51 protein-coding genes and 1 tRNA gene (2 of these 52 only partly in view) are annotated in these 55,653 nt (G+C 66.8%); 25 read left to right on the forward strand and 27 right to left on the reverse strand.

Features of this window, described 5'->3' with window-relative positions; genetic code table 11:
- The 3 genes in view from ACYX7E_RS14035 to ACYX7E_RS14045 are tightly spaced (at most 26 nt apart) and all read right to left on the reverse strand, a layout consistent with a single transcriptional unit that may run on beyond the window.
- On the reverse strand, positions 1–317 hold the start of the coding sequence (locus ACYX7E_RS14035) for a hypothetical protein (protein ID WP_462081208.1). Its footprint begins 535 nt before the window's first position; the window shows 317 of its 852 coding nt (coding positions 1–317); its start codon is at positions 315–317; its stop codon lies off the left edge, out of view.
- Between the two features lie 25 nt (positions 318–342).
- Positions 343–969, reverse strand: a complete 627-nt coding sequence (locus ACYX7E_RS14040; RefSeq protein ID WP_462081209.1) for a TetR/AcrR family transcriptional regulator — start codon at positions 967–969, stop codon at positions 343–345.
- Positions 970–995: 26 nt separating this feature from the next.
- Complete coding sequence (locus ACYX7E_RS14045) at positions 996–1,268, reverse strand: acyl-CoA-binding protein (protein ID WP_462081210.1); 273 nt, start codon at positions 1,266–1,268, stop codon at positions 996–998.
- A 147-nt stretch (positions 1,269–1,415) separates the two neighbouring features.
- Here ACYX7E_RS14045 and ACYX7E_RS14050 point away from each other — a divergent pair, with 147 nt between their 5' ends.
- Positions 1,416–3,404: an SDR family oxidoreductase gene (locus tag ACYX7E_RS14050; RefSeq protein ID WP_462081211.1), complete on the forward strand. Its 1,989-nt coding sequence runs from the start codon at positions 1,416–1,418 to the stop codon at positions 3,402–3,404.
- Between the two features lie 78 nt (positions 3,405–3,482).
- Here the strand turns inward: ACYX7E_RS14050 and ACYX7E_RS14055 are convergent, their stop codons facing one another.
- The 3 genes from ACYX7E_RS14055 to ACYX7E_RS14065 form a co-directional block, all read right to left on the reverse strand.
- Entirely contained in the window at positions 3,483–4,484 is a 1,002-nt protein-coding gene (locus ACYX7E_RS14055) for a restriction endonuclease (protein WP_462081212.1), read from the reverse strand.
- Between the two features lie 328 nt (positions 4,485–4,812).
- A complete protein-coding gene (locus ACYX7E_RS14060; RefSeq protein WP_462081213.1) occupies positions 4,813–5,442 on the reverse strand; it encodes a phasin family protein in 630 nt (209 codons plus the stop codon).
- Positions 5,443–5,622: 180 nt separating this feature from the next.
- Complete coding sequence (locus ACYX7E_RS14065; protein ID WP_462081214.1) at positions 5,623–6,909, reverse strand: patatin-like phospholipase family protein; 1,287 nt, start codon at positions 6,907–6,909, stop codon at positions 5,623–5,625.
- Between the two features lie 199 nt (positions 6,910–7,108).
- Here ACYX7E_RS14065 and ACYX7E_RS14070 point away from each other — a divergent pair, with 199 nt between their 5' ends.
- On the forward strand, positions 7,109–7,822 hold the full coding sequence (locus ACYX7E_RS14070; RefSeq protein WP_462081215.1) for an FFLEELY motif protein: 714 nt from the start codon (positions 7,109–7,111) through the stop codon (positions 7,820–7,822).
- Between the two features lie 115 nt (positions 7,823–7,937).
- On the opposite strand, the gene ACYX7E_RS14075 is transcribed toward ACYX7E_RS14070, so the two are convergent.
- The gene (locus ACYX7E_RS14075) at positions 7,938–8,210 is read right to left on the reverse strand and encodes a polyhydroxyalkanoic acid system family protein (RefSeq protein ID WP_462081216.1); all 273 of its coding nucleotides are present in this window, start codon (positions 8,208–8,210) and stop codon (positions 7,938–7,940) included.
- Between the two features lie 159 nt (positions 8,211–8,369).
- Between ACYX7E_RS14075 and ACYX7E_RS14080 the strand changes: the two genes are divergently transcribed.
- Positions 8,370–9,173, forward strand: a complete 804-nt coding sequence (locus tag ACYX7E_RS14080) for an FHA domain-containing protein (protein ID WP_462081217.1) — start codon at positions 8,370–8,372, stop codon at positions 9,171–9,173.
- Between the two features lie 93 nt (positions 9,174–9,266).
- Here ACYX7E_RS14080 and msrQ read toward each other — a convergent pair whose 3' ends face one another.
- Together msrQ and msrP are read right to left on the reverse strand one after the other, a co-directional pair.
- Complete coding sequence (gene msrQ, locus ACYX7E_RS14085) at positions 9,267–9,911, reverse strand: protein-methionine-sulfoxide reductase heme-binding subunit MsrQ (RefSeq protein ID WP_462081218.1); 645 nt, start codon at positions 9,909–9,911, stop codon at positions 9,267–9,269.
- Positions 9,912–9,929: 18 nt separating this feature from the next.
- On the reverse strand, positions 9,930–10,907 hold the full coding sequence (gene msrP / locus ACYX7E_RS14090) for a protein-methionine-sulfoxide reductase catalytic subunit MsrP (RefSeq protein WP_462081219.1): 978 nt from the start codon (positions 10,905–10,907) through the stop codon (positions 9,930–9,932).
- 136 nt (positions 10,908–11,043) lie between these two features.
- Here msrP and serC point away from each other — a divergent pair, with 136 nt between their 5' ends.
- From serC to aroA, 3 genes are read left to right on the forward strand one after another with little or no spacing between them, the layout of a single operon-like run.
- A complete protein-coding gene (gene serC / locus ACYX7E_RS14095; protein ID WP_462081220.1) occupies positions 11,044–12,144 on the forward strand; it encodes a 3-phosphoserine/phosphohydroxythreonine transaminase in 1,101 nt (366 codons plus the stop codon).
- The gene (gene pheA, locus ACYX7E_RS14100; protein ID WP_462081221.1) at positions 12,137–13,474 is read left to right on the forward strand and encodes a prephenate dehydratase; all 1,338 of its coding nucleotides are present in this window, start codon (positions 12,137–12,139) and stop codon (positions 13,472–13,474) included. Before serC ends, pheA begins: the two co-directional genes overlap by 8 nt.
- A gap of 8 nt (positions 13,475–13,482) precedes the next feature.
- On the forward strand, positions 13,483–14,796 hold the full coding sequence (gene aroA / locus ACYX7E_RS14105; RefSeq protein WP_462081222.1) for a 3-phosphoshikimate 1-carboxyvinyltransferase: 1,314 nt from the start codon (positions 13,483–13,485) through the stop codon (positions 14,794–14,796).
- Positions 14,797–14,890: 94 nt separating this feature from the next.
- Here aroA and ACYX7E_RS14110 read toward each other — a convergent pair whose 3' ends face one another.
- Positions 14,891–15,466 (reverse strand): energy transducer TonB, encoded by a 576-nt coding sequence (locus tag ACYX7E_RS14110; RefSeq protein WP_462081223.1) that lies wholly within the window; start codon positions 15,464–15,466, stop codon positions 14,891–14,893.
- 141 nt (positions 15,467–15,607) lie between these two features.
- A complete protein-coding gene (locus ACYX7E_RS14115) occupies positions 15,608–16,294 on the reverse strand; it encodes an energy transducer TonB (RefSeq protein WP_462081224.1) in 687 nt (228 codons plus the stop codon).
- Between the two features lie 155 nt (positions 16,295–16,449).
- On the opposite strand from ACYX7E_RS14115, the gene serS reads away from it, so the two are divergent.
- The 3 genes from serS (at position 16,450) to ACYX7E_RS14130 (ending at position 19,339) form a co-directional block, all read left to right on the forward strand.
- Positions 16,450–17,730, forward strand: a complete 1,281-nt coding sequence (serS, locus tag ACYX7E_RS14120) for a serine--tRNA ligase (RefSeq protein WP_462081225.1) — start codon at positions 16,450–16,452, stop codon at positions 17,728–17,730.
- 255 nt (positions 17,731–17,985) lie between these two features.
- The gene (locus ACYX7E_RS14125) at positions 17,986–19,005 is read left to right on the forward strand and encodes a LysR family transcriptional regulator (RefSeq protein WP_462081226.1); all 1,020 of its coding nucleotides are present in this window, start codon (positions 17,986–17,988) and stop codon (positions 19,003–19,005) included.
- Positions 19,006–19,249: 244 nt separating this feature from the next.
- A tRNA-Ser gene (locus tag ACYX7E_RS14130) sits at positions 19,250–19,339 on the forward strand.
- A 147-nt stretch (positions 19,340–19,486) separates the two neighbouring features.
- On the opposite strand, the gene ACYX7E_RS14135 is transcribed toward ACYX7E_RS14130, so the two are convergent.
- The 3 genes from ACYX7E_RS14135 to ACYX7E_RS14145 are packed head-to-tail and all read right to left on the reverse strand — an operon-like array spanning position 19,487 to position 21,418.
- On the reverse strand, positions 19,487–20,344 hold the full coding sequence (locus tag ACYX7E_RS14135) for a PhzF family phenazine biosynthesis protein (protein WP_462081227.1): 858 nt from the start codon (positions 20,342–20,344) through the stop codon (positions 19,487–19,489).
- A gap of 7 nt (positions 20,345–20,351) precedes the next feature.
- Entirely contained in the window at positions 20,352–20,981 is a 630-nt protein-coding gene (locus ACYX7E_RS14140; protein ID WP_462081228.1) for a LysE family translocator, read from the reverse strand.
- A complete protein-coding gene (locus tag ACYX7E_RS14145; protein WP_462081229.1) occupies positions 20,978–21,418 on the reverse strand; it encodes a VOC family protein in 441 nt (146 codons plus the stop codon). The genes ACYX7E_RS14140 and ACYX7E_RS14145 overlap by 4 nt, the downstream gene beginning before the upstream one ends.
- Positions 21,419–21,547: 129 nt before the next feature.
- On the opposite strand from ACYX7E_RS14145, the gene ACYX7E_RS14150 reads away from it, so the two are divergent.
- A complete protein-coding gene (locus tag ACYX7E_RS14150; RefSeq protein ID WP_462081230.1) occupies positions 21,548–22,921 on the forward strand; it encodes an aminotransferase-like domain-containing protein in 1,374 nt (457 codons plus the stop codon).
- Positions 22,922–23,290: 369 nt separating this feature from the next.
- On the opposite strand, the gene ACYX7E_RS14155 is transcribed toward ACYX7E_RS14150, so the two are convergent.
- Positions 23,291–24,061: an abortive infection family protein gene (locus tag ACYX7E_RS14155; protein ID WP_462081231.1), complete on the reverse strand. Its 771-nt coding sequence runs from the start codon at positions 24,059–24,061 to the stop codon at positions 23,291–23,293.
- A gap of 168 nt (positions 24,062–24,229) precedes the next feature.
- Complete coding sequence (locus ACYX7E_RS14160; protein ID WP_462081232.1) at positions 24,230–24,664, reverse strand: helix-turn-helix domain-containing protein; 435 nt, start codon at positions 24,662–24,664, stop codon at positions 24,230–24,232.
- Between the two features lie 68 nt (positions 24,665–24,732).
- Between ACYX7E_RS14160 and ACYX7E_RS14165 the strand changes: the two genes are divergently transcribed.
- Positions 24,733–25,971, forward strand: a complete 1,239-nt coding sequence (locus tag ACYX7E_RS14165; protein WP_462081233.1) for an MFS transporter — start codon at positions 24,733–24,735, stop codon at positions 25,969–25,971.
- A 186-nt stretch (positions 25,972–26,157) separates the two neighbouring features.
- Here ACYX7E_RS14165 and ACYX7E_RS14170 read toward each other — a convergent pair whose 3' ends face one another.
- Complete coding sequence (locus ACYX7E_RS14170) at positions 26,158–27,090, reverse strand: M28 family metallopeptidase (protein WP_462081234.1); 933 nt, start codon at positions 27,088–27,090, stop codon at positions 26,158–26,160.
- 152 nt (positions 27,091–27,242) lie between these two features.
- Between ACYX7E_RS14170 and ACYX7E_RS14175 the strand changes: the two genes are divergently transcribed.
- The gene (locus ACYX7E_RS14175; protein ID WP_462081323.1) at positions 27,243–27,890 is read left to right on the forward strand and encodes a response regulator; all 648 of its coding nucleotides are present in this window, start codon (positions 27,243–27,245) and stop codon (positions 27,888–27,890) included.
- Positions 27,891–27,924: 34 nt separating this feature from the next.
- Here the strand turns inward: ACYX7E_RS14175 and ACYX7E_RS14180 are convergent, their stop codons facing one another.
- Positions 27,925–31,152 carry an Rne/Rng family ribonuclease gene (locus ACYX7E_RS14180; protein WP_462081235.1) on the reverse strand — a complete coding sequence of 1,076 codons (3,228 nt, stop codon included), beginning with the start codon at positions 31,150–31,152 and terminating at the stop codon, positions 27,925–27,927.
- A gap of 421 nt (positions 31,153–31,573) precedes the next feature.
- Between ACYX7E_RS14180 and ACYX7E_RS14185 the strand changes: the two genes are divergently transcribed.
- The gene (locus tag ACYX7E_RS14185; protein ID WP_462081236.1) at positions 31,574–32,557 is read left to right on the forward strand and encodes an RluA family pseudouridine synthase; all 984 of its coding nucleotides are present in this window, start codon (positions 31,574–31,576) and stop codon (positions 32,555–32,557) included.
- A gap of 226 nt (positions 32,558–32,783) precedes the next feature.
- On the opposite strand, the gene ACYX7E_RS14190 is transcribed toward ACYX7E_RS14185, so the two are convergent.
- The gene (locus tag ACYX7E_RS14190) at positions 32,784–33,674 is read right to left on the reverse strand and encodes a DUF6624 domain-containing protein (RefSeq protein ID WP_462081237.1); all 891 of its coding nucleotides are present in this window, start codon (positions 33,672–33,674) and stop codon (positions 32,784–32,786) included.
- A 14-nt stretch (positions 33,675–33,688) separates the two neighbouring features.
- Positions 33,689–34,030, reverse strand: coding sequence for a 4a-hydroxytetrahydrobiopterin dehydratase (locus ACYX7E_RS14195; protein WP_462081238.1), 342 nt, complete (start codon positions 34,028–34,030; stop codon positions 33,689–33,691).
- 128 nt (positions 34,031–34,158) lie between these two features.
- Here ACYX7E_RS14195 and ACYX7E_RS14200 point away from each other — a divergent pair, with 128 nt between their 5' ends.
- Both ACYX7E_RS14200 and ACYX7E_RS14205 read left to right on the forward strand, forming a co-directional pair.
- Entirely contained in the window at positions 34,159–34,752 is a 594-nt protein-coding gene (locus ACYX7E_RS14200; protein ID WP_462081239.1) for an NfuA family Fe-S biogenesis protein, read from the forward strand.
- Between the two features lie 27 nt (positions 34,753–34,779).
- On the forward strand, positions 34,780–36,441 hold the full coding sequence (locus ACYX7E_RS14205; RefSeq protein WP_462081240.1) for a hypothetical protein: 1,662 nt from the start codon (positions 34,780–34,782) through the stop codon (positions 36,439–36,441).
- A 114-nt stretch (positions 36,442–36,555) separates the two neighbouring features.
- Here the strand turns inward: ACYX7E_RS14205 and ACYX7E_RS14210 are convergent, their stop codons facing one another.
- Together ACYX7E_RS14210 and ACYX7E_RS14215 are read right to left on the reverse strand one after the other, a co-directional pair.
- Positions 36,556–37,014: a c-type cytochrome gene (locus ACYX7E_RS14210; RefSeq protein ID WP_462081241.1), complete on the reverse strand. Its 459-nt coding sequence runs from the start codon at positions 37,012–37,014 to the stop codon at positions 36,556–36,558.
- A gap of 8 nt (positions 37,015–37,022) precedes the next feature.
- The gene (locus tag ACYX7E_RS14215) at positions 37,023–37,409 is read right to left on the reverse strand and encodes a c-type cytochrome (protein WP_462081242.1); all 387 of its coding nucleotides are present in this window, start codon (positions 37,407–37,409) and stop codon (positions 37,023–37,025) included.
- A gap of 438 nt (positions 37,410–37,847) precedes the next feature.
- Here ACYX7E_RS14215 and ACYX7E_RS14220 point away from each other — a divergent pair, with 438 nt between their 5' ends.
- The 4 genes from ACYX7E_RS14220 to ACYX7E_RS14235 all read left to right on the forward strand — a co-directional run bounded on the left by ACYX7E_RS14220 (position 37,848) and on the right by ACYX7E_RS14235 (position 46,370).
- Entirely contained in the window at positions 37,848–38,975 is a 1,128-nt protein-coding gene (locus ACYX7E_RS14220; RefSeq protein ID WP_462081243.1) for an efflux RND transporter periplasmic adaptor subunit, read from the forward strand.
- Between the two features lie 140 nt (positions 38,976–39,115).
- Positions 39,116–42,505: an efflux RND transporter permease subunit gene (locus tag ACYX7E_RS14225; protein WP_462081324.1), complete on the forward strand. Its 3,390-nt coding sequence runs from the start codon at positions 39,116–39,118 to the stop codon at positions 42,503–42,505.
- On the forward strand, positions 42,502–45,642 hold the full coding sequence (locus tag ACYX7E_RS14230) for an efflux RND transporter permease subunit (protein ID WP_462081244.1): 3,141 nt from the start codon (positions 42,502–42,504) through the stop codon (positions 45,640–45,642). The genes ACYX7E_RS14225 and ACYX7E_RS14230 overlap by 4 nt, the downstream gene beginning before the upstream one ends.
- Entirely contained in the window at positions 45,639–46,370 is a 732-nt protein-coding gene (locus ACYX7E_RS14235) for a CPBP family intramembrane glutamic endopeptidase, BDIM_20840 family (protein ID WP_462081245.1), read from the forward strand. Before ACYX7E_RS14230 ends, ACYX7E_RS14235 begins: the two co-directional genes overlap by 4 nt.
- 36 nt (positions 46,371–46,406) lie before the next feature.
- On the opposite strand, the gene ACYX7E_RS14240 is transcribed toward ACYX7E_RS14235, so the two are convergent.
- The 5 genes from ACYX7E_RS14240 to ykgO form a co-directional block, all read right to left on the reverse strand.
- Entirely contained in the window at positions 46,407–47,639 is a 1,233-nt protein-coding gene (locus ACYX7E_RS14240) for a TraB/GumN family protein (RefSeq protein ID WP_462081325.1), read from the reverse strand.
- 142 nt (positions 47,640–47,781) lie between these two features.
- Positions 47,782–48,702, reverse strand: a complete 921-nt coding sequence (locus ACYX7E_RS14245; RefSeq protein WP_462081246.1) for a carbon-nitrogen hydrolase — start codon at positions 48,700–48,702, stop codon at positions 47,782–47,784.
- Between the two features lie 95 nt (positions 48,703–48,797).
- Positions 48,798–49,847, reverse strand: coding sequence for an agmatine deiminase family protein (locus ACYX7E_RS14250; protein WP_462081247.1), 1,050 nt, complete (start codon positions 49,845–49,847; stop codon positions 48,798–48,800).
- 35 nt (positions 49,848–49,882) lie between these two features.
- Positions 49,883–50,209: a hypothetical protein gene (locus tag ACYX7E_RS14255; RefSeq protein ID WP_462081248.1), complete on the reverse strand. Its 327-nt coding sequence runs from the start codon at positions 50,207–50,209 to the stop codon at positions 49,883–49,885.
- A 419-nt stretch (positions 50,210–50,628) separates the two neighbouring features.
- Positions 50,629–50,754 (reverse strand): type B 50S ribosomal protein L36, encoded by a 126-nt coding sequence (ykgO, locus tag ACYX7E_RS14260; protein WP_010342887.1) that lies wholly within the window; start codon positions 50,752–50,754, stop codon positions 50,629–50,631.
- A 216-nt stretch (positions 50,755–50,970) separates the two neighbouring features.
- On the opposite strand from ykgO, the gene cmk reads away from it, so the two are divergent.
- From cmk to ACYX7E_RS14290, 6 genes are all read left to right on the forward strand, one after another.
- A complete protein-coding gene (gene cmk, locus ACYX7E_RS14265) occupies positions 50,971–51,642 on the forward strand; it encodes a (d)CMP kinase (RefSeq protein ID WP_462081249.1) in 672 nt (223 codons plus the stop codon).
- Between the two features lie 261 nt (positions 51,643–51,903).
- Complete coding sequence (gene rpsA, locus ACYX7E_RS14270) at positions 51,904–53,592, forward strand: 30S ribosomal protein S1 (RefSeq protein WP_462081250.1); 1,689 nt, start codon at positions 51,904–51,906, stop codon at positions 53,590–53,592.
- 70 nt (positions 53,593–53,662) lie between these two features.
- On the forward strand, positions 53,663–53,965 hold the full coding sequence (locus tag ACYX7E_RS14275) for an integration host factor subunit beta (RefSeq protein ID WP_462081251.1): 303 nt from the start codon (positions 53,663–53,665) through the stop codon (positions 53,963–53,965).
- A 43-nt stretch (positions 53,966–54,008) separates the two neighbouring features.
- Positions 54,009–54,284: a lipopolysaccharide assembly protein LapA domain-containing protein gene (locus tag ACYX7E_RS14280; RefSeq protein ID WP_462081252.1), complete on the forward strand. Its 276-nt coding sequence runs from the start codon at positions 54,009–54,011 to the stop codon at positions 54,282–54,284.
- Between the two features lie 4 nt (positions 54,285–54,288).
- The gene (gene lapB / locus ACYX7E_RS14285) at positions 54,289–55,467 is read left to right on the forward strand and encodes a lipopolysaccharide assembly protein LapB (protein WP_462081253.1); all 1,179 of its coding nucleotides are present in this window, start codon (positions 54,289–54,291) and stop codon (positions 55,465–55,467) included.
- Positions 55,407–55,653, forward strand: partial view of an MraY family glycosyltransferase gene (locus tag ACYX7E_RS14290; RefSeq protein ID WP_462081254.1) — the beginning only. Its footprint extends 845 nt past the window's final position; only the first 247 of its 1,092 coding nucleotides appear in the window; the start codon lies at positions 55,407–55,409; its stop codon lies beyond the right edge, outside the window. The genes lapB and ACYX7E_RS14290 overlap by 61 nt, the downstream gene beginning before the upstream one ends.

Raw genomic sequence — 55,653 nt, forward strand, 5'->3', positions numbered from 1 at the left:
GCATGGATGCCGATGGCCTTGGTGGCGACCGATGCGCCGATCGGCCCCAACGCCTCGGCCGCTTCGAATGCGGCCTTGAAGTCGCCGGCATGGAAGGCGCGCCAGGCCTCCTGCAGGGCTTCGGCCAGGCCATCGGCGTCGAGCCCCTTGGGTGCGTGTTTGCCCGCGGCCTTGAGCAATGCGGCCGCGCGCTTGCTGTCGGGGAAGGGTTCAAGGTCGCCGGCATGCAGGCGCGGCCAGGCTTTCTTCAGGGCGTCGCCCGCGTAGCGGTAGGGCTTGCTGTCATGCGGGAACGCGGTCCAGGTGGACTTGGCCATCGGAATGTCCTTTGCGGTGGTCGGGTCAGTCTGTGTAGGCGCGGACCAACTGGTTGAGGTGCACGCGTTCGGCGTCGCGCAGGAACGGCGACAGCAGCATCATCACCTGCACGATGCCGTCGCGGATCGCGACGTGCTCGTCCTTCTCGCCACGCACGCCCGAGTAGTTGAGCCAGAACGTCGCCAGCACCAGCAGGTTGGTCGCGGCGGCGTCGAGCTCGGCGGCGGAGGCGCGGATGACGTCGGCTTGCGAGAGGCCGCGCATGACGTTGCGCGCGCGTTCGTCGGCGCGCTTGAGCAGGCGGGCGAAGCGGATGCGCAGGCGCCGGTTGCGGCTGAGGATTTCCAGCAGGTCGCGATAGAGGAAGCGGTAATCCCAGATGCACTCGAACACCAGGTGCAGTTGCAGCCAGATGTCTTCCAGCCCGGGCAGCCGGCCATCGGGTGGGGTCAGGGCGTCATCCATGCGCTGCTCGTAGCGCACGAACAGTTGCTCGATGATGTCGTCCTTGTTGCGGAAGTGGTAGTACAGGTTGCCGGGGCTGATCTCCAGCTCGTCGGCGATGTGGTTGGTGGTGACCGTCGGCTCGCCCTGCGCGTTGAACATCGCAAGCGAGCGCGAAAGGATCCGCTGGCGCGTGTCCCTTGCCATCGTCGTCGTTGCGCCCGGAGGCCGGCTCAGCCGGCCAATGTCTTGACCAGGGCGATGTATTGCTGCTTCGCAGCATCCTGCGCGGTGCCTTTCAGCTTGCCCCAGGCCTCGTACTTGGCGGTGCCGACGAAGTCGAAGAAGCCGGGCTTTTCGCCGGAGACATCGCCGTCAGCGCCCTGCTTGTACAGCGCGTACAACCGCAGCAGGGTGTCGTTGTCGGGGCGTTCCGGCAGCGTCTTGACGTCTTTGGCGGCCTGTTCGAATGCCTGCTGCAGATCTGCTTGCTTGGAACCAGCCATAGTGTCCTCCCGGTGGCGTGGCGCCATGACACCACGCGCCCCGGGGGCGGTCAATACGCCTGCGGATTGTCCTGCCGCCCCGGCTCTGGCAACGTAGTGGCGGGAGGGCGCCCGCCTGCGCCGGTACATCATCTGGGAGCAAGTCTGATGGCTTATTTCGTTACCGGTGCCACGGGTTTCATCGGTCGTTACCTGGTCGACAAGCTGCTGCGGCGCAAGGGCACGATCCACGTGCTGGTGCGCGAGGATTCGCAGAAGAAATTCGATGCGATCGCCACGTCGATGGGGTGGGACCGCAAGCGCGTGGTCGTGGTGACCGGCGACATGACCAAGCCCAAATGCGGACTTACTGCCGTCCAGCTGCGGGCCCTGTCCGGCAAGGTCAAGCACTTCTTCCATCTCGCCGCGATCTACGACCTGACCGCGAACGCCGAGGCGCAGCGCACGGCCAATGTCGATGGCACCCAGCATGCGCTGGACCTTGCGGCGGCGCTGAAGGCGGGATGCTTCCACCACACCAGTTCGATCGCAGCGGCGGGCCTGTATCCGGGCATCTTCCGCGAGGACATGTTCGACGAGGCGGAAGGGCTCGACGATCCCTATCTGCGCACCAAGCATGATTCCGAAGGCCTGGTACGCGAGGAAACCCGCATTCCCTGGCGCGTCTATCGCCCGGGCATGGTCGTGGGCCATTCGCAGACCGGGCAGATGGACAAGATCGACGGACCGTACTACTTCTTCAGCTTCATCAAGAAGCTGCGCCAGATGCTGCCGCCGTGGATGCCGACGCTGGGCCTCGAAGGCGGGCGCATCAACATCGTGCCGGTCGATTTCGTGGTCGATGCGATGGACCACATCGCGCACAAGCACAGGCTGGACGGGCATACCTTCCACCTGACCGATCCCGAGCCGATGCGGGTGGGCGAGGTGCTCAACACGTTCTGCCGGGCAGGGCACGCGCCAGAGATGACGATGCGCATTGATGCGCGGATGTTCGCGTTCGTGCCGTCGGGGATCCGTGGCGCGGTCGGCAGCCTGCCGCCGGTCAAGCGCTTCATCGGCATGCTGTTGCGCGACTTCCGCATTCCCAAGGAGGTGTTGAAGTTCATCACCTATCCGACGCGCTTCGACAGCCGCGAGACCGAGCGTACGCTCAAGGGCAGCGGCATCGCGGTGCCGAGGCTGGAAACCTACGCGTGGCGACTCTGGGATCATTGGGAGCGCCATCTCGATCCCGATCTGTTTATCGATCGCTCGCTGAAGGGCAAGGTCCGCAACAAGGTCGTCGTCATCACCGGCGGCTCGTCCGGCATTGGCCTGTCGACCGCGCAGCGCGTCGCCGAAGCCGGCGCGGTGACGGTGATCGTTGCGCGCGGTAAGGAGGAACTGTTCAAGGCCCGCGACGAGATGAAGGCCAAGGGCGGCAAGGTGTTCGCTTATACGGCGGACCTGGCCGACATGGCCGACTGCGACCGCCTGGTGGAGAAGATCCTGAAGGAGCACGGCCATGTCGACGTGCTGATCAACAACGCAGGGCGCTCGATCCGGCGTTCGATCGAACTCAGCTACGACCGTTTCCACGATTTCGAGCGCACGATGCAGCTGAACTACTTCGGCAGCCTGCGGTTGATCATGGGGTTCATGCCGACGATGACCAAGCGTCGCAAGGGCCACATCATCAACATCAGTTCGATCGGCGTGCTGGCCAATTCGCCGCGGTTTTCCGCCTACGTGGCATCGAAGGCCGCACTGGACGCGTTCAGCCGTTGCGCCCAGGGCGAGCTGTCGGGCAAGGGCATCAGTTTCACCACGATCAACATGCCGCTGGTGAAGACGCCGATGATCGCCCCGACCAAGATGTACGACAGCGTGCCGACCCTGACCCCGGAAGAAGCCGCCGACCTGCTGGTCAAGGCGATCATCGAAAAGCCCAGCCGCATCGCCACGCGCCTGGGCATCTTCTCGGCCCTGCTCAACGCCGTCGCCCCGAAGGCCTACGAAGTGGTCATGAACACCGCGTTCGAACTGTTCCCGGATTCGGCGGCGGCCAAGGGCGACCGCGACGCACTGCGCGACGAAACCCCGAGCCAGGAACAGATCGCCTTCGCCGCCATGATGCGAGGCGTGCACTGGTAGGGCGGGTCAGCCCCGCCGCGCTTGCGCCAGCCCCGGACATCCAGCGCCGTTCCGGACAGCCCTCAATAGGGTCGGCACTCAATAGGACCGGCACTGCCGGAACCGTACCCGCTGCCCACTGTCGGCGGATGCGCTGAGCTGGATCCGCGAGGAGGCGATGTCCGGGTGGCGCTCCATCAACGGGCAGATGCGTTCGAAGGCATCGCCGTCGACGGCGGCAAGGAACACATGCAGCGTCGACTGGCTTTCCCAGATCACGCGATCGACCTCGGGCAACGTGGAGATCGCGGCGACCACGGCGTCGCGTTGTTCCGCGATGCTCAACGCGGCGTCTTCTGCGGGCGTGGCCGCTTGTTCCTCCGTCGTGCTGGATACGGCAGGATCCGTCGTCGTGACCGGTACCTCGGTCGCAACCGCAGCGCCCGCTGGCGTTGCAGGCGTTACCGCTGGGGGCATCGCAGGGGGCGAGGGTGCCGCCTGCTCAGGCGTGGACGATCCCGAGGGATAGAGAGCGAACGCCGCTACCGCCGCGAGCAGGGCCAGCAGCCAGGCCAGCAGCGTCCGGCGGCGTGCGACCAGGTAGCTCTCGGCCACGATGGCCTTGCGCTGGTCGGCAGGCACCGCGCCACGCAACAACGGCCACAGGGCGCGGCCGTCGAGCAGTTCGATCTGTTGCGAGGCGGCGATCGGGTAGGCGGCCTGTTCGATGCGCCCCTGGGTCACCAGGAAGCCGCCGGAGGCATTTTTCATGCGCATGTCGTCGGCGAGCTGCTGCACGTCGGCGATGCCCAGTACGAAGGCGCTGCCGTGCTTGCACGACAGCAGCCACTGCTCGCCATCGCGGGTCAGGATCAGGTCGCTCTCGCCACCGGTCACGCCTTCCAGGTCGGTCGCCGTGCGGAATCCGCGCAAGGCCAATTGGCCCAGGACCGTGCGCAGGAACTGGCGCCATGACGTGCCCGACAGCGCGACGATGCCGGCATCGGTCTCGTCGCGTGGCCGCACGATACCGAAGAAATAGACGGTGCCCGCCACGCCGATGAACAGCATCACGCTGATGGAAACCAACCACTGCGACATCAGGCCCATCTCGATTCCCCAACCGGGGGCAAGAATACCGGAATCGACGCAGGGCATATGAGGGTGCCGTGAAAGCGCGCTACGACCCGAAGTTCTGCCGTCGCTGCGGCTCAGCGCCGTTGCCGCCTGCGTGCCTTCGGAGGCGCGCAGGCATCTCCTGCAGTCACAGATGCCCTCAAGGCAACGATGCCGTCAAGGCGACCTGCGTTGACGGCATCGTGACGCGGCACGGTGAGCGCGGTCGCGGCCACGCTGCGCCCGCGAACGGGCACTCGAGGTCAGGCGCATCACCTTCCAGATCGAAGGCCTGATCGACTACCCGATCGGATCAGGTGCCGGACTTGCTGGCCTTTTTTGCGGGTGCGCGCTTCGCGGCGGTCTTGCTGGCCGCCTTGCGGGGCGCGGCCTTCTTTGCCGGCGCGGCCTTCGCGGCAGGCTTGGCGGCGGCGGTCTTGTCCGCGACCGGCTTGCGCGCGGCCTTGCGGGCCCGTGCGGGCACGGCAGTGCTGGTGCGGCGCAGTTCGCGCGTCAGCGTGTCGACGCGGTTGCTGAGGTCGTGCAGGTCATCGCGACCGGGCACGCCGAGCTTCAGCAGGGCGCGCTGCACGCGCTCCTCGAAGACCTTCTCCAGCCGGTCCCAGGTATCTGTGGCGCGTTCGCGCGCGAGCTCGACGCGGTTCTCGACCGCGTCGCGGACCTGGTCCGCGCGACCGCCGGCCAGCTTGCGTGCGGTCTTCTCCAGGTTCAGGCCTTCCTTGACGAGGCCTTCGAACAGGCGGGTGCCCTCGGTCTGCGCACGGCCGAAGGCGCCGACGCCGGCCAGCCAGATCTGCTGCGCCGATTCGCTGAGCGACTTCGAGAGGCCTTCGGCCTGTGCCTGCAGGTCGGGCTTGGCCGACTTGCTGCGGCCGCCGGATTTCGGAGGACTGGTCTTCGTGGACTTCTTGAACTTGGCCATGATGCGCTCCCACGGTTGGATGATCGGTTGGTGCCCAGACTGGGTGCGTTGTCTAGAGCAATCACACCAGCGATGGCCGGGTCAGGTCGGCGGGGGCTGTTGATGTCGTGCGGATGTGATGCGGATGTGATGCGGATGTCATGCTTCGGGCGTGCGCAAGCGGGCGGCAATGCGCGGGCATCAGCGCGTGCGCCGGCGTCCCGCGCGCTGGCGGCCTGCGGCCTTCCGGCTGTCGATCAGATGCGCGGTGTCGTCGAGCGCGCGCCGCAGCCGGGCGGTGGTATCGGTGCTGGCCGGCGGCTGCAGGGCCAGGCCATCGACGATGCTGCGGCGGCGCGCACCGAGGATGTCTTCGCGCAGGCCGATGCCATGGGCCGCCAACATCGGGCCGAGCACGTGCTTGCGTTTGCGCAGGTCGTCCAGGGTGTTGCGGTAGGCAAGCTCGCAGACGCGCTGGCGCGCCGAGAAACTGAAGAGGTTGGTGAAGAACAGCTCGCTGTCGCCGGCATTGGGCTCGAACAGCAACTGGTCGATATCCGGGTACTGGCGCGGGTACTTCTCCATGCCGATCTGCATCCGCGACTGCAGCAGGGTCCGCAGCGTCTGCGACAGCACGCTGGGCAGTCCGCCGCTGGCCAGCCCCAGGTGGTCGGCTTCCCCGGCCTGGCGCGGTGCGCGGCTGGCGTCGAACGGTACCAGCGGATTGATGCCGATCATCAGGTCGATGCCGCGATCAAGCACGGTCGAGGCATGCATGGTCCGCCGCAGCGCGCCATCCAGGAAGTGGCGACCATTGATCTCGACTGGCGGATACAGTCCTGGCAGCGCCGCGCTGGCCTGCACGGCCTGCGAGATCGGCACCGCGTCCCAGCCGGGTTCGCCGAAGCGCACAGCCTCGCCGCTATCGAGATCGACCGCGACCACGAACAGGTCGGCATCGAGTTCGCGGAAATCGTTGCTGCGCCCGCGACGGGTAAAGGTGTGGCGCAGGAAGCCTTCCAGGGCCTGGTTGTCGAACGCACCGGTCGGCACCAGGCCGCCGAAGCGCTGGATCAGGCTCGACCATCGCAGCGCCTTGCGCGGGCTGCGCAGCAGGTGGCCGAGCCATTGCTGGTACAGGCGCGGCAGCGTGGACGCGCGGCGCAGGTATTCGGACACGTTGGGACGCAGGAAGGTCTCGGGCCGGAATTGGATGTCGTCGCTGGTGCCGGTGATGAAGGCCCGGCACATCTCTGCGGTGCCGATCCGGTTGGCCAGTCCGGCGGCGAGGAACGCGCCGCTGCTGACGCCGACATAGCAGTCCAGCCGGGTCAACTCGACGCCATCGAGCGCTTCGTCGAGTGCGCGCAATGCACCGAGCTCGTACATGCCGCCGATTGGTCCGCCGCCGGCAATGGCCAGGCCGACCTTGGCCGGATGGCCGGGCTTGCGGGATGCGCGTCGACGTGCGGAATGAACGGTGAGCATGCGATGCCGGTGCGGTGGATGCGCCCCGAGTCTAGCCGAGCGGATTGGAAGGAATACTCAAGCCCCGGCATGGTCTGTCAGCGTCCGTGGGAGCGCCCATGGGCGCGATGAGGCTTTTTCCGTGAAAGTCCGTTCGCGCCCATCGGCGCTCCCACGGGTTGCAGTTGCCGCCGGCCGATGGGCGTAGCACGATGCGCGCATGAGTGCTGACGACAGTGACCGCCTTGCCCGCCTGATGGCCCGGCACCAGGCGCTGCATGATCCGGCCGTCGAGCCGCGCAACCAGTCGCCATGGCTGGCAGAGTTGCGGCGCTGGCAGTCGGCGCGACTCAAGCGCAGTTTCCGGCGGTTCCTGCATGACCCCAGGCGCCGGCCGGCGGCCGGGTTTTTCCTGACCGATGTCTATGGGGAGCGTGATTTCAGCCGTCGCGATTCCGACATCGCGCGCGTGCTGCCGATGATGCGGCGACTGCTGCCGGACAAATTGCTTGTCACGGTGGCCGATGCGATCGAGCTGGGCGTGGTGACGCAGACGTTGGACCTGTCGATGGTCGACGTGCTGCAACGGCTGGCGCCGCGTCGGCGCAGGCTCGATGAAGCGCTGTACGCCGAGGCCTATCGCGAGGTGGGCGACCAAGCGGCGCGGGCACGCCAGATCGCGCTGATCGGCAAGGTCGGGCGCGGCTTCGGCAAGGCACTGAAGCTACCCGGGGTCGCGGCGCTGCTGGCGTTCTCGCGCGGACCCGCGAAGCTGGCAGGGCTCAGCGAACTGCAGGGCTTCCTGGAGCGCGGCTTCGGCGCGTTCGAAACGCTGGGTGACGTCGAGGATTTCATCCGCGAGATCGAGCTCGAAGAGAGCGAGCTCTCGCAGCGGCTGTTTGCCGGCGATCCGGCCGCTTTCGAGACGGCTTAGGGTCCGAACGGCCTGGGTTTCGGACCGCCTGGGTCTCCATGGGGTCCGGACGGTGTAGGGCTCAGGTGGTGCTGGGTCCGGATGGTGCAGGGCTGTCAGGCGTGCCGGCCTGGGGTCAGAACTTTTCCTGCAGTACGCGGCGGATCTCGGCCTCGATCGGTCCCTTCAGCGCCGACAGCAGGAAGCCCAGGCTGGCGGTCACATGCAACTGCTTGGGTTCGATGGCGATCTTGCCGTCGACACCGGAGCGGGCGAAGTTCAGCACGTCGCCATCCCAGTCGTACGCCACGTCGAAACGCTCGGCCAGCTTCACGGCGACCTGTTCGACGGCGGCACGGGCCTTGGCCTTGGGCAGGGCATGGGGATGACGGATATCGATGGCGGACATGGGCGGATTCCAGCGGGCTGACCAATCGCTATTGTGCGGGCGCCGGGCGCATCCACCAAGGGTGCGGCCGTGCCCTGTTCACGTGTGCCCGGGGGACGCGCCTGCTATCGGCTGCAGGGGCTCACCGCGCAACGGCCGCCGTGTTAGATTTGCGCCCTTATGGAAGCCGCCACACTGCGATTCGCCGACCGGAGCAGGGAAGACCTGCCGCTGTCCCTTGGCGTGCACGAGATCGGTCGCAACGGCGACCAGCTTGCGCCGGTGGCGACCGGCGAGACCGGCGCGGTCCGTTTCTGCGTGGACCGGCGTGGTGTCTGGCTGACGCTGGCCGAGGGCGTGCGCGGCGTGCACGTCAATGGCCGCCGCATCCATCGCATGGCGATGCTGCGGGTGGGCGATGCGATCTATGTCGACGGCATCGAACTGCGACTGGTGTCCAGCCGGGTGCAGACGCCGACCGACAGCATGCGTTCGCAGACCGATGGCCTGGCCGATCCGCGCATCGTGTTGCGGGGTGTCGGCGGTCAGTACCACGGCCGCAGCTTCACGCTGGATCGTCCTCGCCTGGTCGGACGCAGCGAGGATGCCGACATCCGCATCGACGATCCGACCTTCGCCGATCGCCACGCGCGCCTGGAGCTGGTGCAGGACCGTGTGGTGCTGCGAGACCTGGGATCGGCCGAAGGCAGCCTGGTCAACGGCGAAAGCGTGCGCGATGCGGTGATGTATTCAGGCGACCAGATCGTGTTCGATGCGCATCATCGTTTCGTCGTCGAGGCGCCGCGGCGTCCGCCGGCCAATGGTGGTCCCGCACCGGTCACCAATGCCGCCGATGCCGCCCACGATCCGTTGCATGTCCAGCCCGAAGCGCGTCGCCCGAGCTGGCGCTTGCCGTGGCTGCTGCTGGCGGCGGTGCTGATCGCCTGCATGCTGGCCGTGCTGCTGTTGTTCGGGCAGGCCTGACGCGTTGCGGGTGAAGTCGTCCGGGGCTGTCTAGGCCCGAAGCCGTTCCCGATGCAGGCCCTCCCGACGCTTGGCAATGGCGCGCCGAAGCCTTCAGGCACTGCTGCGGGCGCTTCGCGTGATGCGTGACGTCCGCCATGCACGCCAGGCGCGCCAGCCCAGCAGGGCGGCCAGGATCACGGCATAGAGCAGCGGTTCGCGGATGTCGGATTTGACGATCCACCAGAAGTGCAGCACGGCAAGGATCGCGATCGGATAGATCAGCTTGTGCAGCTTCGACCAGCGACGTCCCAGTCGACGCATCCAGCCTTGCGTCGAGGTCACCGCCAGTGGCACCAGCAGCAGCCATGCAGCGAAACCCACGGTGATGTAGGGCCGTTTGACGATCTCTTCGGCGATCTGTGCCCAGTAACCGCCGAGGTCCAGCACCAGGTAGGCCGCAAGATGCAGGCTGGCGTAGACGAAGGCATACAGGCCCAGCATGCGCCGGAAGCGGACCAGCACCGACAGGCCCGTCAGTTGCCGCAGCGGCGTGATCGCCAGCGTGACCAGCAGCAGGCGCAGTGCCCACAGGCCCAGCAGGTGTTCGATGGCCGACACCGGGTCGGCGCCCAGCGCATCGATGTCGGCGCCGCTGTAGACGCGCCAGAAGCGCCAGCACAGCTCGGCCAGCGGTGCCAGCGCCAGCGCATGCAGCAGCGCCTTGGCTGCGATCAACGACGCGGAGGTCCTGGCCATCGGCGTGCGGCCCTCAGCTCAGAACCATCGCTTCAGGTCCATGCCGGCATACAGCGAGGCGACCTGGTCGCCATAGCCGTTGAACTTGAGCGTCGGTGTGCGATCCGCGAACAGGCGATTGGCCGTGCCGGCGATGCGACGCTCGGTCTTCTGGCTCCAGCGCGGATGGTCGACCTCGGGATTGACGTTGCTGAAGAAGCCGTATTCGCTGGGCTGCAGGATGTTCCAGGCCGTGGGCGGCATGCGCTCGGTGAATCGGATCTGGACGATCGACTTGATGCTCTTGAAGCCGTACTTCCACGGCACCACCAATCGCAACGGCGCGCCGTTCTGCTGCGGCAGCGCCTTGCCGTACAGGCCGGTGGCCAGAAAGCCCAGCGGGTGCATGGCCTCATCGATGCGCAGGCCTTCGCGGTACGGCCAGTCGATCGAGCGCACGCGCATGCCGGGCATCTGCTGGCGGTCGGCCAGCGTGGTGAAGGCGACGTACTTGGCCTTCGACGTGGGTTCGAAGCGCCGGAGCACCGACGCCAGCGACACGCCCTGCCACGGGATCACCATCGACCAGCCTTCGACGCAGCGTAGGCGGTAGATGCGGTCCTCGACCGGCAGGCCCTTCAGCAGGTCTTCGAAGGACACCGTGCCCGGCTTGGCGCACTCGCCGGCGACCTCGACCGCCCAGGGCGAGGTGCGCAGGGTCTTGGCCGCGCGCGAGGGGTCGGCTTTGCCGGTGCCGAACTCGTAGAAGTTGTTGTAGCTGGTGATGTCCTCGTAACGGGTCTGGACTTCGCTGGTCCTGAAGCCGGTCGCGCTGCCGCGCGGGGGACTGGTTGCCCCGGCGGCCGTGGACGGGGGCGGCGGCTCGGCATCGGCACAACCGGCCAGCGACAGCGCCGGCAACGAGGCCGCCAGCGCCAGCCACTGGCGGCGCTGGCGGAAGAAGGTTTCGTCGGTAACCTGATGTTCCGGGATCCGCAGCGCGTCGCGCAGGCTCATCGTCGTTCTCCGTGGGGCGTGTGGGCCGGTTCAATGGAGTGTCGCGGCCGCCGGAAAGTTTCACAGCGCGCCATGTCGCGTGCTGTTGCGGTGCGGCATACTAGCGGTTTCCCCATGAAGCCGGCGGGACGACACCATGACGCGCGCGTACAACTTTGCTCCGGGACCGGCGGCTCTGCCGGAGGTCGTCCTGCGACAGGCGCAGGAGGAACTGCTGGAGTGGGGCAACGCCGGTGCCTCGATCGTCGAGCTGAGCCATCGCGGGCCCGAGTTCATGCAGGTCGCGGCCGAGGCCGAGGCCGACCTGCGCAGGCTGGTCGGCGTGCCCGATGACTACGCCGTGCTGTTCCTGCCCGGCGGCGCGACCACCCAGCAGGCGCTGATCGCGCTGAACTTCGCCTCGCAGGGCGACGTGGTCGACTACGTGATCTCCGGCCACTGGGGCAGGACGGCGCTGAAGCAGCTGACCCCGGCGCTGTCGGTCAACATCGCCGCCAGCGGTGAAACCGATGGCTACCGCAGCATCCCGGCGCGCGAGACCTGGCAGCTCAGCAAGGGCGCCGCCTACGTCCACATCACCGCCAATGAGACCATCCATGGCGTCGAGTTCCGTCCCGCCTGGGGCGAGACCGCGCCGGACGTTGGCGATGCGCCGCTGTTCGCCGACTTCAGCTCCAACATCGCGTCCGGTCCGCTCGACGTCTCGCGCTACGGCCTGATCTATGCCGGTGCGCAGAAGAACCTGGGGCCGGTCGGCATCTCGGTGGTCATCGTCCGCCGCGAGCTGCTGGAGCGCGCGGGCCAGCCGCGTGCGCACATGTTCAATTACAAGGCGCAGCTCGAACACGATTCGATGCTCAACACTCCGCCGACCTACAACTGGTATCTGGCCGGGCTGGTGTTCAAGTGGATGCTGGCCGAAGGCGGCGTGACCGCGTTCGACCGTCTCAGCGATCAAAAGTCGGCGCTGCTGTACGACGCGATCGACGGCTCCGGTGGCTTTTACAGTAACCAGGTCGATCCGACGGTGCGCTCGCGGATGAACGTGCCGTTCTTCCTGGCCGACGAATCGCGCAACGACGCCTTTCTGGCGGGAGCGCGCGATGCTGGCCTGATCGGCCTGAAGGGACATCGCGTGCTCGGTGGCATGCGCGCCTCGATCTACAACGCCATGCCGCTGACCGGCGTGCAGGCCCTCGTCGATTACATGCAGGATTTCGTGAAGCGTCATGGCTAAGTCAAGCAAACAGGCAACAGGCAAGAAGACACCCGCAGGCAAGACCGTGGTGGCCAAGGTATCGCCCGCCAAGCCGGTCGTGAGCGCTGAAGCGGCCAGCAGGAAGGCCGTCGGCCAGCCTGCAGCCCGCAAGCCCGCAGCGGGCAAGCTGTCATCCGGCAAGCAGGCCGCCGTCGCGACCGACGCAGGCGCAGGCCGCGCCGCGCTCAGCACCTCGTCGACCAGCCGTCGCAAGGCCGTGGCCGCGCAGGGCAAGCCCGACCTGTCGGCGGTGCGCGAGCAGATCGATGGCATCGACCGCGAGATCCAGAGCCTGATCGCCGAGCGTGCGCTGTGGGCGCACCAGGTCGGCAAGGCCAAGGGCAAGCTGGCGGCGGCGATCGACTACTACCGGCCCGAGCGCGAAGCGCAGGTGCTGCGTCGCGTCGTCGATCGCAACGATGGCCCCTTGTCGGACGAGGTGCTGGTGCGCCTGTTCCGCGAAATCATGTCCGCCTGCCTGGCCCAGCAGGAGCCGCTGAAGATCGGCTACCTCGGTCCGGAAGGCACGTTCTCGCAGCAGGCCGTGCACAAGCACTTCGGCCATTCCGCGAAGGGTCTGCCGCTGGCGACGATCGAAGAAGTTTTCGACGAAGTGGCGGCCGGCAATGCCGACTTCGGCGTGGTTCCGGTGGAAAACTCGGGGCAGGGGACGATCCAGTCCACGCTGGACCTGTTCCTGACCTCGCCGCTGAAGATCTGCGGTGAAGTCGAGCTGCGCGTGCACCAGTACCTGCTGTCGCGGACGGGTCGCATCGAAGACATCGAACGCATCTACTCGCATGGCCTGTCGCTGGCGCAGTGCAAGGGCTGGCTGCGCGAGAACCTGCCCAAGGCCGAGAAGCATGCGGTCGTCAGCAACGCCGAAGGCGTGCGCCGTGCGCGCAGTTCAGACGATGCCGGCGCCATCGGCGGCGAGAACGCCGCGCATGTCTACGGCATGAAGGTCGTGGCCGGTCCGATCGAGGACCGCAGCGACAACACCACGCGCTTCCTGGTCATCGGCCGCGCCTCGTTCCCGCCGTCGGGCCACGACCGGACATCGTTGATGGTGTTCATCCGCGACCAGCCCGGCGCGCTGTACCGCATCCTCGAGCCGCTGGCGCGCCGCGACATCAGCATGAACCGCATCGAATCGCGTCCGGCGCACGGCAAGCTGTGGCAGTACGCGTTCTTCATCGACGTCGCCGGCCATGCCGAAGAGTCCCCGCTGAAGGACGCACTGGCCGAGATCGACGATTTTGCCGGCGACGTGCGCGTGCTTGGTTCGTACCCGGTCGCTGTACCGTGAGCGGCGCGGTGAACGCCTCCTGGATCGCCGCGTCGCGCGGTGAGCCGCTGCGCGGCGAACTCTCCGTCCCCGGCGACAAGTCGGTCTCGCATCGCGCCATCATGCTGGCCTCGCTGGCCGATGGCGTTTCGCGGATCGAAGGCTTCCTCGAAGGCGAGGATGCGCGCGCGACCGAAGCGATCTTCCGGCGCATGGGCGTCCGTATCGAAACCCCGGCCGATGGCGTGCGCGTGGTCCATGGCGTCGGCATCGACGGCCTGCGCGCGTCCGATGGCGCGCTCGACTGCGGCAATGCCGGAACCGGCATGCGCCTGCTTGCCGGCCTGCTGAGCGGCCAGGCATTCGACTCCACGCTGATCGGCGATGCGTCGCTGAGCAAGCGCCCGATGCGCCGCGTCACCGCGCCGTTGGCGCAGATGGGCGCGCGCATCGACGCAGAACCCGGCGACCTGCCGCCGCTGCATGTGCGCGGCGGCCAGCGGTTGCATGGGATCGCATTCGACAATGTGCTCGCCAGCGCGCAGGTCAAGTCGGCGCTGCTGCTGGCAGGCCTGTATGCCGAAGGCGAGACCACCGTGCACGAGCCGCGCCCGACACGCGACTACACCGAGCGCATGCTGTCGGCGTTCGGCTGGCCGATCACGTTCTCTGCCGGTATCGCCACGCTCACCGGCGGGCATCGCCTGACGGCCACCGACGTGCTGGTGCCTGCGGACTTCTCGTCGGCGGCCTTTTTCCTGGTCGCCGCGTCGCTGGTGCCGGGATCCGAGTTGCGGCTGCGCCGCGTCGGCATGAATCCGCGACGCACCGGCCTGCTGCATGTGCTGCGGCTGATGGGCGCGGACATCCGTGAAGAAAACCACGGCGAGCAGGGAGGCGAACCGGTCGCCGACCTGATCGTGCGGCATGCCCCCCTGCATGGCATCGAAGTGCCGGTGCAGCACGTGCCGGACATGATCGACGAGTTCCCGATCCTGTTCATCGCCGCGACCGGTGCCGAGGGCACGACCGTCGTCCGCGGCGCGGAGGAACTGCGCGTCAAGGAATCCGACCGTATCGCGACGATGGCGGCGGGACTGGCGGCGATCGGCGTGCCGATCGAGGAAGCCCACGATGGTGCGACCATCCACGGCAATCGTGGCGGCCTGCGTTCGGGTCGTGTCGACAGCCACGGCGACCATCGCATCGCGATGTCGTTCTCGGTTGCGGCGCAGCTCGGCAGCGCGGACGTCGTCATCGACGACGTGGCCAATGTCGCGACCTCGTTCCCCGGCTTCAATGCCTTGGCGCGCGGCGTCGGTTTCGGATTGCGCCCTGCCTGAGAAACACAACCCCCGGCAGCGGATGCTGACCGGGGGTTGGCTCCCCATGCGATGCCGACGCCATGGGCGATGTCGGCTCACTCACTTCGCTCGCTTACTGCTGCAAGGTGAAGTCCACCGGCACGCGAACGCTGGCCGCAACGGCCTTGCCGTTCTGGATCGCCGGCTCGAACGTCCACTGGCTGACCGCCTTGACCGCAGCGCGATCGAAGTCGCGCGAGCGCGAACCGCTGCGTTCTGTCACCACCACATTGGACGGCATGCCTTGGGTATCGATATCGGCCGTCACCACGACGCTGCCGGTTTCCCCTGCGCGGCGTGCAGCCGCGGGATACTCGGGCTCGACGCGCGTCGCGACTTCCGGTCCACGGTTCGCAGGGCGGGCCGGCGTTGCCGGACGTTCGCGCGGTGCGGGGCGTGCCGCCGGGGCTGGCGTGGTGGTATCAGGTAGCGGGGCGATGGCATCGTTGGCCGGCGTCGGCAACGTCGCGTTGTCGCGGTTGCCGCCACCGGAGCCCAGGAAGTACCAGGCGGCCGCGACCAGTGCAATCAGCAGCAGGATCCACAGCAGTGGACTGATACCGGCTTTCGGTGGCGGTACGTCGGTCAGCGGCGGCTGCGTGGCGTCCGGGTGACGCGGGTCATGGGGCGAGCGGATCGGGTCTGACATGTCAGGTACCTCCAGTGGGTCACGCCCGGAGGGTTCCACAGCGCTCGTCCACGCGCTGTCACGGCGGTGTGCAGGCCAGGTCAATTCCCGGGCCTGCATTCAGCTACGCCGACCGGCCATTCCGGCGGCCGTTGCGAGAGATCAGTTCTCCGGCGTGAAACGGATCGACTGCTGGATCCTGCCCGGCACCGCGACGCCGTCCTGCATGGCAGGACGGAAGCGCCAACGCCGCACCGCAGCGGCAGCGGCGCGGTCCAGCGAGCGATAGCGGCTGCTGCTGACCACTTCGACCGCGGTCGGCTTGCCTTCGGCGTCGACATCGACCTGTAGGATCACTTCACCTTCCTGGCCCTGGCGCAGTGCATCGCGCGGATAGGCGGGCATCGGTCGCGAGATCGCCTCGGGCAGGGAGGCATTGGCCGTCGTCGCAGGCGTCGGCGTCTGCGTGCCAGGCGTACCCGGTGCCGGCGCAGCGGCCGGATCCACGGGGGCAGGGGTGTGCTGGTCGAGCCGGCTGTTGCGGGTGTCTTCGCGTTGCGCCTCGTCAAGGCCGCTGACGGCATCGGTGTCAGCCGGCAGCGGGGCAGGTAGTGGATCGAAGGCCTGGCCGGCGATCTCCCCGGGCGGATCGCCGGCACGGTAGAACTCGAATTCGTCGCGCTTGCTCCACCACAGCAGGGTGAACAGCAGCAGCCCCGCCGCGAACGCCGCGCCGATGACCCACCAGGCCAGTCGCGTCGGCAGCCATGGCGATCTGCGGGAGGGCGTGGCGCCGGGCTGGGCGGGCTTTGCCTGGGCCGGCTTTGGATGGGTTGGTGCAGTGGACATCATGGGTTCCGGAAGGGCCGCGCCGCATTCTTGCACAGCACTGCGGGAGCGTCGTGGACACCGGTCACGCGGGTTGCCAGTGTGTCAGTCAGCACTGAGCGGCGTCTCGGGCGATAATGGCGCGACTATCCGGTTCCCTTGCAGACGTATCTTCCATGCTCGATCCCAACCTGCTGCGCCAACACCTTGCCGACACCGCCGCGCGCCTGCGCGAGACCCGCAACTTCGAGCTGCCGAGCGCGCAGGTCGAATCGCTGGAGAGCGAGCGCAAGCAGATCCAGGTCCGTACCCAGGAACTGCAGAACCTGCGCAACACGCGCAGCAAGTCGATCGGCCAGGCCAAGGCGAAGGGCGAGGATGTTGCCGCGCTGATGGCCGAGGTCGCCGGCTTCGGCGATGAACTCAAGGCCAGCGAGTCGCGCCTGGATGCGATCAAGGCCGAGATCGAAGGCATCGCGCTCGGGTTGCCGAACCTGCCTGATGCCTCGGTGCCCGCTGGCAAGGACGAGTCCGAGAACGTCGAGCAACACCGCTGGGGCACGCCGCGCCAGTTCGATTTTCCGGTCAAGGACCATGTCGACCTGGGCACGCGCAACGGCTGGCTCGATGCCGAGACCGCGGCCAAGCTGTCGGGCGCGCGCTTCACCGTGCTGCGTGGCCAGCTTGCCCGCCTGCATCGGGGGTTGGCCCAGTTCATGCTCGACTTGCACAGCCAGCACCACGGCTATGAGGAAACCAGCGTCCCGCTGATCGTCAATGGCGATTCGATGCGCGGCACCGGCCAGTTGCCGAAGTTTGAGGACGACCTGTTCGCGACCTCGTTCGGAGACGACACCCGCTACCTGATTCCGACCGCCGAAGTCCCGCTGACCAATACCGTCCGCGACAGCATCGTCGAAGCCGAGCGTCTGCCGCTGCGGATGACCGCGCACTCGTTGTGCTTCCGTTCCGAGGCCGGCAGCCACGGCCGCGATACCCGCGGCATGATCCGCCAGCACCAGTTCGAAAAGGTCGAACTGGTCGCCGTGACCCGTCCCGACGACAGCGATGCCGAGCATGCGCATATGACGCGCTGTGCCGAGATCGTGCTCGAAAAGCTGGGCCTGCCGTATCGCAAGGTGCTGCTGTGCACCGGCGACATGGGCTTTGCCGCGCGCAAGACCTACGACCTCGAAGTCTGGCTGCCGTCGCAGGACACCTATCGCGAGATCTCGTCGATCTCCAACTGCGGCGATTTCCAGGCGCGACGGATGCAGGCGCGCTGGCGCAACCCCGAGACCGGCAAGCCCGAGCTCGTCCATACGTTGAACGGCTCCGGCGTGGCCGTCGGCCGTGCCCTGGTCGCGGTCATGGAGAACTACCAGAACGCCGATGGCAGCATCGACGTGCCGGAGGTCCTGCGTCCGTACCTGGGCGGGATCGAGCGGATTTCCTGACGTCGATGGCCGACGGGCCGGCCCGGTTGCCTGCCCCGTCACGACAGCGGTTGAAGCGCACGTCGCCCTGAGGGTGAGGGCTCGATACCTCGCGCGTCCAGTTCGGCCGGTCCGGCCCCGCAGGCCTGTCCCGGCCACGGCACCTGACGACGTTTGTTCAGGAATGCTGGCGGGAGTGGCCGGCCCCAGATCGTTGTTGTGATTCTGGGATGGAAGTGCTCAAATGCGCGACATCGTTCCATACGTGGATGAGTCATGCAGGACCTGAACGATCTTTACTATTTCGCCATGGTCGTCGACCACGGTGGGTTCGCCGCCGCGGAACGCGCACTCGGCATCCCCAAGTCGCGCCTGAGCCGACGCATCAGCCAACTCGAAACCGATCTCGGCGTGCGTCTGCTGCAACGCTCCACGCGCCGGTTCGCAGTTACCGACGTCGGCCAGAGCGTGCATCGCCACGCCCAGTCGATGCTGGCCGAAGCCTCGGCCGCACGCGAGGTCGTCGACCGCCTCAGCGCGGAGCCGCGCGGATTGGTCAAGGTCAGCGTGCCGGTCAGCATCGCGCAGCAGTCGATCCCGAAGCTGCTGCCCGAGTTCCTGGCCAAGTACCCACTGGTGCGGCTGCAACTGCATGTCAGCAATCGCCGTGTCGACGTCATCAATGAAGGCTTCGACGTCGCGATCCGCGTGCGTTCCAAGCTCGACGACGACGGGAGCCTGGTGATGCGCAGCTTCGGCCAGATCCAGGAACTGCTGGTCGCCAGCCCGCAGTACCTCGACCGCGCCGGCCGCCCGCGCGACCCGGACGATCTCGACCAGCACACCACCATGAGCATGGGCGAGGACGAAGTCCGCCAGCGCTGGGAACTGCAGGGCGCCGGCGGCGAGGTCCGCCGCATCGAACTCAAGCCGCGCGTCGCCGGTTTCGATTTTCCGATGCTGATGGCCCTGGCCCGCCAGGGGCTGGGCATCACGATGCTGCCCGAGACCCTGTGCGCCGACGCGGTCCGCAGTGGTGAACTGGAAGTGGTACTGCCCGAGTGGCGCCTGCCGCAAGGCATCGCGCACGCGGTGTTCGCCTCCCGCCGCGGCCTGCTGCCGGCGGTACGGGTCTTCATCGATTTCCTGGCCGAGCGCCTGCCGCCGCTGCTCGAAGAGTCCAGCCTCAACTGCCGCAACAACAAGGGCTGCGAGGAAGCGGAAGCCGCGAGGACCGCCGCGATCCGGAGCATCGGCAAGGAGCCAAAAACCGTCTCCCATGCGACAATTCGCTGAGCGTTTTCGGTTGGGGTAGCGCCAACGCCGATGGTCGAACTGCCGACGGCGCGCAAGCGCCGTGCTTGCCGCAAGGTGTAGTGAGACAATCAGACAACGGAGAGATGGCCGAGTGGTTTAAGGCAGCAGTCTTGACCCGGAGGCCGCAGGCCGGAGGGAACATCGGCAGCGCCGATGGTCAAACTGCCGACGGCGCGCAAGCGCCGTGCTTTTGCCGCAAGGTGTAGTGAGACAATCAGACAACGGAGAGATGGCCGAGTGGTTTAAGGCAGCAGTCTTGAAAACTGCCGTGGGTTTACGCCCACCGTGGGTTCGAATCCCACTCTCTCCGCCAACCCAGCCGATTGCGCTACAGCCCGATTTTTCCGCCGATCGCCGCAGGGCACCAACCGGCATAGCAAACCCCGGTTCTACGCCATCATCCGATCTCCGTAGCGCATCAGCCGTCGTGCATGCGGGAGGGGGAGAGGCGGTCGGGTGGCTATTCGATACCGGAAAGGCCGAGCAACGTCCCCTCGACATGCGTGCGGGTTTGGCCGCCGATCCAGACCTGGCCCGTGCCGTCGCGCCCCGCATGAACACGCCCCTTGCGTCCGAGACAGGTGCCCTGCGCGGCGATGTAGTCGGTATCCGATACGCGGGTCGCGAACAGCCATTGCGCCAGCGAGGCGTTGAGACTGCCGGTGACCGGGTCTTCCACTATCGTTCCCAGATGGTCGCTGAAGAAGGCGCGGACCTCGAAGGCAGTGTCGCCGCCGGGAACATGGGCACCGATCACGCCGATGTCGATTCGCCGTGGCCAGCTTCGTGCCGGCTTGAGCGCCAAGATCTTGTCGGCGGATGCCAGCCGGATGCCGAGCCACCCCGGACCATTGTCTATCCAGGCGGCATCGACGATCTCATGGCTATCGATCCCGAGGAACTGTTGCGCTTCCGTTAGCTCCTCCGGCGTTGGTGCGCCGGAGCGGATGAGAGGCGGCGCGGCAAAGGAGAGCCGCTCGCGGTCGCGCCGGACTCTGACCAGACCGGCCTCGCATTCCTGGACGATGTCTGCTCCGCTTTTCGGCACGCCACCGCTCTGCAGCCAGACGTGACAGGTGCCGAGCGTCGGATGTCCGGCGAACGGCATCTCCCGATCCAGCGTGAATATCCTGACGCGATAGTCGGCGACCGGGTTTGTCGGCGGCAGCAGGAAACTGGTCTCCGACAGATTGAACCAGCGTGCAAGGCGCTGCATCTCCTCTACTGCAGGGGTCTCCGTCGCGACGATGACAGCCAGAGGATTACCGGAGATCGCATTCGAGCCGAAGACGTCGACCATGTGAACCGAAACGCTCATGCAGTTGTCACCTTCCGGACGCGAGCAGCTTCAGGCCCGCCACGGCGAACAAGGCGCACAGGCCGCTCTCGATCCAGCGCCGCAGTCGTCCGTAAAGGGCGATCATCGGCGCGGTCGAGAACAGCACCGCGTAGCCACCGAAGACGAGAAAGCCCAGCAGGGCGCAGCCGCCGATGATGGTCGGCAGCACGCCGGAGGGCGTATCGTTCCGAAGGCCCAGCGACATGATCGCGATCCATGCGAGTACCGCCTTCGGATTGCCGATGTGCATGAGAATGCCTTGGCGATAGAGCCGGCGATAGCGAGGAGGCAGCGCGCTCGCCTGTGTCGTCATCCTATCGGACGTCTCACGCATGGCCGATCGGCCCGCACGAAACGCCAGGTAGAGCAAATAGACGCCGCCCAGAATCTTGATGACGAAGAGCGCATCCGCATAAGCCGTCAGCACTGCGGAAATGCCCGTTGCGGCCAGGATCGCCCAGAAGAGCGATCCCGTGATGACGCCGGCTGCCAGTGCGAGGGCGGGACCGCGACCGTCGCGCATCGCCGTTGTCATGATCGCGATGTTGCTAGGCCCCGGACTGGCCGTCGCGAGGAGATAGGTGGCATAGACGAGTGCTATCTGGCTGGCGATCATCGACCGTTCTCCAGAAGCAGCCGCCGCTCCTCGCCTGGATCAAGGTCGCCGCGATAGACAATGTGGATCTTGTTTCCGTCGGGATCGCGCAGATAGGCGCCAAAATAGCCCTCGCCATAGTGCGGGCGCTCGCCCGGAGCGCCCTCATCCGTGCCGCCGTTCGCCAGCCCCGAGGCCCATGACGCTTGTACTGCCTCGGCCGCGGGCGCGAGGAAAGCGGTCATGCTGCCGTTGCCAGCCGTTGCCGGTAGCCCGTCGTGCGGGCTGTATACGTAGAAGCGCGGGAGTGGCGCGTCTCCGGACACCCAGCACAGTGCCAGGGGGCCGTCATCGGGCGTGACGACGCGTTGCCGCAACCCGATCGGGAGGAGCAGCGCGTCGTAGAAGCGGCCCGCGCGCTCAAGATCCAGAGTTCCGACAGTGACATGGCTGAACATTTGACCTCCATGCGCGCGTCGCGGTGGACGTGCGCTTGCACAATAACCTGATGAGTTCGGTCATCCTATTGGATGGCACACTTGTGTGCTATTTAAATAGTGTCATGTGACACTTTTTAGGATCCTGCGATGCGTTTGCAATCCCCATGGGTGCCACGCCTTGCCGACATCAAGGCCAGCACCACTGACCGGCTGGTCCTGGCCCTTGCGGATGACATCATCGAAGGGCGATTGAAAGGCGGAGATCGTCTGCCAGCCCATCGCGATCTCGCATGGAAACTTGGCATCGGTCTCGGCACCGTCACCAAAGCCTATGGCATCGTTGAGAGGCGTGGCCTGACGCGGAGCGTCAAGGGGCGAGGAACCTTTGTGACGATCCATCAGGCCCATGAAGAGCGGCAGATTGACATGTCGTCCAACACGCCACCCGCCATGCTCACCGAACGCCTCCTGGCACGCACGCTGGCAGGGATCGCCAGGAGGATCGATGCAGATCAGCTCAATCTCTACGCGCCGCCTGCCGGGCATCTTGAACATCGCCGTCTACTGGCACGGTGGCTCGAAACACTAGGCATACCGGCCGATCCGTCGTGCCTGGTTCTGACAGGCAATGCCCGTCAGGCTATCGCACTGGCGTTCGATCTTGCCTGTGATCGCCAAGGGAGCATCCTGACCGAACGGATAACCTACCCCGGGGCGATTGCAATCGCCCGGCGCAGAGGCCACCGGATGCGCGGCGTGGAAATCGACGCGGAAGGTATGATCCCGGAAGCACTCGCGATCGCGCTAGCCGGTGAGCGTGCTGCCAGCAAGGCGGTCTATCTCACGCCGACGCTGCACAACCCGTCCACCGCGACCATGGGAACGGCGCGACGACAGTCGATCGTCGATATCTGCCGCCGTGCCGGTGCCCGGATCATCGAAGACGGCGTTTATGCCTTCGCCGCGTTTGGCGCGCCGCCGCTGGCGGCTTTGGCGCCGGACATTACCCTGCACGTCAATGGATTGTCTAAGTCGCTCGGGCCAGGACTGCGGATCGGGGTGTTGGCGCTCCCGCCTGGCATGATGGGTATGGCGGAGGACATCGTGCGGGACATGCCGATGCAGCCGGCGCCCCTTTCCTGTGCGTTGGTGGAGGCGTGGCTGGCGAGTGGCGTTATCGCATCGGTTCAAAAGGATCTCGGCCATGAAACTGCGCGCAGGTCGCGTCTGGCCGCCTCGCTGCTCGGTGCGGCCGGTCTCATCACCGATCCGGCAGCGTGCCACGCCTGGCTGCCTGCGCCGCGAGATGTCGCCGATGGTCTCGTCGCCGCGGCCGCCACGATCGGAATCAGAGTCACGCCCCCTGCATCGCTGATGGTGGAAAGCGAGGATCAGGCGGCCGGCATTCGCCTATGTCTCGGCGGGCCCTCGTTCGACGAATTGACCAAGGCCATAAGCGCGTTCTCAGGACTATTGAAGAATGAGCAATATGTCGCTGACGGTCGTCGCCGCCCGCGATGACCTAGAGCGGCGGATCGGCGCATCTGAACACCCGGGAACGTTCGGCCCTGGTCGGAGTTGGTAATCACGGCTGCCTCGCCTTCCCTGGGCCGCGGTCATCGAGCGCCTTGTGAAAAGGTGGTCTTAGAGTGCGATAGCGTAGATGTTGTGCTCATCTTCGTGCTGCCTACAGTTGCCGCAACGCGAATGCGAAAGGCTTCTGGGAATACTGGAGTGACTTCATCACCCCATCAGCAATGGGCGCAATTGGCGTTTTTTTTAATTCATGATTGCTGGATGATTTTCATGATGATCTCCCGGGAGTGAGTCCCCGCGTCATTCTCTTGATGGCGTTGTCTTCGCCAGATCGCTCTCGACGATGGCCTGACATCAGCTGCCGTGGAGCTGGCCCCGTTGGGTCTCAAGGTAGTCAAAGAGCGCGCGCACCATGTTGATCATGAGCATCGCTTCAGCCTTCCCCAGGTTCGCAGGACCCGGATGTGCTGCCGATGCATCGCTTCGCAAGTCGTCGAGTGCCGTCACGGCACTCGCAAGCGATCCGAGCACACCCGCTACTCGGGCGGCTTGATGATCCCGGGTGGTGATCCTGTCATGGCCGCTCCTGAGCGTTTTGAACAGCAGATCAATGGATGCGTTCGGCGGCACAGCCAGATTAGCCCGCGCACAGGCATCGAGGAGGTAGTCCTGGAGTGCGGAGTGAACGCGATCCAGTGCGCTCGCCGTGCCATGCGTATGCAGCAGGTCGATGGCGTCCTTGAGCGCACCATCGACGGCTTCGGCCGCAGTCGGAAGTTTGTGAGGCGCCGGCACATGGGCCAAGTCCACTCCCAACTCCCGGGCCGCGTCGGATGCATGCTCTTCCAGCCATGCCTTCAGTTCCGGTCGAGCGGCAAGCGCGCGTAGCTCGTTCGGCTTCTCGCTGTCCATGAAGGTGGCGAACTGGGCGACCTGGTAGCCGTAGTCGTCATCGCCGAAGCGCAGGGCCTGTTGAAGGCGCATTTCGGGATCGCCGAGCTGCGGCAATTCAAGTTCGATGCCGAGCTTGGCCCAGTCCGCTGCATCCAGGCAGACCTCCAGCGCTTCGATCAGTGCGAACAGGGTTGGCTTCGACAGTGGCGGCAGCGGGGCGGGATGGGGCATGGCAAGGCCTGTGGACTGGATCGCGCATTGTCCTCCCTATGCTTCCCCTGATGTCTGTTGAAAGGAGGCGCGTCAGTCGCCTCGACCTGTTGCCCGACTGCCATCGCAGGGCATTGGTGGAAAGGGCTTCAATGTCCGATTCTGGTCAGTGGCCTGTCCCCGGATCCGCTATCTCCGCGACCTGGCGTTCCCCGTCCGGCTCTGCCTTCCACCGCGCTTGCCCGCCACGCCTACCAGTCGCTGGAACGTCGGGCACGCCAGATGGGAGGGGGCCGGGCAATCGGCGACGTGGCGGAGCGTGTCGCGCAGTGCCATCAGCTCACGGATGTGGCGATCGATCTCGTCGGCCTTCGTGCGAATCCTGTCGCGGGGCAGATCCGCGAGCCCGTTGCCACCGAACATGCGTCCAATCTCTTCGAGCGAGAAACCCGCGGCCTTGCCCATCGCGATCAGCTTGAGCTGCAACAGCACACTGGCGGGAAACTGCCGTCGCAGGCCGTGGCGGCCCGCCGACGCGATCAATCCCGCATCCTCGTAATAGCGCAACGCCGAGGGCCTGACCCCGCTCTGCGCTGCGACTTCTCCGATATCCAGGAATTCCATGCTTGACTTCAAGTCGACTTGAAGTGGCAGCCTGCGCTCTGGCGGACATCGCCGCAAGAGGTCGCACGGTGCAGCAGGCAACATCATCCAAATCTGATCCCATGCGGACGGGCGTGACGGCGACGCTGGCCCTGTCGATGCTGTTGGCCTCGCTGGGCACCAGCATTGCCAATATCGCACTGCCAACGCTGTCCGAGGCATTCTCGGCGCCGTTCGCGCAGGTGCAGGCGGTCGTCGTCGCCTATCTGGCGGCGCTGACGGCCTCGGTGGTGATCGCCGGCAAGCTCGGCGACCGTCGCGGGCTGAAGCCCATGCTGGTGGCCGGCCTGGGGGTGTTCGCCGCGGCCTCGCTGCTGTGCGCCCTGGCACCAGACTTGGAGTGGCTGATCGCCGCGCGGGCGCTGCAGGGCATCGGTGCGGCCTTCCTGATGACGCTGGCGATGGCACTGATGCGCCAGGCCGCAGGCGAGGCCCACGTCGGGCGGGCGATGGGGGTACTCGGTACGGTATCGGCCTTGGGGACGGCGCTTGGCCCCGCGCTCGGCGGGCTGCTGATCGCAGGGGCAGGGTGGCGCGGCATCTTCTGGGTCCAGGTGCCGTTGGCGCTGCTGGCCCTGGTCCTGACCGTCTCGATGCTGCCGGAGGAGACGGCCCAGGGGCGGGTGGCATCGACGCGCCCGCGGTTGATGATCGACCGCAGGCTTGCCCCGCATCTTCTCGTCAACCTGCTGGTCGCGGCCGTCATGATGACGACGCTGGTGGTCGGTCCCTTCTATCTCGGTGTCGCGCTTGGCCTGACGGCGACGCAGGTCGGTTTCGTCATGGCCGTCGGCCCTGTGGTTTCCATCTTCAGTGGCGTCCCGTCCGGACGCTGGGTCGATGCCTGGGGCGTCGACCGTGTGCTCGCGATCGGCCTCGCCTTGCTGGTCGCAGGCGCGTTCCTGTTGGCGCTGCTGCCCGTCATGATCGGCGTGGCCGGCTATGTGCTTGCGATCATCGTGCTGACGCCGGGGTATCAATTATTCCAGGCTGCCAACAACACGGCCGTGCTCGCAAACATCGCGAGAGAGCGACGTGGCACGGTCTCCGGCTTGCTCAGCCTGTCGCGCAACATCGGCCTGATTGCCGGCGCGTCGGTCATGGGTGCGGTCTTCGCCAAGAGCGTCGGGGTGTCGGACGTCAGTCACGCCGATGCTTCTGCGATCGCGGCCGGGATGCAGCTGACCTTTCTCGCCGCGGGCGGAATGATGCTGGTCGCGATCGGCATTGTGTTTGCCTGCCGTCATTCCGACGGCGATTCCCCTTGAACCTCTGCGCGATGTGGCCGGCGCCTTCGATCGACGGAGCAAGTAGTCGAAATCGCAGGAGGATGCGTCGCGGACAGGGGTTGATCTGCTGTTTTTTTTTCCAGCTCCTGCTGGTCCTCGGAAAAAAAAAGCGCCCATCAGGGCGCTTGTTCTTTGGGCTCGCTTCAATCCCTGGTTACACCTGCCTCAGTGCAGCTTCGCGCCCGCGTCCCAGCGCCGCAAGGCGGCCTCGACCGCATCGATACCCTTGGCCACGGCGTTGGCATCCACCTCGGCGATGGTGTCGTCGGCGCTGTGGATCACGCGCATGACCTTGGGTGTGTTGGCCGGCGTCTTGCCAGAGAACACCAGCAGGATGTCGGCGATCTCGGCGTGGTCGACCAGCGAGTACGACACGGCGGGCCAGTTTGCTTTCAGGAATGCGAGGTGATCGGTCGGCGGGTACTGAGTGCCTGCCGACAGGCGGATGCCTGCTTCGCGGGTGGCGGCTTCGCTATCGCCGACGATGCGCGCCTGCACGTCCGGCGACATCATCCACAAGGTGTCGCCCCAGCCGAAGACGTCGAAGTTGACGTAGAGCGCAGGCTTTTCGCCGCCCTGCTCGACATAGGCGTGGGCACCCAGCAGGCCTTTTTCCTCGAGATCCCACAGCGCGACCGCGACGCGATGGTGCTGCAGAGGACGGGCCTTGAATCGCTGCGCGAGTTCGAGGGCGACACCGACGCCGGAGGCGTTGTCGGTGATGCCGTTGCCTTCGTCGACACGATCGTAATGCGCACCCAGCAACAACAGCGGCGCGTTGTCGTCGCCGGAGACCGGTGCCAGAAGATTGATGCCCTGCAGGGCGTCATGCGAGAGGGCGCTGCGGGTTGCGACCAGCGACTGGTCCTGCAGGATCTTCTCGATGGCATCGCGACGCGCGGTGTTGCCAGCGGCGTTGCCGATGGCGCTGACTCTGTCCAGCCAGGTCGCTGCGGTCGAGCCCGACGCGAGAGACGCGGTGTTGGCGGCGGGCGTCGTCGCGGCGTTGCGCTGCGGCGTGGCGGCCTCCTGCGCGCACGCGGAGAACGAGAGCATCATCAGAGAGGCGGTCAGGGCAAGGTGGTGGACAGGTGGCATCGGAATTCTCGCTTGGGGCGTTGCGATAGTGTGCCCGAAGCAAGTGTGATCCAGGCACGGAAAGCGCCATGTCCATCGTGGCCGAACGCTTGCCTCAGCACTTCGCTGGCGATAGCCTGCATTTTCAGGGGTACCAGAAGGGGGATGCAGGAATGACCATTCGGGTATTTATCGTGGACGACCACGCACTGGTAAGGGCGGGCATGCGAATGGTCCTGTCCGGCGAAACCGATATCGAAGTGATCGGCGAAGCCAACAGCGGCGAAGACGCACTGCCGCGGATCCGGGCGCTCAAGCCTGACGTGGTGTTGTGCGACCTGCACCTGCCGGGCATCAGTGGGCTGGAGGTCACCGAACGCGTGATCAAGGGCAAGCACGGCACGCGCGTGGTCGTGGTGTCGGTGCTGGAAGACGGGCCGATGCCGCGTCGCCTGCTGGAAGCGGGGGCTTCGGGTTATGTCGGCAAGGCCGGCGATTCCGCCGAGCTGCTGCGGGCGGTGCGCGACGTGGCGCGCGGCAAGCGTTATCTCGCGATCAGCATTGCGCAGAATCTCGCCTTGTCCGGAATTGCCGGGGAGGACAATCCGTTCGACGGATTGACCGCGCGCGAGACCGAAGTCGCGATGCTGTTGCTGCAGGGCCTGCGCCAGGAAGAGATCGCCCGGCGTCTGAGCCTGAGTCCGAAGACCGTCAACACGCACAAGTCTCGGCTGTTCGAGAAGCTGCAGATCCAGGACAACATTTCACTGGCACGCATGGCCAGTCAGTACGGGCTGACCGATCCGGCGCACGCCGTCTGAGGCGTGCGCCGGTGGTCGGGTGCCACCGTGTCGATCAGGCGCTGCGCGAGGCCTGATCTTCCGTGACGGCGGCGTCAGTCGCGCCGTCTTCCGTGCCATCCGCTTCGGCCTTCTGGCCTTCCGCCTCGTTGGAGGCGAGCAGGGCATCGGCGTCGACGCTGACCGCTTCGATCGCAGACACACTGGAAACGGCCGCGCTCGGTGCAGCCACGCTCGGCTCTGTTGCCGGCACGCTGTCGAACAGGCCGGCCGTCGCAGGTGGGGCCTGGCGCACGGGTTCGGCTTCGACGGTGGTCGCGGCAATCCCGGCGACCGCGACGTCGGCCGGCGTTTCGTCGGTAGCAGGCGCGGCCTCGGTCACCGTGGCGGTGGCTTCGACGGCAGCGGGCGCGGCGATATCTGCAGCGACCACGTCGCGGGCCGGAGCCTGCGTGGCCGCAGCCTCGGTCACGGCGGCCGTGGAGACCGGTGCCTGTGCGGCCTCAGTGCTGACGTGCACCGGAGCCTGCGCTTCGACGACGGCAGTGTCGGTCACGGCAGGCTCGCTCACAGCAACTTCGGTCACGACCGCATCGACGACGACGGCATCGGCCGTGGCGACAGGCGTTGCCGACGCGGCACTCGCGGCAGCATCGGCAGGCGAGGCGTTGGCGTCAGCCGTTGCCGTCGCCGCTTCGCTGGTCACCGAAGCCACGGCGACGGTGGCGACCGTCACGGCTGCAGGCGTTGCCGGGGTATGGACGGCCTTCTCGGGCGTCGCTGCCGGAGCGGCGATGTCGTCGAAGTCGAACTCGGGCTGCGAACGATCGATCGACGCGTCGACCTCTTCGCCGAGCAGGTCGTTGCCGTTGTCCTCGCCATCGGCGGCATCGGCGGCATTGGCGGCATCGCCACCACGACGGCGGCGGCGGCCACCGCGACGACCGCGACGGCGACGGCCGTTGCTGTCGCCGGTGTTGCTGCCGTCATCGGCGGCATCGGTATCGCTGTCGGCATCGGCGCGGGTGTCCGCGACGACGTCGAGCGCGTCCTGGTCGACCAGCGTGGCGGACACCGATGCCGGTGCGACGGCTGCCGCGACCGGTGCGGTCACTGCGGCGATCGGGGCCGCTGTCGTGTCGATGTCGACTGCGCTGGTCTGCAGGTTCTGCTCCTCCAGCGAGGCGCCGGCAACGCCAGAGGTGGCGGCAGCGTCACGCGCGGGACGCGGCGGACGCTGCTTCCTGGGCTGCTGCGGCTGGGGCTGCGACTGCTGCGGCTGCTGGGCAGGCTTGGGCGCCTGCTTCGGCTGCTGCTGCGGTTGCGCCGGCCTGGGCTGCTGGCGATCGCGCTGCGACGACGGTCCACCCGGATTCGAGCTCTCGTCGCGACGCTGCTGCGGATCACGACCCGACTTGCCGCGCTGGTCGCGGCGCTGGCCGTTGCGGCCTTCGCGTTGTTCGCGGCCTTCACGGCTGCCTTCGCGACCCTGGCGCTGGCGGCCATCGGACGACGTGGTGGACGGGGCCGCTGCGGGTGCAGCCGGACCACCGCCGACCAGGCGCTTGAGCCAGCCGACCAGGCCGCCGCTGGCAGCGACCGCGACCGGCGCGGCCACGACCACCGGGGCGACGACCGCCACCGGTTCCGGGGTGGGCTCGGGGCGCGGCTCGCGCACCGGTGCAGGCTGGCTCGGACGCACGTTGGTGACCACCGCGGTGGGCACGTTGAGGTTGGCCTTGGTCAGCGAGATCGTCGCGGTCTTGCGCGGCGTGCCACGCTGGTAGCTCGGACGCGTGGTTTCCTCGCCCAGCTCGTTCTCGCGCAGGCGCGTGACTTCGTAGTGCGGGGTGTGCAGTTGCTCGTCGGCGACGATGACGATTGGCGCGGAGTGGCGCTTCTCGATCTCGGCCAGGGCGCCGCGCTTCTCGTTGAGCAGGTAGTTGGCGATGTCGACCGGGGCCTGCACCAGCACCTGTCCGGTGTTGTCCTTCATCGCATGCTCTTCGGCGACGCGGATGATCGACAGCGACAGCGACTCGATGCTGCGCATGCGGCCGTGGCCTTCGCAGCGCGGGCAGACGATCTGGCTGGACTCGCCGAGGCTGGCGCGCAGGCGCTGGCGCGACATCTCCAGCAGGCCGAACTTGGAGATCCGGCCCAGCTGCACGCGGGCGCGGTCGTACTTGAGCGCGTTCTGCAGCTTGTTCTCGACGTCGCGCTGGTGCTTGTTGGACGACATGTCGATGAAGTCGATCACCACCAGGCCGCCGAGGTCGCGCAGGCGCATCTGGCGGGCCACTTCCTCGGCCGCTTCCAGGTTGGTGTTGAACGCGGTCTCCTCGATGTCGCCGCCCTTGGTGGCGCGCGCCGAGTTGACGTCGATCGCGGTCAGCGCTTCGGTCTGGTCGATGACCAGGGCGCCGCCGGACGGCAGGCGCACGGTGCGCTCGTAGGCGCTCTCGATCTGCGACTCGATCTGGTAACGGTTGAACAGCGGCACGTCGTCGGTGTAGTGCTTGAGCTTGCGCAGGTTGTGCGGCATGACCTGCTCGACGAAGTCGCGGGCCTCGGCGTACATCTCCGGGGTGTCGACCAGGATCTCGCCGATGTCGGCGCGCATGTAGTCGCGCAGGGCCCGGGTGATCAGGCGCGATTCCTGATAGATCAGGAACGGCGACGGCTTGGTCAGCGCGGCCTCGGCGATCGCCTTCCAGATGCTCAGCAGGTAATCCAGATCCCACTGCAGCTCTTCGGCGTCGCGGCCGACGCCGGCGGTGCGGATGATCACGCCCATGTCGTCGGGGATCGCCAGTGCGTCCATCGCACGCTTGAGCTCGGCGCGGTCCTCACCCTCGATCCGGCGCGAGACGCCGCCGGCGGTCGGCGAGTTGGGCATCAGCACCATGTAGCGGCCGGCCAGCGAGATGAACGTGGTCAGGGCTGCGCCCTTGTTGCCGCGCTCTTCCTTGTCGACCTGGACCACGACTTCCTGGCCTTCGCGCAGGAGTTCCTTGATCGAGCCCTTGTGGTGGTCGGCGCCGGACTGGAAATAGTCGCGCGAGATTTCCTTCAGCGGCAGGAAGCCGTGGCGGGCCGCGCCGTACTCGACGAAGGCGGCTTCCAGCGAGGGCTCGATCCGGGTGATCCGGCCCTTGTAGATGTTGGACTTCTTCTGTTCCTGAGCGGGTTGCTCGATATCGATGTCGTAAAGGCTCTGGCCATCGACGATGGCGACGCGCAGTTCTTCTGCCTGCGTCGCATTGATCAGCATGCGTTTCATTGTGGTGGTGTTCCTGATGTGCGCTTGATCCTGCAAAGGAGCAGGCACACGGAACGCCGGGGCGTTTCGCCTGGATACTTGCTTGTCGCCGGCCGCGCATGCGCAGCGGCGACCCGGGTTTCCAGCGCTACAACACCACGGCGAGCCGCGGGAGCGCTTGTTTCATGTAAAGCTGTTGCGGGCCGGCGGCTGCGCGATTCCGGCCTTGGGCCGGGCTCGTGCGCCGCACGGGACATGTTCAGCAACCACTGCCTTCGCAGAGGGCGATATCCGGTCCTGCCGTACAGCCGCTAACATGGCCACCCCTGGGGCGGTGGTTGCGCACTGGCCGGGAATCTTGGGAAGGCGGACTTTCGGTCCGGGTTCTTCCTGTGAAATCAGCACTTTATCTCGCGGCCTGAGTGTATCAGAAAAGCTTTGCATGACTGACCATCCCCCCCATTCAAGCCCCCAGGGCGGTGTCCGCACCGTCCGGGTGCCCGCCGATCGCGCAGGACAGCGCCTCGACAACTTCCTGCTCGGGCAACTGAAGGGGGCGCCGAAGTCGTTGGTCTACAAGATCGTCCGCAGCGGCCAGGTTCGGGTCAACAAGGGCCGGGCCAAGGCCGATACCCGCCTGGAGGCCGGCGACGAGGTCCGCATCCCGCCGGTTCGGCTGGCTGAGCCTGGCGAGATGCCGATTCCGGCACGTGGCCTGCTCGACGCGATGGCGGCCAGCATCGTCTTCGAGGACGCCCGCTTGCTTGCGATCAACAAGCCCAGCGGCGTCGCCAGCCATGGCGGCAGCGGCATCAGCTTCGGGGTCATCGAGACCCTGCGGGCGCTGCGCCCGGGACAGCCACTGGAACTGGTGCACCGCTTGGACCGGGATACCTCGGGGCTGATGGTGATCGCCAAGAAGCGCTCGGCGCTGACCCAGTTGCAGGCGCTGATGCGCGAGGATCACGGCGCCGGGCTGCGCAAGCGCTACCTGGCACTGCTGGCCGGACGCATGCCGGACGGGCTCATGAGCGTCGATGCGCCGCTGCACGTCGGCCTGCGCCAGGGCGGGGAGCGCCATGTCCAGGTGGTCACGTCCTCGCACGGCGTACCCGGCAAGGCCTCGCTGAGCCACTTCAAGGTGCTGGAGCGGCGGGGCGGGCAGTCGTATTGCGAAGTCCGCATCGAGACCGGCCGTACCCACCAGATCCGCGTGCACGCCCAGCACATCGGGCATCCGGTGGCGGCAGACGACAAATACGGCGATCAGGCCGTCAACAAGCGGCTGCGCGAGCAGGTCGGCCTGAAGCGGTTGTTCCTGCACGCGGCCTCGCTGGAATTCGCGCTGGACGATGGCGCGGCCCCGTACGTGCTGACCGCGCCGCTGTCAGACGACCTGGTCGGCGTGCTGGATCGCCTGGCCTGAGAACTGTTCAAAGCCTTACTGCGCTTGCCATCTGGCGCGCGTGCGGTGCTCGGTTGCTCATGTACCTGCACGTACACTGCGCTTTCTGCGCTCCGCCGCGCGCCACCTGACTGCGCTCGCGACAGACTTTGAACAGGTTCTAAGTGGATCGGTTCGGACTGACAGCCTCGGGCTGCCTGGCCTGAGCCGGCAGTGCATTGGGCATGCCCGGGTCTATTCGCCGGGTCTATTCGACTGGCTGTCCGTAGATTTCGGTCAACATCCTGCGATAGTCGGCCATCGACGGCAGGCCGGCCGCGGCCCGTCGAGCCTCGAGCCCGGCCAGGTCTTCCACCGGGCGCAGGCGCATGACGCCGTCGTCGCCGGTCTGGAACTGGCTGCCGTAGCGTTGCGGCTTGCCTTCGGCGAGCAGGACGCGATCGGTCAGCAGGGCGACGTCGCCGCGGTCGACCTGCCCGCGTTCGAACGCCGGTTGCATCATGTCCAATGCCCTGCGCTGCAGGGCCAAGTCGCCGTCGGCGTGCTGGACCAGCAGCCAGGCGGCCTTGGCGCCGTCATGGCCGACCAGCGGGCTGGCCGGCCACCCATGTTCGTCGAGCACCTGCCTGAGCCAGGCCGCGTTGTCAGCGTCCAGTGCCTGCAGCTCGCGCCAGCGTGCGGGATCGACCTCGCTGCCGGCAGCGCCGAGGACGGCCTGCCGGAGTTGCTGGTCGCGGCCGGCCCGCTGTAGCAGTTGTTCGCGGAGCGCGGCGTCCTGGCCGGAGGCCTGGTCGGCTGCGAGCTGCTCGGCATGTGCCAGCAGCAGGGGCCATTCCGCCCGCTGCCGCAACGCGTCCAGGCCGGGGCGCGACTTGCTGCGCAGGTCCTCGATCGCGATGCGGCCTGCGGGCAGTTGCCGGCGCAGGTAGGCCAGCGCGTCGGCATGGCGTCCGGCCGAGGCCAGGCACTCCACGGCCAGCAGTTCGCCATTGACGGGCATCGGGCCGGCAATCGACTCCACCGCCAGCATCACGTCGGCGCAGCGGTCGAATGCGCCGGCTTCATGGGCGGACACGGCCTGCATGAAGGACGGCGGTGCGGCGGTGAGCGGGGCCGTCGCGCACAGGACCAAGGCCATGGCGCGCAGGTGCTTCATGCCTCGAGTTGTTCGGCCTTGGCCGCGCAGATGAAGTCGTTCTCGCTGAGCCCACCGACATCATGGGTCGAGAACCGCACGATCGCGCGGTCGTAGTGCACGCCCAGGTCCGGATGGTGGTCTTCGCGGTGGGCGATGTGGGCCAGCGCGTTGACGAAGGCCATGGTCCGGTAATAGTCCTTGAACGTGAAGGTGCGGCGGATCGCCTGGCCGTCCTCGACCAGTTCCCAGTGCGGCAGCTCGGCAAGCAGTGCATGGACGCGCGATGTCGGCAACCTGTGCCCGCTGCCGCTGCGGGGGATGCAATGGGTCTGGGTCAGGGCGGCGAGTTCGGACATGCGGGGTCTCCTGGTGCGTTGCGTGGGAAGCGGTGTGGCGGTTGGAGCGGGACAGACGTTCGCGCCGCCGTTCATGCGCCGGTCGGCCTGTGGCGAGCGGGATCGCGATCGCCCGCTAGAATACGCCGATGATCAATATCTCAGAATCCGCGCAGACCCATTTCCGGAAGCTGATCGAGCGCGAAGCCCTGCCTGGACTGGGCGTGCGCCTGTCGGCCAGCCAGCCGGGAACGCCGAAGGCCGACGTGCGCCTGGAGTTCGCCGAACAGGCCGAGCTGCAGGGTGATGAATGGGCGATCGATTGCGAAGGCTTCACGCTGTGGCTGGATGCGGCCAGCGTGACCTATCTCGATGGCGCCGAGATCGATTACGTCACCCAGGCCACCGGCGGCCAATTGCAGATCCGTGCCCCGCGCATCAAGGGCGAGGTACCGTCCGAGTCGGCGTCCCTGGTCGAGCGCGTGCGCTGGGTCGTCGAGCACGAGATCAATCCGCAGCTGGCGCAGCATCGCGGCAATGTCGCGGTGCAGGAAGTCACCGGCGACGGAGTAGTGATCCTGCGCTTCGGCGGCGGCTGCCACGGCTGCGGCATGGCCGACGTGACGCTGAAGCAGGGCATCGAAAAGACGCTGATGGAGAAGGTGCCGGGGGTCATCGCGGTGCGCGATGCCACCGACCACGACACCGGCGACGCGCCCTACGTGCCGCGCGCGCAAGCCTGAGTCGCGACAGGGGACGCTCGCATCGCGATGTTCTCCTCCTCCGAACTGATCGAGGCCCTGCGGCGTCGTGCCCGGCGCTCGCTGCGGCCATTGCCGCCTGCCGGTGAATTCCCGCCGGCTTGGCAGGCCTGGTTCCAGGCGATGACGGCCAGTGTCGGCAAGGTCACCGGGGCCTTGCCGGCAGCGTTCACCGATGTATTCATTGCGCGCACGCCAGTGTTCCCGGGGTTGTCGCCACAGCTGTCGCGATGGCAGGCCTTCGCCAGTCTGTGGCGCCAGGGTTGGCGACCGCACGACGACGATCGCGACGACCGCGGCGCGAGGCTGTTCGCGATGGCGTCCTCGCTGCTGTTCCACGTGCTGTGGCTGGTGGCGATGATCTGGCTGATGTACGCGCGCTTCACCGGAACCCCGGAGCTGGAGCGTCGTGGCGAACAGGTGATCCAGGTCGAGTTCATTGGCGAGGGCACGCAGGACGCTGGCGGCGCGGCCCCGGCGGCACCCGCAGTGCCGTCACCGGCGGACGCCGCGAGCCAAGCGGCGGCAGGTCAGCCTCCGGCGGCCGCCGCGCCGACGGCCGCGTCCACCTTGCCGCAGGACCCGACGGTGGAGCCGACGCCCGCGCCTCCGGTGCCGCCTCCGACCCTGGTGGTGACCGAGGTCCCCGAGCCCGACAGCGACTTCACACTGCAGGTCCCCGAGCTGTCGCTGCCGTCGCCACGGCCGACAACGCCTGCGCCGCCGGCTCCGGATACCGAACTGACCGTCGTCGATGTTCCGCTGATGCGTCAGCCCAGCCAGCCCTTGCCGCAACGCCCGATCGACGTGCCGGTCCTGCGCCCGCGCGAGGTCGCGCCTGCCGAGCGCGAGGTGCCGGCGCCGCTGCCGGAGGTCGCGTTGCGCCCGGTCGCGCCGCCTAGTGTGGCCGCGCCGACGCTGCGCACCGAGACCCGCGAGACCGCGGCCCGCGACATCGCGCTGCGGCCGGCCCGGCAGCCCGCGGCCACGCCGTCCGCCGCGCCCGCGGCGTCGCCATCCGCGAGCCCCAGCCCGGCCCGTCCGAGTGCCAGTGCGGCGACGTCGCCGGCCACGACCGGTACGCAGCCGAGCGGGGGCGCCTCGCGCAATCCGGTGGCCAGTGCCGGCACCGGGACACGGGCCGTACCGACGCCTGGCGGCCTGCCGGCCCCCCGCAAGAGCGACGACTGGGGCGATTCCAACCGGCAGCGCCCGGGTGGACAGCCGGGCGGCAGTGCGGGCCTGTTCAATGCCGATGGCTCGCCACGCCTGGCCAGCGGGACGGGCCGGGCGGGCGGTGGCTTGCCGCCGGGAACGATCACCGAGGATTACGAGAAGATCGATCGCATGGGCACCTGGCTCAAGCGGCCGCCGGTGGACTACCAGCCCAGCGCGTTCGACCGCTTCTGGGTGCCCAGCGAGACGCTGCTGCAGGAGTGGGTACGGCGCAGCATCAAGGAAGTGCTGATTCCGTTGCCGGGCACCAGCAAGTCCATCAAGTGCACGGTGGCGCTGCTGATGCTGGGCGGAGGCTGCGGCATCAGCGATCCGAACATGCAGGATATCGAGGCCACCGCGCGCAAGCCGCCGGATATTCCGTTCAAGCGCGAACTTCAGGAAGACCAGAGCAGCCTGGCGCAACCCGAGCCGGAGCCGGACTCGGAACCCTGAGTGCCCGATGGCCGGCACGACCAGAGTGAGCGGGGCGGTCCGCTTGATGCACGGCCTCTTGAACGACAACGGGGCCTTTCGGCCCCGTTGCTTCGATCGATGTCGAGGCCCTGATCAGTAAGCGCCGTGCAGGTCCTGCAACTGGCGCGGACGCGAGGCGAAATAGGACGCCAGGTCGGCGATCTGCTGGTCGCTGAGCTCGGTCGCCTGCTGCGACATCAGCGCATGCTCGCGTTCGCCGCTGCGGTACTGCTGCAGGGCGTGGGCGAGATAGTCGCGGTACTGCCCGCCCAGGCGCGGATAGGTTTCATCCAGCGGGACGTTGCCGTCGGCACCATGGCAGTCGATGCAGGACTGGCCAGTGGCCTTGCCCTTGGTGTTGGCCATCTGCTCGCCGGCATCGATGTGGCCGGTCGGCAGTCCGGCCGACGAGGATGCCGTCGCGTGCTCGGCACTGGCGGCGCCATGGCCTTCGTCTTCAGCCGGCGCCGAACCGCCACAGGCGGACAGGGCGAGGGCGGCCAGCAACGGGAGTGCCAGTCCGGCGGTCTTGGAAACGGAAAGGATCGACATGGCGCGGCTCACTTCTTAAGTCCCGAGAGAAACGCCGCAAGATCGGCGATGTCCTGGTCGGAGAAACTCTGTGCCTGGGCATGCATCGTCGGATGCTTGCGGGCGCCGTTGCGGTACTGGTGCAACGCGCTGGACAAATAAGTGGCCGACTGCCCGCCGATATAGGGCACGTGATAGCTCGGGTAGACGTTCTTGTAACCCACCACGCCATGGCAACCCTGGCACGTATAGGCCAGCTGCTTGCCGGTTTCGGCATTGCCGACAATCGCGGCCGGGGTGGCGGGGGCGGCCGCTGCGGCTGGCGCCGGGGTGGCGACTGGCGCTTCCTGGGCCGGGGCGGCAAAGGCGAGCAGGGCGAGGGCAACGCCGGCGGCGATCGACAACGGTCGCGTCATGTTGGTTTCCGCAATCCTGAGTGGCTGAATGAGACTTGGCTTGGCTATCCGGATTGGCGCCGACCCTTGGACCGGCGCGCAATCCGGACAGTATAGCTTGCGCGTCCGGCGCTGTTAACGTTGCGGCCGCTGGCGGACGCATGCGATGCCGTAAAACGGCAACGAAGACCGATCATGTGCACCTCCGGCACCGTGGGCGCGTGTGGGCTTCCCTGATCCGGCAACCGGAACGCCCATCGAAGCATCCATATCCTTGGATGTCCTTGTCCATGGCCCTGCCGATGCAGCGCTGGCGGCCCCGGGCATCGCCACCCGTCCGCACAGCCGCCACGTGCCAGCGCTGTGCGCCCCTTGCCTCCAGTCACCATGACCTCTGGCCGATGCGGTCCGATTTCCCGGTGATATACCTTGCTACAACACCGTAGGGGTTCTGATTCCATGTCCACGCTTTCGCTCTTGTCCCGCAGGCGAGCCGCCATCCCGGCTGCCTTGCTGCTGTCGTCGCTGCTGCTGTTGTCGGCCTGCAAGGGTGAAGGCGATGCCCTGGCCAAGGCGGCCGAGGACAAGGCCCCGGACGCGATCCCGGTCGAGGTCCAGCCGGTGTCGCGGCGCTCGATCGCCGCGAGCTACTCGGGGACTGCGTCGCTGGAACCGCTGGCCGAGTCCCAGGTGGTCGCCAAGACCTCCGGGGTTGCGCTGCAGGTGCTGGTCGAGGAAGGCCAGGCGGTCAAGGCTGGCCAGGTGCTGGTCCGGCTGGATCCCGACCGTGCGCGCCTGCAGGCGGCGCAGAGTTCGGCCCAGTTGCACAAGCTCGAAGCCAACTTCGCGCGCTCTCAGCAACTGGCCAACCAGCAACTGATCAGCCAGAACGATATCGAGCAGTTGCGCTACGACGTCGAGAACATGCGTGCGGTCAATCGCCTGGCCAACCTGGAACTGTCGTACACCAATGTGATCGCGCCGATCTCCGGCGTCATTGCGTCGCGCTCGATCAAGACCGGCAACTTCGTGCAGATCAATACGCCGATCTTCCGCATCGTCGACAACTCGCGACTGGAGGCCACGTTGAACGTGCCCGAGCGCGAGCTGGCGACGCTGAAGTCCGGACTGCCGGTGAAGCTGCAGGCCGACGCGCTGCCGGGACAGCAGTTCGAAGGCGTGGTCGACCGCATTGCACCGGTGGTGGATTCGGGCAGCGGCACGTTCCGCGTGATCTGCTCGTTCGATGCGGTCGGCGTGCTGCAGCCGGGCATGTTCGGGCGCATCTCGGTCGATTACGACCAGCGTGCGAATGCGCTGGTGGTGCCGCGCAACGCGCTGCTCGATGACGACAACGAGCCCGCGGTCTACGCAGTGCGCGACGGCAAGGCGGTGCGCGTGCCGGTCAAGCTGGGCTACGTGGACGGCAGCTTCGTCGAAGTCCGCGAAGGGCTGGAGGAAGGCGCGCAGGTGGTGACTGCCGGCAAGCTGGCGCTGCGCGAAGGCAGTACCGTGCAGGTCATCGGCACGCAGGTCGCGACCGCCGACAAGGCCGTCCCCAAGACCGGCGAAGGCAACAAGCAGTGAGTCCGTCTTCGACCCCCAGCGCCGGCGGCGAGCCCGGCGGCGGCCACGCGGACGGTCAACCCGCTTACGATCCGCACGCGGCGCCTTCCGCCGGATTCGACCTGGTCGAGTTCTCCACCCGCCGCCGCGTCACCGTGGCGATGGTCACCGTGACCCTGCTGCTGTTCGGCATGATCGCGCTGGGCAACCTCAAGGTCAGCCTGCTGCCGGACCTGAGCTTTCCGACGCTGACGGTGCGCACCGAATACACCGGTGCCGCGCCGTCGGAAATCGAAAGCCTGGTCAGCGAACCGCTGGAAGAAGCGCTGGGCGTGGTCAAGGGCCTGCGCAAGATGAAGTCGGTCTCGCGGACCGGCCAGAGCGATGTCGTGCTGCAGTTCGCCTGGGGCACCGACATGGACCAGGCGGGCCTCGAGGTCCGCGACAAGATGGACAGCCTGCAGCTGCCGCTGGAGGTCAAGCCGCCGGTGCTGCTGCGCTTCAATCCTTCGACCGAGCCGATCGTGCGCGTGGCGCTGACGTCGAAGGCCGATGGCGATTCGATCGGCCGGCTCACCGAGCTGCGCCGTTATGCTGACGACGACTTGAAGAAAAAGCTCGAGCCGGTGGAGGGCGTCGCCGCGGTCAAGGTCGGCGGCGGACTGGAGGATGAAGTCCAGGTCGACCTGGACCTGCAGCAGCTGTCGCGGATCGGCCTGCCGGTCGAGAGCGTGATCCAGCGCCTGCAGCAGGAAAACGTCAACCTGTCCGGCGGTCGCCTGGAGCAGGGCACGCAGCGCTACCTGGTGCGCACCGTCAACCAGTTCTCCAGCGTCGAGCAGATCGGCGACATGCTGGTCGCCACCCAGAGCGCGCGCGCTTCCGGCGGCGGTGCGGACGAAGTGGCCCGCATCGCGGCGGCATCGGGCGATGCCTCGGTGATGGCGGCGGCGATGTCGGCGCAGAGCGCTGCCGCGTCCGGCAACCGTGCCGTTGCCGACGGCCGTGCGATCCGCCTGCGCGATGTCGCCAAGGTCAGCCAGGGCTACAAGGAGCGCGAGTCGATCATCCGCCTGGCCGGTCGCGAAGCGGTGGAGCTCGCGATCTACAAGGAAGGCGATGCCAATACCGTGGCGACCGCCGATGCCGTGCATGCGCGGTTGGAACAGATCGGCAAGCAGATTCCGTCGGACATGGCATTGACCATCGTCGACGACCAGTCGACCTTCATCCGCGCCGCGATCAGCGATGTCAAGAAGGATGCATTCATCGGTGGCGGGCTGGCGATCCTGATCATCTTCCTGTTCCTCCGCAACGGCTGGAGCACCTTCGTCGTCAGCCTGTCGCTGCCGGTGTCGATCGTCACCACGTTCTTCTTCATGGACCAGATGGGCCTGAGCCTCAACGTCATGTCGCTGGGCGGCCTGGCACTGGCGACGGGACTGGTCGTCGACGACTCGATCGTGGTGCTTGAAAGCATCGCCAAGGCGCGCGAACGCGGGCTGGGGATCCTGCAGGCCGCGATCGTCGGCACCAAGGAAGTCAGCATGGCGGTGGTCGCCTCCACGTTGACGATCATCGCGGTGTTCCTGCCGCTGGTATTCGTCGAAGGCGTGGCCGGTCAACTGTTCCGCGACCAGGCCCTGACGATCGCCCTGGCGGTCGGCATCTCGTTGATCGTGGCGATGACGCTGATCCCGATGTTGAGCGCCCTGAAGGGTCGGCCGCCGATGGCGTTCCCGGAAGAAGACGCGCATCCGCAATGGCAGCCCAGCCGTCGCTGGCAGAAGCCGGTGGCCGCGGGCGGCCGTGGCATCGGTGCGGGCATCTACTATCTGTTCTTCGGCATTGCGTGGGTCTTTGTCCGTCTCTGGCGCGTTCTGGCCGGTGGTGTCGGCCCGGTGATGCGCAAGGCCAGCGACCTGGCGATGGCGCCGTACAACCGTGCCGAGCATGGTTATCTCAAGGTGTTGCCGTCGGCGCTGCGCCGGCCCTGGATCGTGCTGGGCGTCTCGGCCGCGATCTTTGCCGGCAGCCTGTTGTTGGTGCCGATGCTGGGTACCGACCTGATCCCGCAGCTTGCGCAGGACCGCTTCGAAATGACGGTCAAGCTGCCGCCGGGCACGCCGTTGCGCGAGACCGACCGGATCGTGGCCGAGGTCCAGCGCAAGCATGCCGGCGACAGCGGCATCGCGGCGCTGTTCGGCGTCAGCGGCAGCGGCACGCGGCTGGATGCAAGCCCGACCGAGAGCGGCGAGAACATCGGCAAGCTCAGTATCGTCATGGCCGATGGCGGCAGCCGCGAGCTTGAAGCGATGCAGACCGCGCGCTTGCGCGAGACGATGGCGGGCTATCCCGGCACCCAGGTGGATTTCGGCCGGCCGGAACTCTTCAGCTTCTCGACGCCGCTGGAGATCGAACTGCGTGGGCAGGATCTCGACAGCCTGGCGCGCGCTGGGCAGAAGATGGCGGCGCTGCTGCGGGCCAATCCGCACTACGCCGACGTCAAGACCACCGTGGAGCAGGGCTTCCCGGAGATCCAGATCCTGTTCGACCAGCAGCGCGCCGGTGCGCTCGGCCTGACCACGCGCCAGATCGCCGACAGCGTGGTGCGCTCGGTGCGCGGCGAAGTGGCGACCCGCTACAACTTCCGCGACCGCAAGATCGACGTGCTGGTGCGTGCGCAGGAAAGCGAACGCGATTCGGTCGAACGCATCCGTAACCTGATCATCAATCCTTCGGCCAACACGCCGGTACGGTTGGGATCGGTGGCCGATGTCGTGGCCACGACCGGCCCGAGCGAGATCCATCGCGCCGACCAGGTCCGCGTCGCGGTGATCTCGGCCAACCTGCAGGGCATCGACCTCGGTGCCGCGGTCGACGAGGTGCGGCAGCTGGTCGCCAGCAACCCGCTGGATGCCGAGATCGGCATGCATATCGGCGGCCAGGGCGAAGAACTGGACGAGTCGATGCGCTCGCTGCTGATGGCCTTCGGGCTGGCGATCTTTCTGGTCTACCTGGTGATGGCGTCGCAGTTCGAATCGCTGCTGCATCCCTTCGTCATCCTGTTCACGATCCCGCTGGCGATGGTCGGTGCGATCCTGGCCCTGCTGCTGACCGGCAACACGATCTCGGTCGTGGTGTTCATCGGCCTGATCCTGATGGTCGGACTGGTGGTCAAGAACGCGATCATCCTGATCGACAAGGTGAACCAGCTGCGCGAGGAAGGCGTCGCCAAGCACGAGGCCCTGATCGAGGGCGCGCGCTCGCGCCTGCGTCCGATCGTGATGACCACCCTGTGCACGCTGTTCGGCTTCCTGCCGTTGGCGCTGGCCTTCGGCGAAGGTGCAGAAGTGCGCTCGCCGATGGCGATCACGGTCATCGGCGGCATGCTGGTGTCGACGCTGCTGACCCTGCTGGTCATCCCGGTGGTCTATGACCTGCTCGACCGTCGTGGCGACGCGCACTACGTCGAACGCGGCCGCCGCGCGCGACTGCGCGAGAACAGCTTCGACGGCACGCCGGAAGAAGGCGAGGGCGCGTCCGCATGAGTGTTGCCGAGCTCAGCCTGCGGCGCCCGATCACCACGATCATGCTGTTCGTGTCGATGGTGGTGATCGGCCTGATCGCCGCGTTCAAGCTGCCCCTGGAAGCGCTGCCGGACGTGTCGGCGCCCTTCATGTTCGTGCAGTTGCCGTATTCGGGCTCGACGCCCGAAGAGGTCGAACGCAACGTGCTGCGTCCGGTCGAGGAGACCCTGGCGACGATGAGCGGCATCAAGCGCCTGTACGGGCAGGCCACTGCGGACAGCGCCGGCGTGTTCATGGAGTTCTCGGACTGGAGCCGGGACATCTCGATCACCGCGGCCGAAGCGCGCGAGCGCATCGACGCGATCCGCGACCAGCTGCCGGATGATTTCCGTCGCTATTTCGTGCAGAAGTGGTCGAGCAGCGACCAGCCGGTGCTGCGCGTGCGCCTGGCCGGCGACACCGACCTGACCGGCGCCTATGAGCTGATCGACCGTGAGCTCAAGCGGCGCGTGGAACGCGTGCCCGGCGTGGCCCGCGTCGAGATCAATGGCGCGCCGCCCAGCGAGGTCGAGATCGCGATCGATCCCGATCGCCTCAGCGCCCATGGCATCGAACTGAACCAGTTGGGCGAGCGCCTGCGCACGGTCAACTTCTCGGTGTCGGCCGGCACCATCGACGAGGGCGGGCGGCGGCTTCGCGTGCAGCCGGTCGGCGAACTGGCGGATCTGCAGCAGCTGCGCGACCTCAGCCTCAATGCCAGCGGCCTGCGCCTGGGCGACGTCGCCGAGGTCAACCTCAAGCCGCAGCGCATGACCGTGGGGCGGCGCCTGGACGGACGCGCGGCGGTCGGTCTCGACATCTTCAAGGAGCGCGACGCGAACCTGGTGGAGGTCTCGCGCCAGGTGTTGCGTGAGCTCGAACTTGCGCGCCAGGAGCCAGGCCTGACCGGTATCGACCTCAAGATCATCCAGAACCTGGGCGACGAAGTAACCTCGTCGCTGGTCGAGCTGGGCGAGGCCGGCGCGATCGGCCTGATCCTGTCGATCGCCGTGCTGTTTTTCTTCCTGCGCCATTGGCCATCAACGCTGATGGTGACGCTGGCGATCCCGATCTGCTTCGTGATGACGCTGGGCTTCATGTATTTCTTCGGCGTCACCCTCAACGTGCTGTCACTGATGGGTCTGCTGCTGGCGGTGGGCATGCTGGTCGACAACGCCGTGGTCGTCGTCGAAAGCATCTACCAGGAACGCGAGCGCATGCCCGATCGGCCCTGGCTGGCGTCGATCGTCGGCACGCGCCACGTCGCGATCGCGCTGTCGGCGGGCACGCTGTGCCACTGCATCGTGTTCCTGCCCAACCTGCTGGGCGAGACCAACCAGATCAGCATCTTCATGGCGCAGATCGCGATCACGATCTCGGTGTCGCTGCTGGCGTCATGGCTGGTCGCGGTGAGCCTGATCCCGATGATCTCGGCACGGATGAAGACGCCTCCGGCCGTCGCCCGCACCGATGGCCTGATCCCGCGGATGCAGCGTCGCTACGCGCGCCTGCTGCGCTGGAGCCTGGAGCATCGTGGCTGGAGCGTGTTCGGCATCCTGCTGGTCGTCGCCGTCAGTGTGGTCCCGATGACGCAGACCAAGATGGACATGTTCGGCAACGGCGGCGGTGGCAGCGAGATCGAGCTGTACTACCAGTGGAAGGGCAGCTACAACCTCGAGCAGCGATCGGAAGAAGTCGCGCGCGTCGAGCGCTACCTGGATGCGAACCGCAAGGCGCTGAAGATCGTGCAGACCTATTCCTGGTTCAGCGAGGAAGGCGATGCGGGCACGCGTGTCACCTTCGACGACAGCGTCAGCGATACCCGCGAGCTCAGCGAGCAGATCAGCAAGGGCCTGCCCAAGTCCGCGCGCGCCAGCGTCGGTGTCAGCAATGGCGATGGCGGCCCGGGCGGCGGAGGCGGTGGTGCCGGCGGCGGCCAGAGCGTCAGCGTGCAGCTGGTCGGCGATTCCTCGGACATGTTGCGCGAACTGGGCACCAACGTGGTGCCGATCCTGGCGCGACGGCCGGAGCTGCGCGACGTGCGTGTCGAGGCCGGCGACCAGGGCCAGGAACTGACCGTGCGCGTGGATCGCGATCGTGCGGCGGCGTTCGGCTTCAGCGCCGACCAGGTCTCGAGCTTCATCGGCATGGCACTGCGCGGCAGCCAGTTGCGCGAGTTCCGGCGCGGCGACGACGAGATCGCGGTCTGGGCGCGCTTTGCCGGTGCCGAGCAGTTCACGCCCGAGGACGTGTCGCAGTTCATGATCCGCACCGCCGACGGTCGCAGCGTGCCATTGATGAGCATGGTCGAGATCGGTATTGCGCCCGCCGCGACGACGATCAGCCGCAGCAACCGCCAGACCACGCTGACGATCCAGGCCAACCTCGCCGGCAAGACCACGATGCCCGAGGCCCGCAAGGCCCTGGAGCAGGCGCTGGACGCGATGTCGTTCCCGCCGGGTTATGGCTACAGCTTTTCTGGCAGCGGCTTCGAGGAGGACGAGCAGGCCAGCCAGCAGATGATGTTCAACCTGTTGCTGGCGCTGGTGATGATCTACGTGGTGATGGCGGCGGTGTTCGAATCGATGCTGTTCCCGGCGGCGATCATGAGCTGCGTGCTGTTCTCGGTGTTCGGCGTGTTCTGGCTGTTCTGGTTGACCGGCACTTCGTTCACGGTGATGGCCTTCATCGGCATCCTGGTGTTGATGGGCGTGGTCGTGAACAACGGCATCGTCATGGTCGAGCACATCAACAACCTGCGCAGGCGCGGCATGAACCGTACCGACGCACTGGTGGAAGGCAGTCGCGAGCGCCTGCGTCCGATCATGATGACGATGGGCACCGCGATCCTGGCGATGGTGCCGATCTCGCTGAGCGACACGGTGATCCTGGGCGATCTTGCCTATTCGCCCATGGCGCGTGCGGTCGCCGGTGGCCTCGCGTTCTCGACGGTGGTCAGCCTGCTGTTCCTGCCGACGATCTACGCGCTGCTCGACGACCTGAAGACCGGCAGCGGTCGCCTGCTGCGGCGGGCGCGCGAGGGTGGCCACGGGAGCGGTCGTGAACGTCGCGGTGGTATGACGCGGGCGGAGGTCGAACCCGCCGCCGCGTTCGAATGAGCCCCGAGCGGCTCGTCAACGCCTGGGTGGAGATCGGCCTGCAGGTCGGTGTCGTCGGGGCGCTGGCTGGCCTGCTGGCCTTGCCGTCGCCACGCCACGTCCGCGCGGGCTGGCTGCTGCTGGCCCTCGCGCTGATGGTGGTCCATGACGCGTTGTTGCTGCGGCTGTATGGCTTGTTGCCCGATCTGTTCCCGGGTAGCGACTGGAACTGGACCGGCAAGCTGTTGGCCACGGCGGGGTTGCTGCTGGTGGCGGCATGGCCGGCACTGGGCTGGCGGCGCAGCGGATGGACGCTGACGCAGGCCCCGCGCTCAGCGCCGGCCTGGTGGTGCCTGGGCGTGCTGACGATTCTCCTGCTCGCGCTGGCGATCTGGTCCGGGACTGGCCGCGAAGACGGGGACACGATCGCGTTCCAGTGGACGATGCCCGGCCTGCAGGAAGAGCTGTTCTATCGCGGCGTACTGCTGCTGGCACTCAACGAGGCCTTCCGTGCGCGCTGCCAGGTGCTGGGTGCGCGCATCGGCTGGGGCGGGTTGCTGTCCACGGTGGCCTTCGGACTGATCCACGCGTTGTTCTACGGTAACGATGGGGTCTCGTTCGACGCCGCAGCGTTCGCGATGACGGCCGGGCCGGCCTTGCTGCTGCTATGGATGCGCGAGCGCACTGGCAGCCTTGTGCTGCCGGTGCTTGCGCACAACGTCGTCAATGGCGTGTTTGTGCTGTTCTGACGTGGGGCAGTGGTGGCGCGGTGCGCCTCGCGCGACTCAGTTGAACAGCTTGCCGAAGATGCGCAGGCCCGCGATCCAGACGCCGACGCTCGATCCGAGGTTGGTCAGGATGAAATTGAGGATCGTGCGCGAGACGCGGTTGCGGTACCAGCCCTTCAGCGTCTGCGCGTCGTCGCGCAGCGACAGGAAATCGCCGTAGGCCGGCTTGCGGACCTGCGCTTCGACCAGGGCACTGAACAGGCCGGGCGACACGCCCGGCGGGCGGAACGGCTTCAGCGGTGCGGCGATGGCCGAGGCCAGCACGCTCAGCGGATGGCCGGCGGCAAGGATCGTGCCCAGCGCGGCAAAGCCGGCCGTGAACAGCACCCACTGCATCAGCAGCTCGCGTCCGACATCGACGCCACCTTTCCAGAATCCCCAACCGATCGCGGCCAGGATCAGCACCATCAGGCCGGTGGTGATCCAGCGGACGTTGTTCTTCTGGACGACGAACTCGAGCTCGCTTCGGGTGTCCGCGGGCGGCGCGACATCGTCCTGCAGGTGTCGCGCAAGGCCGGCGAGGTGGCCTGCGCCGACGACCGCGAGGACTTCCTTTGCACCGGTCGGCACTTCGCGCAGGCGCGCGGCCATGTAACGGTCGCGCTCGGAGATCACGCTGTCGTACAGCGCCGGGCTGCTCTGGGCGAACTCGCCGAAGCTCGACTCCAGCATATCGCCCTGCTTGAGCTTCTCGATTTCCTCTTCGCCCATTTCCTCGGTGGTCAGCAGGCCTGCGAGCAGGTTGGAGACCAGTTTCATCCGGCCGAAGAAGCCCAGGCGTGCGGAGGCGCGCTTGAAGGTCAGGCCGACGTCGCGATCGATCAGCTCCAGCGCAAGGCCACGATCCTTCGCCAGCGCGACCGCGCGCTTGAGTTCGGCACCGGGCTCGATGCCCAGCTGTTCGGCAAGACGGCGCTGGTAGGCGGCCAGCGCGAGATTGGCGGCGAACAGCGCCACCCGGCCCTTGCGGATCACGTCGACGAGATTGAGCTTGCTCAGCATGTCCGGATCGCTCATGGCCTGCAGGCGCTGGGCGTCCAGTTCGACCGCGACCGTATCGAACTGTCCGCTGCCGATCGCATCCTCGACCGCTTCGACACTGGTGCGCGACACATGCGCCGTGCCGAGCAGCGTGTAGCGGATGCCGTCGCGCTCGATGATCGCGTGCGGTTGGCTCTGCCAGAAGGGGGCGGCAGGTGCGTGGCCAGGAGCGCTGCCTGGGGCGTCGATGGGTGTGTTGCTGGTCAAGGTCGGTGCCGGAAAGAATGAGGGGATGTCGTGACTTTGACCGTCGGCGCAGGGACAGCGTGCCCGCGGCGGGCGGGATTCTCATCCCGGCCCGGGCGCTGGTGCAAGGGCCTGCAGGCGACGGTCAGTCGATGTAACGCTTCAGCAGGTCGCCATAGGCGTCGATGCGACGGTCGCGCAGGAACGGCCAGATCCGGCGCACATGTTCGCTGCGTGCAAGATCGACGTCGCAGCGCAGGATCGTCGGTTCGCCGCCGGCTTCGGCAAGGAATTCGCCCTGCGGGCCCAGCACGTGGCTGTTGCCCCAGAAGTCGATCCCGCTGGCGCCGACCGGCTTGTCGGCGGCCAGGGGCGAGGGCTCATGACCGACGCGGTTGCACGACAGGACCGGCAAGCCGTTGGCAACCGCATGGCCCCGGTGGCTGAGAATCCAGGCATCGCGCTGGCGCTGTTTCTCGTCCTGCACGTCGGTCGGATCCCAACCGATCGCGGTTGGATACAGCAGCAGTTCGGCGCCGGCCAGCGCCATCAGGCGCGCGGCTTCGGGATACCACTGGTCCCAGCACACCAGCACGCCGAGCTTGCCGACCGAGGTCTGGATCGGCTGGAAGCCAAGGTCGCCCGGCGTGAAGTAGAACTTCTCGTAGAAGCCAGGGTCGTCGGGGATGTGCATCTTGCGGTACTTGCCGGCCGTGCTGCCATCGGCATCGAACACCACGGCGGTGTTGTGATACAGGCCGGGCGCGCGACGCTCGAACAGCGAACTGACCAGCACCACCTTGTGCCGCTTTGCGAGCGCGGCCAGCCGCTCGGTGCTCGGTCCGGGGATCGGCTCGGCGAGATCGAATTCGTCGACCGACTCGTGCTGGCAGAAATACGCGCCGTTGTGCAGCTCCTGCAGCAGCACGAGGCGCGCGCCGCTGGCGGCAGCCTCGGCGACGCGCTGCTCGATCACCGTCAGGTTGGCGTCGGCATTGCCGGCGCCCTGGTCGATGATGGCGCGCTCCTGGATCAGGGCGACGGGCAGGGTGGTGTGACGTGGCATGGCGGGAGCGACCTGGCGCAATGAAAGACTGCGTACATGCTAACGCGGACCGTCGTCGAGCACCCGTGCAGGCCGGGGCCGCGGTTCACGCGCGATCAGTCGCCCAGCACGCTTTGCGGCAACTGCATCGTCAGGCAATGCAGGCTTCCGTTCTGCCAGATCAGCGCCCGGCAGGGCACCTGCACGATCTCGCGGTCCGGGTAGGCCTGGGCCAGCACGGCGGCGGCTGCGTCGTCGGCGACATCGCCATAGGCGGGCATCAGCACCGCGCCATTGACGATCAGGTAGTTCGCGTAGCTGGCGGCCAGGCGACGCTCGCCATCGTGGATCGGTTGCGCCCACGGCAGCGGGAACAGGCGGTAGGGCGCGCCATCGCGCGTGCGCAACGCCGCGATGTCCACGGCCATCGCCTGCAGTTCGGCGTGGTGCGGATCGCCAGCGTCGTCGCAGGCCTGGAACACGATGGCGTCGTCGGGCGCGAAGCGGGCGAGGGTGTCGATGTGGGCGTCGGTGTCGTCGCCTTCCAGATACCCATGGTCCAGCCACAGCACGCGGTCCTGCGCCAGCCAGTCGGACAACTGGGCGGTCAAAGTCTCGCGTGCGACCCCGGGGTGGCGTTCGTGCAGGCAGCGCCAGGTCGTCAGCAGGGTGCCGGCGCCGTCGGTTTCGATCGCGCCGCCTTCGAGTGCGAAATCGATCTGCCGGCGTTCGGCATCGCCGAACACGCCGGCGTCATGCAGGTGTCCGACCAGTTGGTCGTCCAGGCTGGCCTCGAACTTGCCGCCCCAGCCGGTGAAACGGAAATCCAGCAGGCGGAAGCCGTCCCCGGATCGCAGCGTCACCGGTCCGGAGTCGCGCAGCCAGGTGTCGTCGTAGGGCGCATCGATGAAGTGGACCTTCGACATGTCGATGCGATTGGACGACAGCCGCGCTTGAGCGTAGCTCTGCACATCGTCGTCGGCGACGCAGATCAGCACCGGCTGGAAGCGCGTGATCGCGGCGACCAGCGCAATGTAGGTGTCCTCGACCTCGCCCAGGCGCTCGGCCCAGTCGGTGTCGGCGTGCGGCCAGGCGAGCAGGATGGCGGACTGGGGCTCCCATTCGGCGGGGAAACGCGGCGCGGGGACGGACAGCGGGTCGGACATGTCTTGCCTATCGTGACGGATGACGGATGACGGAGTTAGCGGATGGCGGGCTTCGGGCCGACCTCGGTCGGGCTGGCCTTGTTGAGGACCGCATCGATGACGCGATCTTTCTCGAAATACACGGTGAACTGCGGATACTCCCAGCGATGGATCGTCGGCCATTGGCGCTTCTGGCCCCCACGGGGTTCGAGCTTCTGCGCGGGGGACCCGAAGCGGGCCTCCACCTGCGCCATCGACAGGCCGCGCGGCGGAAGGGCTGCCGAGGTCGCCTGGGTGCGCTCGATCAGCAGGGTATCGGCGGACGCCGACGCAGAGGCGCACAGCAGGAGCGGAAGGCTGAGACGGATGAGCAGGCGTGACATGGCGGATTCTCCGTGCGATGGATGAGAACGCGCGGTGGCCGGCCGGGTGGCCGGAAGCCTCGCGTCGAACCGGCAGTGCGAGTCAACGGATCGTCTGTCCAGCGCGGTCGCTCGGCAGACCCGCTTTTTTAGCAGATTCGTGCTGCCGCCGTGCCAGTGGTCGTGCGTCCCGTTCGGGGTCTCCGGGAGGTCCTGCGTCGTGCCTGCCATGCATGCACGGGGCAGCACGCCGCGCCAGGCCAACGCACCAAGCAAAAAGGCCGCATTGCTGCGGCCTCTTCGATTCTGCAGGAGGCATCGGGTCGGGCTTTACGCCTTGCACCCATGCCCCGTACCCGGGTCACCCTTACATACAGCGCTGGCGCGCTCTGGGCGCCCTTAGGTTCGGCGCTGACGCGCCTTGGGCACTCTAAATAGCTTCAGCGCTGGCGCGCCTTGAAGCGCGGGTTGGACTTGCAGATCACGAAGACCTTGCCACGGCGACGAACGACCTTGCAGTCGCGGTGACGGGCCTTCGCCGACTTGAGTGAGGACAGGACCTTCATGACGGAAAACCTCTGGAAAATGACGGATCGAAAAACGAAGCCGCCTATTGTAATGGATGAATTGCCGCTGATTCAAGTGGTTGCGCGGGCTTCGGCGCGGGCCATGGTCCGCGCCCTTGGGGCGCGGCAGGCAGGCTGCCAGAGCCTGCCGCCGGATGAACCGCTGCGGATGGCCCATAATCGCATGCCATCTCCCCGCACCAGTGCATCCCAGCCATGTCCGACAGCATTCCCGTACTGACCATCGATGGCCCCTCGGGCTCGGGCAAGGGCACCATCAGTCGGCGGGTGGCGGACCAGTTGGGGTGGCATTACCTGGACTCGGGGGCCCTGTACCGGGCGGTCGGGGTCGCGGCCGGGTGGGCCGACCTCGACCTGGGGGACGCTGCGTCGCTGGTCCGCTGCGCTTTCGATACCCGGATCGATTTCCGTGATGCCGACGATGGCGAGCTCCGGGTGCTGGTCAACGACCATGACGCGACCACCGAGTTGCGGACCGAGACGGCCGGGGCCGCGGCCTCCGCGATCGCCGCCATTGCCGAGGTCCGCGAGGCGCTGAAGGCTCGCCAACGCGCATTCAGGCAGGCTCCGGGGCTGGTGGCGGACGGCCGCGACATGGGGACGGTGATCTTCCCGGATGCGCCTTTCAAGGTGTTTCTGACCGCCAGCGCCGACGAGCGTGCCGAAAGGCGCTATAAGCAGTTGAAGGACAAGGGGGTTTCCGTCACAATAGACGGTCTGCTGCGCGAGATTCTCGCCCGCGATGCCCGCGATGCCAATCGCGCGGTGGCTCCGTTGCGACCGGCCGAAGGGGCGGTCCTGATCGATACCACCGGTCTTGGCATCGAGGCTGTGGTCGAGCGCGTGCTGGCGCTGGTCAAGGCTTGATCCACCCGTGTCGTCGCGTGATCGCGGCGAAGCAGGGCGGGCCAAGCGACCAACGGTCCCGTTGCATCAGGGACGTTGGATTGACTCACGCAGGGGCGCGAAGTTCCGCAACGCAGACACAGGCGCCGTGGAAGGTTTCCTTTCGCGGTATTCGTACCACCACAACACTCACGGCCCATTGCAATCCCGCACGGCCGACAACGGGTGGACCGGCAACCGCGATGCGGGCCCGGTCTGAGCTATCTACCGAGTACTTTTTCAATGACCGAATCATTTGCTGAACTGTTTGAACAGAGCCAGGCCAATCTGGCCAAGCTCAAGCCCGGCGCGATCGTCACCGGCACCGTCATCCAGGTGCGTACCGACGTCGTCGTCATCAATGCCGGCCTCAAGTCCGAAGGCATCGTGCCGATCGAACAGTTCCGTAACGACGCCGGCGAGATCGACGTCGCCGAAGGCGACATCGTCAAGGTGGCGCTGGACTCCCTCGAGAACGGCTTTGGCGAGACCGTGCTGTCGCGCGAAAAGGCCAAGCGCGCCATGGTGTGGGACGAGCTGGAAGAAGCGCTCGAGAAGAACGAGACCATCACCGGTCGCATCAGCGGCAAGGTGAAGGGTGGTTTCACCGTCGACATCAAGGACGTCCGCGCATTCCTGCCCGGTTCGCTGGTCGACGTGCGCCCGGTGCGCGACCCGGTGTACCTGGAAGGCAAGGAGCTCGAGTTCAAGCTCATCAAGCTCGATCGCAAGCGCAACAATGTCGTCGTCTCCCGCCGTGCGGTGGTCGAGAGCGAGCATTCGGAAGAGCGCGAGCAGCTGCTTGAAAAGCTGGTCGAGGGTGCGGTGCTGAAGGGCGTCGTCAAGAACCTCACCGACTACGGCGCGTTCGTGGACCTGGGCGGCATCGATGGCCTGCTCCACATCACCGACATGGCCTGGAAGCGCGTGCGCCATCCGTCCGAAGTCGTCGAAGTGGGTGCCGAGCTCGACGTCCGCGTGCTCAAGTACGACCGCGAGCGCAACCGCGTCAGCCTGGGCCTGAAGCAGCTGGGCGAGGATCCGTGGGACAACATCGCCCGCCGTTATCCGTCCAACACCCGCGTGTTCGGCAAGGTCTCCAACGTCACCGATTACGGCGCGTTCGTCGAGATCGAGCCGGGCGTCGAAGGCCTGGTCCACGTGTCCGAGATGGATTGGACCAACAAGAACGTCAATCCGTCCAAGGTTGTCCAGATCGGCGACGAACTGGAAGTCATGGTGCTGGACGTCGACGAAGAGCGTCGCCGCATCTCGCTGGGCATCAAGCAGGTCACCAGCAATCCGTGGGAAACCTTCGCTGCGATCCACAAGAAGGGCGACAAGGTGGAAGGCCAGATCAAGTCGATCACCGACTTTGGCGTGTTCATCGGCCTGGACGGCGGCATCGACGGCCTGATCCACCTGTCGGACATCACCTGGAACTCCACCGGCGAAGACGTGGCCCGCAACTTCAAGAAGGGCGACACCCTGGAAGCGGTGGTGCTGGCAGTCGATCCGGAGCGCGAGCGCATCTCGCTGGGCGTCAAGCAGCTTGAGCAGGACCCGTTCGGCCACTTCATGGCGACCAACCCGAAGGGCTCCAAGGTCACCGGCACCGTCAAGGAAGTCGATGCCAAGGGTGCGGTCATCGAGCTGGCTGATGGCGTGGAAGGTTACGTGGCCGCCCGCGACATCAACGACGAGCGCGTCGACGACGCCTCGCAGTTCCTGAAGGTCGGCCAGTCGATCGAAGCCAAGTTCACCGGCATGGACCGCAAGGGCCGCACGCTGCAGCTGTCGATCAAGGCGAAGGACGAAGCCGAAACGGCCGAGACCCTGGCCGAGTACAACAAGGCTGCGTCGGAAGCGTCCAGCGGCACTACCAAGTTGGGTGCCCTGCTGCGCGAGCAGCTGGAAAACAAGTCGGAATAAGTAGTTCCGGTGGTGGCGATCCGGCCTTAGCGCCGGATCGCCATCGATCTTCCACGCCACGACGTATGACATGACGAAATCGGAACTCATCGAGATCCTGGTCCAGCGCCAGTCGCACCTGAAAGGGGACGATGTCGATCTTGGCGTCAAATCCCTGCTGGAGATGATGGCGACCTCGCTTGCGCAGGGCGATCGCATCGAGATCCGTGGTTTCGGTAGTTTTTCCCTGCATTTCAGGCCGCCCAGGACTGGACGCAACCCCAAGACCGGCGATGCCGTCGCGCTCCCGGGCAAGCATGTGCCGCATTTCAAGCCGGGCAAGGAACTGCGCGAACGGGTGACCACGGTCATTCCGCTGCCTGCCGAAGACTGAGTCCGCCCGTGGCTCGTCGCCCTGCGCTAAGCTTGGGCCCACCATGCGCTTGATCCGCATTCTCATCGCAGTCGTCTTCGTGGTGCTCGGCGTCCTGATCGGATCGCTCAACGAGCAGCGCGTGCGGCTGGACCTTGGATGGATCGTCGTTCCCGGTTCGCTCGGCGTGCTCGTGCTCGCGGCCCTGTCCATCGGCGTCATCGTGGGCGGGCTGATGGTCGCGCTGTCTACGGTCTTGCCGTTGCATCGCCGCCTGAAACAGTCGCGCGCAGCGTTGCCGCCACCCCCTTCACCTTCCCCCCTAGACGACGGAGCCTGACACGATGGCGTTTGTCACCGAATGGTTCTGGTTCTTCCTGCTGCTGCCGATCGCCGCCCTGACGGGCTGGATCATCGGGCGCCGTGGCGGAGAGCGTCATAGCGATACCCAGGTCAGCGAACTGTCGACCACGTATTTCCGCGGCCTGAACTACCTGCTCAACGAGCAGCCGGACAAGGCCATCGAGCTGTTCCTGCATATTTCGCAGCTGGACAAGGACACCTTCGAGACCCAGCTGGCGCTCGGCCATCTGTTCCGCCGCCGCGGCGAAGTCGATCGCGCGATCCGCCTGCACCAGGGGCTGGCACAGCGCAGCGACCTCAGCGATCCGCAGCGGGTGCAGGCCCTGCTGGCGTTGGGCGAGGACTACATGCGCTCGGGACTGCTGGATCGCGCCGAGGTGGTGTTCACCGATCTGGCCGCGATCGACCAGCGCGCGCCGCAGGCCTTGAAGCACCTGATCGGCATCTACCAGGCCGAGCGCGACTGGGCGAAAGCCATCGAGAACGCGACCCGCTATGAGGCGGCGACCGGTGAACCGATGGGCAAGCTGATCGGCCAGTTCGAATGCGAGTTGGCCGAGCGTTTCCGTGCCACCGGAGACGATACGTCCGCCCGTGCGGCGGTCACGCGCGCCTATGCCGCCGATTCCACATCGGTACGCGCCGGCATGATCGAAGGCCGGATTGAGCTGGATGCCGGCAATGATGCCGCCGCGATCCGCGCCTACGAACGTGCGGCCCGGCACGACACCGACTATCTGCCCGAGCTGCTGCCGCCCTTGCTGGCGGCCTACGACCGGGTCGGCGATCTCTCCGGCGCGCGTAATTTCCTCGCCGAGATGAGCGAGCACTATCGCGGCATCTCACCGGTGCTGGCGCTGACGCGCCTGGTCGAAGGCCAGGAGGGCGTGCATGCGGCGCGACTCTATCTTGCGCAGCAGCTCAAGGAGCGGCCGTCCGTGCGTGGCGAGGCGGCGTTGATCGACCTGAGCCTGGCCGACGATGGCGACCACCAGACGACGTTGTTGGAGCTCAAGCACATCACCGAGCAGTTGCTGGTGCGCAATCCCAGTTACCGCTGCAACCGTTGCGGTTTCGGCGCGCGCAGTCACCACTGGCAATGCCCGAGCTGCAAGGAGTGGGGCACCATCAAGCCGTTGTTGAACTACGCGGTGGTCTGATCGGCGTGCCGACGCCGATGCTGCTGGCGTCGACCATGATTGCCTGCCTGGTTGCGGCGGCGATCGGCACGCGCTGGGCGCGCCGCTACGCGCTGGCCCGACAACTGGTCGACCAGCCCGGCGAGCGCCGCAGCCATACGCAGGCCACGCCACGCGGAGGCGGCATCTCGATCGTCATCGTGATGC

The sequence above is a fragment of the Luteimonas sp. RIT-PG2_3 genome (assembly GCF_054902115.1).

What these genes read in the sequence shown, in the direction of transcription:
- ACYX7E_RS14040 (WP_462081209.1), bottom strand. Translation starts at nt 969, where the DNA reads ATGGCAAGGGACACGCGCCAGCGGATCCTTTCGCGCTCGCTTGCGATG.
- ACYX7E_RS14045 (WP_462081210.1), bottom strand. Translation starts at nt 1,268, where the DNA reads ATGGCTGGTTCCAAGCAAGCAGATCTGCAGCAGGCATTCGAACAGGCC.
- ACYX7E_RS14050 (WP_462081211.1), top strand. Translation starts at nt 1,416, where the DNA reads ATGGCTTATTTCGTTACCGGTGCCACGGGTTTCATCGGTCGTTACCTG.
- ACYX7E_RS14055 (WP_462081212.1), bottom strand. Translation starts at nt 4,484, where the DNA reads ATGTCGCAGTGGTTGGTTTCCATCAGCGTGATGCTGTTCATCGGCGTG.
- ACYX7E_RS14060 (WP_462081213.1), bottom strand. Translation starts at nt 5,442, where the DNA reads ATGGCCAAGTTCAAGAAGTCCACGAAGACCAGTCCTCCGAAATCCGGC.
- ACYX7E_RS14065 (WP_462081214.1), bottom strand. Translation starts at nt 6,909, where the DNA reads ATGCTCACCGTTCATTCCGCACGTCGACGCGCATCCCGCAAGCCCGGC.
- ACYX7E_RS14070 (WP_462081215.1), top strand. Translation starts at nt 7,109, where the DNA reads ATGAGTGCTGACGACAGTGACCGCCTTGCCCGCCTGATGGCCCGGCAC.
- ACYX7E_RS14075 (WP_462081216.1), bottom strand. Translation starts at nt 8,210, where the DNA reads ATGTCCGCCATCGATATCCGTCATCCCCATGCCCTGCCCAAGGCCAAG.
- ACYX7E_RS14080 (WP_462081217.1), top strand. Translation starts at nt 8,370, where the DNA reads ATGGAAGCCGCCACACTGCGATTCGCCGACCGGAGCAGGGAAGACCTG.
- msrQ (WP_462081218.1), bottom strand. Translation starts at nt 9,911, where the DNA reads ATGGCCAGGACCTCCGCGTCGTTGATCGCAGCCAAGGCGCTGCTGCAT.
- msrP (WP_462081219.1), bottom strand. Translation starts at nt 10,907, where the DNA reads ATGAGCCTGCGCGACGCGCTGCGGATCCCGGAACATCAGGTTACCGAC.
- serC (WP_462081220.1), top strand. Translation starts at nt 11,044, where the DNA reads ATGACGCGCGCGTACAACTTTGCTCCGGGACCGGCGGCTCTGCCGGAG.
- pheA (WP_462081221.1), top strand. Translation starts at nt 12,137, where the DNA reads ATGGCTAAGTCAAGCAAACAGGCAACAGGCAAGAAGACACCCGCAGGC.
- ACYX7E_RS14110 (WP_462081223.1), bottom strand. Translation starts at nt 15,466, where the DNA reads ATGTCAGACCCGATCCGCTCGCCCCATGACCCGCGTCACCCGGACGCC.
- ACYX7E_RS14115 (WP_462081224.1), bottom strand. Translation starts at nt 16,294, where the DNA reads ATGTCCACTGCACCAACCCATCCAAAGCCGGCCCAGGCAAAGCCCGCC.
- serS (WP_462081225.1), top strand. Translation starts at nt 16,450, where the DNA reads ATGCTCGATCCCAACCTGCTGCGCCAACACCTTGCCGACACCGCCGCG.
- ACYX7E_RS14125 (WP_462081226.1), top strand. Translation starts at nt 17,986, where the DNA reads ATGCAGGACCTGAACGATCTTTACTATTTCGCCATGGTCGTCGACCAC.
- ACYX7E_RS14135 (WP_462081227.1), bottom strand. Translation starts at nt 20,344, where the DNA reads ATGAGCGTTTCGGTTCACATGGTCGACGTCTTCGGCTCGAATGCGATC.
- ACYX7E_RS14140 (WP_462081228.1), bottom strand. Translation starts at nt 20,981, where the DNA reads ATGATCGCCAGCCAGATAGCACTCGTCTATGCCACCTATCTCCTCGCG.
- ACYX7E_RS14145 (WP_462081229.1), bottom strand. Translation starts at nt 21,418, where the DNA reads ATGTTCAGCCATGTCACTGTCGGAACTCTGGATCTTGAGCGCGCGGGC.
- ACYX7E_RS14150 (WP_462081230.1), top strand. Translation starts at nt 21,548, where the DNA reads ATGCGTTTGCAATCCCCATGGGTGCCACGCCTTGCCGACATCAAGGCC.
- ACYX7E_RS14155 (WP_462081231.1), bottom strand. Translation starts at nt 24,061, where the DNA reads ATGCCCCATCCCGCCCCGCTGCCGCCACTGTCGAAGCCAACCCTGTTC.
- ACYX7E_RS14160 (WP_462081232.1), bottom strand. Translation starts at nt 24,664, where the DNA reads ATGGAATTCCTGGATATCGGAGAAGTCGCAGCGCAGAGCGGGGTCAGG.
- ACYX7E_RS14170 (WP_462081234.1), bottom strand. Translation starts at nt 27,090, where the DNA reads ATGCCACCTGTCCACCACCTTGCCCTGACCGCCTCTCTGATGATGCTC.
- ACYX7E_RS14175 (WP_462081323.1), top strand. Translation starts at nt 27,243, where the DNA reads ATGACCATTCGGGTATTTATCGTGGACGACCACGCACTGGTAAGGGCG.
- ACYX7E_RS14180 (WP_462081235.1), bottom strand. Translation starts at nt 31,152, where the DNA reads ATGAAACGCATGCTGATCAATGCGACGCAGGCAGAAGAACTGCGCGTC.
- ACYX7E_RS14185 (WP_462081236.1), top strand. Translation starts at nt 31,574, where the DNA reads ATGACTGACCATCCCCCCCATTCAAGCCCCCAGGGCGGTGTCCGCACC.
- ACYX7E_RS14190 (WP_462081237.1), bottom strand. Translation starts at nt 33,674, where the DNA reads ATGGCCTTGGTCCTGTGCGCGACGGCCCCGCTCACCGCCGCACCGCCG.
- ACYX7E_RS14195 (WP_462081238.1), bottom strand. Translation starts at nt 34,030, where the DNA reads ATGTCCGAACTCGCCGCCCTGACCCAGACCCATTGCATCCCCCGCAGC.
- ACYX7E_RS14200 (WP_462081239.1), top strand. Translation starts at nt 34,159, where the DNA reads ATGATCAATATCTCAGAATCCGCGCAGACCCATTTCCGGAAGCTGATC.
- ACYX7E_RS14205 (WP_462081240.1), top strand. Translation starts at nt 34,780, where the DNA reads ATGTTCTCCTCCTCCGAACTGATCGAGGCCCTGCGGCGTCGTGCCCGG.
- ACYX7E_RS14210 (WP_462081241.1), bottom strand. Translation starts at nt 37,014, where the DNA reads ATGTCGATCCTTTCCGTTTCCAAGACCGCCGGACTGGCACTCCCGTTG.
- ACYX7E_RS14215 (WP_462081242.1), bottom strand. Translation starts at nt 37,409, where the DNA reads ATGACGCGACCGTTGTCGATCGCCGCCGGCGTTGCCCTCGCCCTGCTC.
- ACYX7E_RS14220 (WP_462081243.1), top strand. Translation starts at nt 37,848, where the DNA reads ATGTCCACGCTTTCGCTCTTGTCCCGCAGGCGAGCCGCCATCCCGGCT.
- ACYX7E_RS14225 (WP_462081324.1), top strand. Translation starts at nt 39,116, where the DNA reads ATGGTCACCGTGACCCTGCTGCTGTTCGGCATGATCGCGCTGGGCAAC.
- ACYX7E_RS14230 (WP_462081244.1), top strand. Translation starts at nt 42,502, where the DNA reads ATGAGTGTTGCCGAGCTCAGCCTGCGGCGCCCGATCACCACGATCATG.
- ACYX7E_RS14235 (WP_462081245.1), top strand. Translation starts at nt 45,639, where the DNA reads ATGAGCCCCGAGCGGCTCGTCAACGCCTGGGTGGAGATCGGCCTGCAG.
- ACYX7E_RS14245 (WP_462081246.1), bottom strand. Translation starts at nt 48,702, where the DNA reads ATGCCACGTCACACCACCCTGCCCGTCGCCCTGATCCAGGAGCGCGCC.
- ACYX7E_RS14250 (WP_462081247.1), bottom strand. Translation starts at nt 49,847, where the DNA reads ATGTCCGACCCGCTGTCCGTCCCCGCGCCGCGTTTCCCCGCCGAATGG.
- ACYX7E_RS14255 (WP_462081248.1), bottom strand. Translation starts at nt 50,209, where the DNA reads ATGTCACGCCTGCTCATCCGTCTCAGCCTTCCGCTCCTGCTGTGCGCC.
- ykgO (WP_010342887.1), bottom strand. Translation starts at nt 50,754, where the DNA reads ATGAAGGTCCTGTCCTCACTCAAGTCGGCGAAGGCCCGTCACCGCGAC.
- cmk (WP_462081249.1), top strand. Translation starts at nt 50,971, where the DNA reads ATGTCCGACAGCATTCCCGTACTGACCATCGATGGCCCCTCGGGCTCG.
- rpsA (WP_462081250.1), top strand. Translation starts at nt 51,904, where the DNA reads ATGACCGAATCATTTGCTGAACTGTTTGAACAGAGCCAGGCCAATCTG.
- ACYX7E_RS14275 (WP_462081251.1), top strand. Translation starts at nt 53,663, where the DNA reads ATGACGAAATCGGAACTCATCGAGATCCTGGTCCAGCGCCAGTCGCAC.
- ACYX7E_RS14280 (WP_462081252.1), top strand. Translation starts at nt 54,009, where the DNA reads ATGCGCTTGATCCGCATTCTCATCGCAGTCGTCTTCGTGGTGCTCGGC.
- lapB (WP_462081253.1), top strand. Translation starts at nt 54,289, where the DNA reads ATGGCGTTTGTCACCGAATGGTTCTGGTTCTTCCTGCTGCTGCCGATC.